This window comes from Cryobacterium sp. AP23 (genome assembly GCF_054075385.1).
The window spans coordinates 57672-112118 of the sequence record NZ_CM133415.1 but is presented as its reverse complement, the minus strand read 5'-3'; the positions used below and the strand labels follow the sequence as shown (position 1 = coordinate 112118).

56 protein-coding genes (2 of these 56 running past the window's edge) are annotated in these 54447 nt (G+C 65.5%); 24 read left to right on the top strand and 32 right to left on the bottom strand.

Annotated features, from left to right (window positions below):
* Nucleotides 1-331, top strand: partial view of a DNA alkylation repair protein gene (locus ACU5E9_RS00535; protein ID WP_456811703.1) — the 3' end only. Its footprint begins 356 nt before the window's first position; only the last 331 of its 687 coding nucleotides appear in the window; the start codon falls outside the window, past its left edge; it ends in the stop codon at nucleotides 329-331.
* A 54-nt stretch (nucleotides 332-385) separates the two neighbouring features.
* Entirely contained in the window at nucleotides 386-769 is a 384-nt protein-coding gene (locus tag ACU5E9_RS00530) for a hypothetical protein (protein ID WP_456811702.1), read from the top strand.
* Between the two features lie 35 nt (nucleotides 770-804).
* On the opposite strand, the gene ACU5E9_RS00525 is transcribed toward ACU5E9_RS00530, so the two are convergent.
* The 3 genes from ACU5E9_RS00525 to ACU5E9_RS00515 form a co-directional block, all read right to left on the bottom strand.
* Nucleotides 805-2187 carry an alpha/beta fold hydrolase gene (locus ACU5E9_RS00525; RefSeq protein ID WP_456811701.1) on the bottom strand — a complete coding sequence of 461 codons (1383 nt, stop codon included), beginning with the start codon at nucleotides 2185-2187 and terminating at the stop codon, nucleotides 805-807.
* 148 nt (nucleotides 2188-2335) lie between these two features.
* Nucleotides 2336-4048, bottom strand: a complete 1713-nt coding sequence (locus ACU5E9_RS00520) for an ABC1 kinase family protein (RefSeq protein WP_456811700.1) — start codon at nucleotides 4046-4048, stop codon at nucleotides 2336-2338.
* A 3-nt stretch (nucleotides 4049-4051) separates the two neighbouring features.
* Nucleotides 4052-4597, bottom strand: coding sequence for a PadR family transcriptional regulator (locus ACU5E9_RS00515; RefSeq protein WP_456811699.1), 546 nt, complete (start codon nucleotides 4595-4597; stop codon nucleotides 4052-4054).
* A gap of 131 nt (nucleotides 4598-4728) precedes the next feature.
* On the opposite strand from ACU5E9_RS00515, the gene ACU5E9_RS00510 reads away from it, so the two are divergent.
* A complete protein-coding gene (locus ACU5E9_RS00510; RefSeq protein WP_456811698.1) occupies nucleotides 4729-5352 on the top strand; it encodes a LysE family transporter in 624 nt (207 codons plus the stop codon).
* Nucleotides 5353-5482: 130 nt separating this feature from the next.
* Here the strand turns inward: ACU5E9_RS00510 and ACU5E9_RS00505 are convergent, their stop codons facing one another.
* Together ACU5E9_RS00505 and ACU5E9_RS00500 are read right to left on the bottom strand one after the other, a co-directional pair.
* On the bottom strand, nucleotides 5483-5836 hold the full coding sequence (locus ACU5E9_RS00505; protein WP_456811697.1) for a VOC family protein: 354 nt from the start codon (nucleotides 5834-5836) through the stop codon (nucleotides 5483-5485).
* An 8-nt stretch (nucleotides 5837-5844) separates the two neighbouring features.
* Nucleotides 5845-6246, bottom strand: coding sequence for a VOC family protein (locus ACU5E9_RS00500; RefSeq protein ID WP_456811696.1), 402 nt, complete (start codon nucleotides 6244-6246; stop codon nucleotides 5845-5847).
* Nucleotides 6247-6292: 46 nt separating this feature from the next.
* Between ACU5E9_RS00500 and ACU5E9_RS00495 the strand changes: the two genes are divergently transcribed.
* On the top strand, nucleotides 6293-7402 hold the full coding sequence (locus tag ACU5E9_RS00495; RefSeq protein WP_456811695.1) for a methyltransferase family protein: 1110 nt from the start codon (nucleotides 6293-6295) through the stop codon (nucleotides 7400-7402).
* Here the strand turns inward: ACU5E9_RS00495 and ACU5E9_RS00490 are convergent, their stop codons facing one another.
* Together ACU5E9_RS00490 and ACU5E9_RS00485 are read right to left on the bottom strand one after the other, a co-directional pair.
* The gene (locus ACU5E9_RS00490) at nucleotides 7403-8227 is read right to left on the bottom strand and encodes an MBL fold metallo-hydrolase (protein WP_456811694.1); all 825 of its coding nucleotides are present in this window, start codon (nucleotides 8225-8227) and stop codon (nucleotides 7403-7405) included. It lies immediately after the preceding gene.
* Nucleotides 8228-8293: 66 nt separating this feature from the next.
* Nucleotides 8294-9508 (bottom strand): low temperature requirement protein A, encoded by a 1215-nt coding sequence (locus ACU5E9_RS00485; RefSeq protein WP_456811693.1) that lies wholly within the window; start codon nucleotides 9506-9508, stop codon nucleotides 8294-8296.
* A 256-nt stretch (nucleotides 9509-9764) separates the two neighbouring features.
* Between ACU5E9_RS00485 and ACU5E9_RS00480 the strand changes: the two genes are divergently transcribed.
* On the top strand, nucleotides 9765-11180 hold the full coding sequence (locus ACU5E9_RS00480; protein ID WP_456811692.1) for an MFS transporter: 1416 nt from the start codon (nucleotides 9765-9767) through the stop codon (nucleotides 11178-11180).
* A 33-nt stretch (nucleotides 11181-11213) separates the two neighbouring features.
* Here the strand turns inward: ACU5E9_RS00480 and ACU5E9_RS00475 are convergent, their stop codons facing one another.
* From ACU5E9_RS00475 to ACU5E9_RS00460, 4 genes are all read right to left on the bottom strand, one after another.
* Nucleotides 11214-12194 (bottom strand): SRPBCC family protein, encoded by a 981-nt coding sequence (locus ACU5E9_RS00475; RefSeq protein ID WP_456811691.1) that lies wholly within the window; start codon nucleotides 12192-12194, stop codon nucleotides 11214-11216.
* Between the two features lie 14 nt (nucleotides 12195-12208).
* Nucleotides 12209-12562: an ArsR/SmtB family transcription factor gene (locus ACU5E9_RS00470; protein WP_456811690.1), complete on the bottom strand. Its 354-nt coding sequence runs from the start codon at nucleotides 12560-12562 to the stop codon at nucleotides 12209-12211.
* Between the two features lie 90 nt (nucleotides 12563-12652).
* Nucleotides 12653-13423, bottom strand: coding sequence for a MerR family transcriptional regulator (locus ACU5E9_RS00465; protein ID WP_456811689.1), 771 nt, complete (start codon nucleotides 13421-13423; stop codon nucleotides 12653-12655).
* Nucleotides 13424-13615: 192 nt separating this feature from the next.
* Complete coding sequence (locus tag ACU5E9_RS00460; protein ID WP_456811688.1) at nucleotides 13616-14356, bottom strand: hypothetical protein; 741 nt, start codon at nucleotides 14354-14356, stop codon at nucleotides 13616-13618.
* Between the two features lie 91 nt (nucleotides 14357-14447).
* Between ACU5E9_RS00460 and ACU5E9_RS00455 the strand changes: the two genes are divergently transcribed.
* The 5 genes from ACU5E9_RS00455 (at nucleotide 14448) to ACU5E9_RS00435 (ending at nucleotide 20705) form a co-directional block, all read left to right on the top strand.
* Nucleotides 14448-16214 carry an outer membrane protein assembly factor BamB family protein gene (locus ACU5E9_RS00455; RefSeq protein ID WP_456811687.1) on the top strand — a complete coding sequence of 589 codons (1767 nt, stop codon included), beginning with the start codon at nucleotides 14448-14450 and terminating at the stop codon, nucleotides 16212-16214.
* Nucleotides 16215-16232: 18 nt separating this feature from the next.
* Nucleotides 16233-18929, top strand: coding sequence for a LuxR C-terminal-related transcriptional regulator (locus tag ACU5E9_RS00450; protein WP_456811686.1), 2697 nt, complete (start codon nucleotides 16233-16235; stop codon nucleotides 18927-18929).
* A 122-nt stretch (nucleotides 18930-19051) separates the two neighbouring features.
* Entirely contained in the window at nucleotides 19052-19741 is a 690-nt protein-coding gene (locus ACU5E9_RS00445; protein ID WP_456811685.1) for a hypothetical protein, read from the top strand.
* On the top strand, nucleotides 19738-19992 hold the full coding sequence (locus tag ACU5E9_RS00440) for a hypothetical protein (RefSeq protein WP_456811684.1): 255 nt from the start codon (nucleotides 19738-19740) through the stop codon (nucleotides 19990-19992). Before ACU5E9_RS00445 ends, ACU5E9_RS00440 begins: the two co-directional genes overlap by 4 nt.
* Entirely contained in the window at nucleotides 19989-20705 is a 717-nt protein-coding gene (locus ACU5E9_RS00435) for a DUF2306 domain-containing protein (RefSeq protein WP_456811683.1), read from the top strand. The genes ACU5E9_RS00440 and ACU5E9_RS00435 overlap by 4 nt, the downstream gene beginning before the upstream one ends.
* Here ACU5E9_RS00435 and ACU5E9_RS00430 read toward each other — a convergent pair.
* The 3 genes from ACU5E9_RS00430 to ACU5E9_RS00420 form a co-directional block, all read right to left on the bottom strand.
* Nucleotides 20662-21894: an MFS transporter gene (locus tag ACU5E9_RS00430; protein ID WP_456811682.1), complete on the bottom strand. Its 1233-nt coding sequence runs from the start codon at nucleotides 21892-21894 to the stop codon at nucleotides 20662-20664. The two genes, ACU5E9_RS00435 and ACU5E9_RS00430, sit on opposite strands and share 44 nt — an antisense overlap.
* A gap of 275 nt (nucleotides 21895-22169) precedes the next feature.
* Entirely contained in the window at nucleotides 22170-22826 is a 657-nt protein-coding gene (locus ACU5E9_RS00425; RefSeq protein ID WP_456811681.1) for a response regulator, read from the bottom strand.
* Nucleotides 22823-24496: an ATP-binding protein gene (locus tag ACU5E9_RS00420; RefSeq protein WP_456811680.1), complete on the bottom strand. Its 1674-nt coding sequence runs from the start codon at nucleotides 24494-24496 to the stop codon at nucleotides 22823-22825. The genes ACU5E9_RS00425 and ACU5E9_RS00420 overlap by 4 nt, the downstream gene beginning before the upstream one ends.
* Nucleotides 24497-24717: 221 nt before the next feature.
* Here ACU5E9_RS00420 and ACU5E9_RS00415 point away from each other — a divergent pair, with 221 nt between their 5' ends.
* Entirely contained in the window at nucleotides 24718-26196 is a 1479-nt protein-coding gene (locus tag ACU5E9_RS00415; protein ID WP_456813468.1) for a CitMHS family transporter, read from the top strand.
* A 129-nt stretch (nucleotides 26197-26325) separates the two neighbouring features.
* On the opposite strand, the gene ACU5E9_RS00410 is transcribed toward ACU5E9_RS00415, so the two are convergent.
* The 4 genes from ACU5E9_RS00410 to ACU5E9_RS00395 all read right to left on the bottom strand — a co-directional run bounded on the left by ACU5E9_RS00410 (nucleotide 26326) and on the right by ACU5E9_RS00395 (nucleotide 28532).
* A complete protein-coding gene (locus tag ACU5E9_RS00410) occupies nucleotides 26326-26622 on the bottom strand; it encodes a hypothetical protein (RefSeq protein ID WP_456811679.1) in 297 nt (98 codons plus the stop codon).
* A 220-nt stretch (nucleotides 26623-26842) separates the two neighbouring features.
* On the bottom strand, nucleotides 26843-27232 hold the full coding sequence (locus tag ACU5E9_RS00405) for a VOC family protein (protein WP_456811678.1): 390 nt from the start codon (nucleotides 27230-27232) through the stop codon (nucleotides 26843-26845).
* Between the two features lie 313 nt (nucleotides 27233-27545).
* Entirely contained in the window at nucleotides 27546-28040 is a 495-nt protein-coding gene (locus tag ACU5E9_RS00400; RefSeq protein ID WP_456811677.1) for a DUF1801 domain-containing protein, read from the bottom strand.
* Nucleotides 28041-28079: 39 nt separating this feature from the next.
* Nucleotides 28080-28532, bottom strand: coding sequence for a MerR family transcriptional regulator (locus tag ACU5E9_RS00395; protein WP_456811676.1), 453 nt, complete (start codon nucleotides 28530-28532; stop codon nucleotides 28080-28082).
* 13 nt (nucleotides 28533-28545) lie between these two features.
* Here ACU5E9_RS00395 and ACU5E9_RS00390 point away from each other — a divergent pair, with 13 nt between their 5' ends.
* Nucleotides 28546-30309, top strand: a complete 1764-nt coding sequence (locus tag ACU5E9_RS00390; protein ID WP_456811675.1) for an MFS transporter — start codon at nucleotides 28546-28548, stop codon at nucleotides 30307-30309.
* 34 nt (nucleotides 30310-30343) lie between these two features.
* Here the strand turns inward: ACU5E9_RS00390 and ACU5E9_RS00385 are convergent, their stop codons facing one another.
* Nucleotides 30344-30715, bottom strand: coding sequence for a nuclear transport factor 2 family protein (locus ACU5E9_RS00385; protein ID WP_456811674.1), 372 nt, complete (start codon nucleotides 30713-30715; stop codon nucleotides 30344-30346).
* 169 nt (nucleotides 30716-30884) lie between these two features.
* Here ACU5E9_RS00385 and ligD point away from each other — a divergent pair, with 169 nt between their 5' ends.
* The 4 genes from ligD to pdxY all read left to right on the top strand — a co-directional run bounded on the left by ligD (nucleotide 30885) and on the right by pdxY (nucleotide 35063).
* Nucleotides 30885-32099, top strand: a complete 1215-nt coding sequence (ligD, locus tag ACU5E9_RS00380; RefSeq protein ID WP_456811673.1) for a non-homologous end-joining DNA ligase — start codon at nucleotides 30885-30887, stop codon at nucleotides 32097-32099.
* A gap of 78 nt (nucleotides 32100-32177) precedes the next feature.
* Complete coding sequence (locus ACU5E9_RS00375) at nucleotides 32178-33041, top strand: alpha/beta fold hydrolase (protein WP_456811672.1); 864 nt, start codon at nucleotides 32178-32180, stop codon at nucleotides 33039-33041.
* 135 nt (nucleotides 33042-33176) lie between these two features.
* Nucleotides 33177-34043 carry an AraC family transcriptional regulator gene (locus tag ACU5E9_RS00370; protein WP_456811671.1) on the top strand — a complete coding sequence of 289 codons (867 nt, stop codon included), beginning with the start codon at nucleotides 33177-33179 and terminating at the stop codon, nucleotides 34041-34043.
* A 168-nt stretch (nucleotides 34044-34211) separates the two neighbouring features.
* Entirely contained in the window at nucleotides 34212-35063 is an 852-nt protein-coding gene (gene pdxY, locus ACU5E9_RS00365) for a pyridoxal kinase PdxY (RefSeq protein WP_456811670.1), read from the top strand.
* Between the two features lie 28 nt (nucleotides 35064-35091).
* On the opposite strand, the gene ACU5E9_RS00360 is transcribed toward pdxY, so the two are convergent.
* The gene (locus tag ACU5E9_RS00360; protein WP_456811669.1) at nucleotides 35092-35748 is read right to left on the bottom strand and encodes a histidine phosphatase family protein; all 657 of its coding nucleotides are present in this window, start codon (nucleotides 35746-35748) and stop codon (nucleotides 35092-35094) included.
* 42 nt (nucleotides 35749-35790) lie between these two features.
* Entirely contained in the window at nucleotides 35791-37296 is a 1506-nt protein-coding gene (locus tag ACU5E9_RS00355) for an amidohydrolase family protein (RefSeq protein WP_456811668.1), read from the bottom strand.
* Between the two features lie 169 nt (nucleotides 37297-37465).
* Here ACU5E9_RS00355 and ACU5E9_RS00350 point away from each other — a divergent pair, with 169 nt between their 5' ends.
* Entirely contained in the window at nucleotides 37466-38071 is a 606-nt protein-coding gene (locus tag ACU5E9_RS00350; RefSeq protein WP_456811667.1) for a TetR/AcrR family transcriptional regulator, read from the top strand.
* An 85-nt stretch (nucleotides 38072-38156) separates the two neighbouring features.
* Here ACU5E9_RS00350 and ACU5E9_RS00345 read toward each other — a convergent pair whose 3' ends face one another.
* A complete protein-coding gene (locus tag ACU5E9_RS00345; protein ID WP_456811666.1) occupies nucleotides 38157-38582 on the bottom strand; it encodes a MarR family winged helix-turn-helix transcriptional regulator in 426 nt (141 codons plus the stop codon).
* Between the two features lie 116 nt (nucleotides 38583-38698).
* On the opposite strand from ACU5E9_RS00345, the gene ACU5E9_RS00340 reads away from it, so the two are divergent.
* Nucleotides 38699-39166: a nitroreductase/quinone reductase family protein gene (locus tag ACU5E9_RS00340; protein WP_456811665.1), complete on the top strand. Its 468-nt coding sequence runs from the start codon at nucleotides 38699-38701 to the stop codon at nucleotides 39164-39166.
* Nucleotides 39167-39457: 291 nt separating this feature from the next.
* Nucleotides 39458-40879, top strand: coding sequence for a sugar porter family MFS transporter (locus tag ACU5E9_RS00335; RefSeq protein WP_456811664.1), 1422 nt, complete (start codon nucleotides 39458-39460; stop codon nucleotides 40877-40879).
* A gap of 125 nt (nucleotides 40880-41004) precedes the next feature.
* Here ACU5E9_RS00335 and ACU5E9_RS00330 read toward each other — a convergent pair whose 3' ends face one another.
* Nucleotides 41005-42549, bottom strand: coding sequence for a glucoamylase family protein (locus tag ACU5E9_RS00330; protein WP_456813467.1), 1545 nt, complete (start codon nucleotides 42547-42549; stop codon nucleotides 41005-41007).
* A gap of 283 nt (nucleotides 42550-42832) precedes the next feature.
* Complete coding sequence (locus tag ACU5E9_RS00325; protein WP_456811663.1) at nucleotides 42833-43810, bottom strand: SDR family NAD(P)-dependent oxidoreductase; 978 nt, start codon at nucleotides 43808-43810, stop codon at nucleotides 42833-42835.
* 73 nt (nucleotides 43811-43883) lie between these two features.
* Between ACU5E9_RS00325 and ACU5E9_RS00320 the strand changes: the two genes are divergently transcribed.
* Nucleotides 43884-44858 (top strand): AraC family transcriptional regulator, encoded by a 975-nt coding sequence (locus ACU5E9_RS00320; RefSeq protein WP_456811662.1) that lies wholly within the window; start codon nucleotides 43884-43886, stop codon nucleotides 44856-44858.
* A 9-nt stretch (nucleotides 44859-44867) separates the two neighbouring features.
* Here the strand turns inward: ACU5E9_RS00320 and ACU5E9_RS00315 are convergent, their stop codons facing one another.
* From ACU5E9_RS00315 to ACU5E9_RS00305, 3 genes are all read right to left on the bottom strand, one after another.
* A complete protein-coding gene (locus tag ACU5E9_RS00315) occupies nucleotides 44868-45224 on the bottom strand; it encodes a three-helix bundle dimerization domain-containing protein (RefSeq protein ID WP_456811661.1) in 357 nt (118 codons plus the stop codon).
* A 108-nt stretch (nucleotides 45225-45332) separates the two neighbouring features.
* Complete coding sequence (locus ACU5E9_RS00310; RefSeq protein ID WP_456811660.1) at nucleotides 45333-45647, bottom strand: hypothetical protein; 315 nt, start codon at nucleotides 45645-45647, stop codon at nucleotides 45333-45335.
* Between the two features lie 144 nt (nucleotides 45648-45791).
* Nucleotides 45792-45989 (bottom strand): hypothetical protein, encoded by a 198-nt coding sequence (locus tag ACU5E9_RS00305; protein WP_456811659.1) that lies wholly within the window; start codon nucleotides 45987-45989, stop codon nucleotides 45792-45794.
* A gap of 284 nt (nucleotides 45990-46273) precedes the next feature.
* Here ACU5E9_RS00305 and ACU5E9_RS00300 point away from each other — a divergent pair, with 284 nt between their 5' ends.
* Complete coding sequence (locus ACU5E9_RS00300) at nucleotides 46274-46540, top strand: Pr6Pr family membrane protein (protein WP_456813466.1); 267 nt, start codon at nucleotides 46274-46276, stop codon at nucleotides 46538-46540.
* Nucleotides 46541-46552: 12 nt separating this feature from the next.
* Here the strand turns inward: ACU5E9_RS00300 and ACU5E9_RS00295 are convergent, their stop codons facing one another.
* Nucleotides 46553-46951, bottom strand: a complete 399-nt coding sequence (locus ACU5E9_RS00295; RefSeq protein ID WP_456811658.1) for a hypothetical protein — start codon at nucleotides 46949-46951, stop codon at nucleotides 46553-46555.
* Nucleotides 46952-47066: 115 nt separating this feature from the next.
* Between ACU5E9_RS00295 and ACU5E9_RS00290 the strand changes: the two genes are divergently transcribed.
* Nucleotides 47067-47636 carry a GNAT family N-acetyltransferase gene (locus ACU5E9_RS00290; RefSeq protein ID WP_456811657.1) on the top strand — a complete coding sequence of 190 codons (570 nt, stop codon included), beginning with the start codon at nucleotides 47067-47069 and terminating at the stop codon, nucleotides 47634-47636.
* Between the two features lie 77 nt (nucleotides 47637-47713).
* On the opposite strand, the gene ACU5E9_RS00285 is transcribed toward ACU5E9_RS00290, so the two are convergent.
* Entirely contained in the window at nucleotides 47714-48310 is a 597-nt protein-coding gene (locus ACU5E9_RS00285; RefSeq protein ID WP_456811656.1) for a hypothetical protein, read from the bottom strand.
* Nucleotides 48311-48450: 140 nt separating this feature from the next.
* Here ACU5E9_RS00285 and ACU5E9_RS00280 point away from each other — a divergent pair, with 140 nt between their 5' ends.
* Both ACU5E9_RS00280 and ACU5E9_RS00275 read left to right on the top strand, forming a co-directional pair.
* Nucleotides 48451-50352 carry an ABC transporter ATP-binding protein gene (locus tag ACU5E9_RS00280; protein WP_456811655.1) on the top strand — a complete coding sequence of 634 codons (1902 nt, stop codon included), beginning with the start codon at nucleotides 48451-48453 and terminating at the stop codon, nucleotides 50350-50352.
* A 554-nt stretch (nucleotides 50353-50906) separates the two neighbouring features.
* On the top strand, nucleotides 50907-51545 hold the full coding sequence (locus tag ACU5E9_RS00275; protein ID WP_456811654.1) for a pentapeptide repeat-containing protein: 639 nt from the start codon (nucleotides 50907-50909) through the stop codon (nucleotides 51543-51545).
* Between the two features lie 772 nt (nucleotides 51546-52317).
* Here ACU5E9_RS00275 and ACU5E9_RS00270 read toward each other — a convergent pair.
* The 3 genes in view from ACU5E9_RS00270 to ACU5E9_RS00260 are tightly spaced (each overlapping or abutting the next) and all read right to left on the bottom strand, a layout consistent with a single transcriptional unit that may run on beyond the window.
* Entirely contained in the window at nucleotides 52318-52806 is a 489-nt protein-coding gene (locus tag ACU5E9_RS00270) for a Mov34/MPN/PAD-1 family protein (RefSeq protein WP_456811653.1), read from the bottom strand.
* Complete coding sequence (locus tag ACU5E9_RS00265) at nucleotides 52803-54089, bottom strand: ThiF family adenylyltransferase (RefSeq protein ID WP_456811652.1); 1287 nt, start codon at nucleotides 54087-54089, stop codon at nucleotides 52803-52805. Before ACU5E9_RS00265 ends, ACU5E9_RS00270 begins: the two co-directional genes overlap by 4 nt.
* Nucleotides 54086-54447, bottom strand: partial view of a hypothetical protein gene (locus tag ACU5E9_RS00260; protein ID WP_456811651.1) — the 3' portion only. The gene runs 151 nt beyond the window's last position; the window shows 362 of its 513 coding nt (coding positions 152-513); its start codon lies off the right edge, out of view — the gene reads right to left on this strand; it ends in the stop codon at nucleotides 54086-54088. The genes ACU5E9_RS00265 and ACU5E9_RS00260 overlap by 4 nt, the downstream gene beginning before the upstream one ends.

Here is a 54447-nt window from a genome sequence, read left to right as displayed (position 1 = left end):
GGCCTGGTTCGCCGACCCGGACCCGGTGGTTGCGAGCGCCGGCTGGGCGCTGACCACCGAACGCGTGGCCAAGGCTCCCGACGGTCTTGACCTTCCGGGGCTGCTCGACCAGATCGAGTCGCAGATGAAGGATGCCCCGGAGCGGTTGCAGTGGGCGATGAACCACTGCCTGGCCCAGATCGGCATTGAGCACGCCGACCAGCGCGCCCGCGCCCTGGCAATCGGTGAGCGGCTGGAGGTACTCAAGGACTACCCGACTCCCCCGGGCTGCACCTCACCGTTCGCTCCGGCCTGGATCAACGAGATGGTGAGCCGCCAACAGCCCCGGTGACGTCCGTGCACCCTGCATCTATCCGACCGCGCCGAACGCGCGTACGGTCGCTGCATGGCGAAGATCATCGAGAATCTGGCGGAATCCGTGCCCTCATGGGGCGCCAAACTGGCCTATGGCGAGAGAGTCACCGTGGACGGGCATGAACTCGTCCCCGTGGCGCTCGTCGGCTTCGGCTTCGGCGGCGGCGAGGGCTCCAGCGAACTGCCCGACGGCGGCCTCGGCCCGGCCGGCATGGGTGTGGGTGTGGGTGAGGGCAGCGGCGGCGGTGGCGGCGGCTATGCGGTGCCGATCGGGGCGTATGTCGGCGGTCCCGACGGGCTCCGGTTCCGTCCCAACCGGATTGCGCTGATGGTGGTGGCCGCGCCCGTGGTGTCCGCAGTCGGTTTCGCGCTCGCGCAAATCATCCGTGCGTTTCGCGGCAGCGCACCGGCGTGAGCTGCGCCTGACACAGGCCGCACATCCCGCTTTCCTCACTCGCCCAGTGGTGCTCCGCTCCGCACCGAGCTGACGACGTCGAGAATGGCCTGGCTGGTCACCGCGGCATTCTCTTCGTCCGACACCAGGGAGGAGTGGGTGGCTCCGTCGACCACCCGGTGTGCGCTGTTCGTCGACAGGGCGGCCATCGCCTCCTGCTTCGCCTCCCAGCCGGGAGCATTGCCGCTGCCTGCCGTGAGGACGACCAGCGGCTTGGCGTCGAAGCTCACCAGCGCGGCGGCCTGCTCCATCGAGGCGTTCGCCACGAGGTACTCCTCGACCGTGCTGCCCAGTTGGCCACCCTTCGCGACGCTCGCACGCGCCTGGGCCCGTGCGTCCGCCGGGAGGGTGCCGTAGTCGAGCTGGGCGTAGAGGCGACCCGCGCCGATGCGGGCGGATGCCGACACCAGCGCTGATACCCGATCCACCATGTAGTCCGAGCCTCCTCCGTCAGGTTCCCTGGCGGGTGTGCTCGCCGCGGTGGGAGCCGTGGAGTCGATCAGCACCAGGCCGGCCACGTCGTCCGGATAGAGGGAGGCGAAGGTCTGCACATAGAGCCCGCCGAAGGAATGCCCGGCCAGGACGTACGGCCCGGCAACGTCTGCGCGCTCCAGCAGGGTGTGCAGGTCGGTGGCAATCTGCGTCGCGTCCTGGGGAGCATCGGCGGGCTCGCTCCAGCCGCGCCCCGCCCGGTCGTAGACGCAGACGCGGGCATCCCGGGCCACGGCCGGCGCGATCCAGCCGAGCACGGCGGACATTTCACCGCCGCCGGGTTCCAGCACGACCGTCGGGCTTCCGGACCCGGTGCAGTTCAGGTGCAGGCGGTGCCCGCCGACATCGACGAGCTGGCCCGGCATCGGATGCGCGCTGGCATCCACAGCCTCGGCAACGGTTTCGTAGCCACCGCCGATCGACGCCACGGCCAGCACCGCGATGACCGGGTAGAGCAGCCAGCGTCCGCTCCGGCTGCGTAGTCGCCGGTGAACCTGAACCGCCATCCAGACGGCCAACACCAGAACAACGGGTGGCCAGACCCAGTCGAGCACCCCGTCGACCGCGGAGCCGAACACCACCAGGAGAAGACCACCCAATCCCAGGACCGCCGCGGGAACCACGGCCCACCGCTGGGGCTGATCGGTGAATCGCACGGAGAGCACCGCCAGCATCGCCCAGCCGAGCGCGAAACCGAGGAGCACGGCCCCAGAGACTTCACCTTCCCCGGGGCGGATGAACGGAGCCGCCACCAGGAGCAGCGCGGAGACGAGCCCGAACGCGAGCGATCCGATGATGATCAGGCGGATGCGCCGCCGTGAGCCGCGGCCGGAGGGTCCGTGCATGTCGCTGTTCTGGCGCGTCGGCGTGATGGGGGTGGTGGTCACGATGGACTCGATTCCATGCGCTGCGGGCGTGGCGCGAATGCAGCCGCTCTGCACCCGTGGCACCTGCCGTTATCTGGACGCTACCACCGGGGCGGAGTCGTGGCGCCCCGGTGGTGTCCGGTGTCACGGTTCGGGGTCGGCGCTCGTCTCAGCGAGCGCCGCGCCCGGCGAACAACGCGTGCAGCAGCGGGATGACCGAGCCGATCATGAGCACCGTGCCGAGTACGGCATCGTCTGCCCGAAGCACCGCGCCGGCGATCAGCAGGCCGCCGAACAGCACCGCCGACACGGCCCGTCCGACGGTGCGCTCCAGCCGGGCGACCCGTCGTTCAAGGCCCGGGCTCGCCACGGCAACGGTGCCGTCCTCGAATCGGGTGACGAGCCCGTCCAGCCGTTTCGGCAGCCCCCAGGCGATGCCGGCGCTCTCCAGTGCCTGCTTGCCGAGATCCTGCACCAGGTTGCCGCGCTCGTCGCGCAGCAGCTGCGAGGCGTAGGGCTCCACGGAGTCCCAGAGGTTGAACGCCGGGTTGAGGGAACTGCACACCCCGGAGGTCAGCGACATCGCCCGGATGATGAGCAGGAAGTTCTCCGGCAGCTGGAACGGCAGCGACCGCACCACGTCGCCGAACTGCACCGCGAAGTCGCGGAACTCCCGCGGATCCACCTCACGCAGCTCGGCGAAGCCCATGCCGCCGAACCGGGCGAACAGCTGCGTGAACGCCTGCTCCAGCTCCGTCGTGTCGGAGGAGGGCAGCAGCACCCCGAGATCCCGCGCGGCGTCCACCAGACCCTTGCCGTCCCGCGACGCGGCCGCGATGAGCATCTTGCGCAGGCCCGCCCGGGTGCTGGTAGTGACCTCGCCCATCATGCCGAAGTCGATGAACGTCAGTTTCCAGCCACGATTGCTCGGGTCGTCCGCGACCGGGGTGACGAAGATGTTGCCCGGGTGCGGGTCGGCGTGGAAGAACCCGTTGCTGAACAGCTGGTCGAACATGACCGCGGCGAAGACGGGGGCCACCTCGGCCGGATCGATGCCGGCCGCGGCCAGCGCATCCGTGTCGGTGATCTTGATCGCCGTCACGTCTTCGAGGGTGAGCACGCGCCTGGTGGTGCGCTCCCAGACCACGGCGGGCACGCTGACCCGGTCGTCGCCGTCGAACTCCTCGGCGAACCGCACCGAGCTGGCGGCCTCGTGGAGATAGTCGATCTCCTCCAGGCAGGTCAGCGCGAACTCCTCCACCAGCGCGGGCGCATCCACCCGGTCGGAGACCAGCCGCACGTGGCTGAGCCAGCCGCCCACCCGGCGGAGGGCCGCCAGGTCCACGTCCACGATCGTGTCGATCCCAGGCCGTTGCACCTTGATCACGACGGAGTCCAGGCCGGTGTCGGCCGCGTCGAGCGGGGCGAGCCGGGCGCGATGGGCCTGGCCGAGGGATGCGGCGGCCACCGGCGTCTCCTCCACCGACGTGAACGCCCGGGCGAAGGGCATCCCCAACTCGGCCTCCGCGAGCGCACGGATCGCCGTGAACGGAACCGGCGGCACTTCGTCTTGCAACCCCTCGAGTTCGGAGGTGATCTCCGGCGGCAGCACGTCCAGCCGGGACGACAAGAACTGGCCGACCTTGATCATCAGCCCGCCGAGGTCCACGGCGAGCACATGGAAGCGCTGCGCGAACCGCGTCATCCGCTTCGCCCTGGTGCGTTCCGCCACCCGTGCCAGTCCGATGCGCGGGAGCAGCAGTTCGTAGAACCAGGTGACGGCCAGATTCCAGCCGGCGAAGCGCAGGATGCGGCGATAGCGCGCGCGGGTGTCCCCCGCGCCGGGATTCACGCTCGGTGAATCCCGGCGAACCGATGGCACCCGTCAGTCCTGGGCGAGGATCGTGTAGATCCGTCGACGAGCCTCGTCAATCGCGGCCACTGCCTGCTGGACCTGCTCCGGCGAACCGGTGCGGCCCACCTGCGCGGCGGCCTGGGCGAGCGCGATGCCGGCCTTCGGCAGCGCCGTGAACTTGGCGTCCTCGCCGTCGCCGTCGGGCGCCCACGGCGCCGATCCGGTGGACCCGGCGACCTCGTCGCGGCCCGCCTCGGTCAGGGAATAGGTCTTCCGGCCGTTGGACTCCTCGGCGCTGATGAGGCCCTCGTCGGCCAGCAGCTGCAAAGTGGGGTAGACCGACCCGGCGCTGGGCTTCCAGCTGCCGCCGCTGCGCTCCTCGATCTCGTGGATGATCTGGTAGCCGTGCATCGGCTGCTCGGCGAGCAGAGCGAGCACCGCCGCGCGCACGTCACCGCGCCCCATGCGGGTGCCCACGCGCTTCTCGAACTTCGACCGCAGCTGCTCCATCGCCTGCCACATGCCGTCGGCGGGACCGCCGCTGCCGAACCCGCCGGTGGGGAATGAATTGCCCATGATGATCTCCTCTAGGAATCGCTAACGATACTCAACGATATAGTCCGGGGCGGGCGTTCGGAAGGGATCGGCGGGCGTCAGAGCCGACTCACAGCGAACTGTCGCACTCGCCGTGAAACTAGGATGATCGGATGCAGTTTTCCCTGTGGGTGGCCCTGGTTGGCGCGGGCACCCTGATCAGCTTCACACCGGGCGCAGGGGCCATCAACACCATGAGCAACGCCCTCAATGCGGGCTTTCGCCGGTCGATCTGGGGCATCCTCGGCCAGCAGGCCGCGTTGCTCATCCACATCGTGATCGTGGCGCTCGGTGTGGGTCTGCTGGTGGCCAGTTCGCCCGTCGCATTCAACGTCATCCGGTACGCCGGCGCCGCCTACCTCGTCTATCTGGGCATCCGGCAGTTTCTGGCCACACCGCAGGTCGATGCCGAGCGGGTGCGGGCGCTCAGTGACGAGCCGCGCTGGTCGATGTTCCGGCGGGGCCTCTGGGTGAACATGCTCAACCCCAAGGCCATCGTGTTCTTCCTCGCGTTCCTGCCCCAGTTCATCCGCCTCGACCGGCCGTTGCCGGTGCAGTATCTGATCGTGGCCGCCACCGTCGTGGTGATCGACATTCTGGTGATGTGGTTCTTCTTCGCCGTCGCCGCGCGGTCGTTCCAGCGCTTCACCCGCGACGCCAGGGGCCAGCGGATGCTGAACCGGGTCTTCGGCGTGCTCTTCGTGGCCGTGGGCGTGCTGCTGGCCGTCATCCACTGAGCCGCATCCGCGAAGATCGAGTTCACCACCACTCCCGACAAGACCGCGATCACGGCCGGGCGGCAGGCGGAGAAGTACTACGGCACCCTCGTGGGCTAAAGCCGAGGCGATGCCTGGTCGCGGCTGGACCCTAGGCGGAACGGGCCGCGAGCACGCAGAACTCGTTGCCCTCGGGGTCGGCGAGCACCACCCAGGGCACGTCGTCCTGGCCGATGTCGGCGCGGACGGCGCCCATCGCGATCAGACGTTCCACCTCGGCGGCCTGGTCGTCGGGCACGAAGTCCAGGTGCAGACGGTTCTTCACGGTCTTGTTCTCGGGCACCGCACCGAACAGCAGCGTCGGATGCGCGCCCTCCGACGGCGCGATCTCCAGCTCGTCGTCACTCTCGCCGACCACGACCCAGCCCAACGCATCCCGCCACCACAGGCCGAGCACCCGGGGCTCGTGACTGTCGACGACGACTTCTTCCCACATCAGTGCCATAGCAGCACTCACTTTTCCGGTTCGTAGCCGATGAGCCAGTGCAGTCCGTGGCGGTCGATGACCTGGCCATCGGAGGCGCCCCACGGTTTCGGGCCGAGCGGGTCAACGATCGAGCCACCGTCGGCCAGGGAATCGAACCAGCGATGCAGCTCAGCTGGTTCGGCTGCCCCGAGCAGGGACAGCCGGAGGCCTTCGAGCCGAAACCCTTTCTCGCCCGTGGCGGCGTCGGATCCCGCGAGGGCTACCCGGCCGTTGAGCACTCCATGGGCGATGGCCCCGGGTGGGCCGTCGGTCCTGCCGAAGTCCTGGTAGGTGTTCAGGTCGAGGTCGCCGCCGAACACGTCCGCGTAGAAGCCGAGCGCGTCCCGCGCGGTGCCGGGAAAGGTCAGATATATCTGCGGTGCTGACATGCGCAACAGCATACAGAGGATGACGATTCGGACTAGCCTGACGCGCATGGCCCAGGCAACCTCGCCGGCACGCGCGTGGATCGGGACGATCGTCTTTCTCATCCTGGCGCCCGGCATCGTCGCGGGTCTCGTGCCGTGGCTCATTTCCGGCTGGCACTGGTACGACTGGGCCGGCGCGGCCTGGGTCGTTCTTCCGGTCGCCTGGATCGGAATCGGCGCCGGGGTGGCGTTCCTGCTGCACGCCTTCGCACTGTTCGCCCGGCACCAGGGAACACCCGCTCCCGTCGTCCCCACCGCCACGCTTGTCGTGACGGGGGTGTACCGCTACGTGCGCAATCCGATGTACCTCGCGGTGCTCGCGATCATCCTCGGCCAGGCCCTCCTTTTCGGCAGCTGGGGGCTCGTGCTGTACGCCGCGATCGTCCTCACCGCGGTCGTCGCGTTCGTGAAGGGCTACGAGGAGCCCACCCTCACCCGCACCTACGGCGAGCAGTACCTCCGCTACCGACGGAACGTGCCGGGGTGGTGGCCACGGTTCCCGCCGTGGCAGGCCGATGACGCGCACGATGCTGTCGCCCGGGATCGCTGGGCGAGTCTTCTGCTGGTGACGGGCGGCCTACTCGGGGCAGCGCTCTGGCTCGTCTTCACGACATCGCATGGCCCGACGTCGTACAACGAGGACCGCACCATTTTGGGCGGGTCGATGCTGTTCTGGGGCATGCTGCTCGGTGGCATCCCGAACCTGCTGATCGCCGCGGGACTGGTCCTGCTCCCGGTGCGCCTGCGACTCACAACCGGACGATGGGCTCGGGTCGGCTTCGTGCTGACCCTGCTCGGTCTCGTCATTCCAGCGCTGATCGATCTGAGCGTGCATGGCCTGGGCGCGCCGTTCTTCCTCCCCGTCCAGGCGATCGGGCTCATCCTGCTCGGGCTTGGGACCAGGAGCAACCCGCTCGCGAGCCAGCCGAGCCGGCGCCTGCTGGTGAGCATCGGTGCTCTGCTGGCAATCGCCTTCGCGTGGGCGCTGCTGCCGAGCTCATTCACCGACCCGCTCGGCGGCTACCGGCTCTACGGGGTGCTCGCTCATCTCGGACCCGGTATCGGCTGGGCACTTTTCGGTCTGAGTACGTCCGCGTCAGCCCGGCTAGCGGCGTGACTATCCGGGCGTTTCGTCGTGCTCGCGCTTCGTGGCGAGCTGCGCACGTTGCCACCCGTGCACGTCAGCGAGCCAACCCATCGCGCCTGAGGGGTCGACCCGCGGGTCGTCGGGGTCACCGCCGTCCCGCAGAGCCACGACGTACTCGCGGTCCCGTCGGATCCGTGCGCGTACCTGATCACCGTCACCCACAGACCCGTGACCGGGCACGACGACATCGATATCGCCCGCCACGCTGTCGAACAGCCCCAGCGCTTCCAGGTAGTCCTCGAGCGGGTTCGCGTTAGCCAGGTCGAGGAAGGGCATCAGAATGTCGGAAAGCATGTCACCCGCGACGAGGACCCGGCTCGTTTCGATCAGCAGCGCCGCATGGCCCGGCGCATGCGCCCGGTGCTCGATGATGCGCACGTCGGGGCCGTCCCACGGAATCTTTGCGGCGCCGGCGGGGAGGCCGGTGATCTGGCCAAGCAGGTCCATCGGGATCTCCTCGGCGTACTCCGGCGGTAGTCCTTCCGCGACCTGGTCCTTCCAGTTGGCTTGCGCCAGCACATCCCGGATGGCCGCGGCACAGCGAGCGGTGCCGTAGCGGGGCACGTCGCCGAAGGTCTCGTGCCAGAGCAGGTGGTCCCAATCCGGATGCGTTGAGAAGCCGGCCACGACGGGTTGGCCCAACTCTCCGAGGTCGTTCGCGAGGTCGACCAGTTCCTCCCGGGTGATCCCTGGATCGATGAGCAGCACCCCCGCTCGCCCCTGCACGACGGTCGCATTGCTCTGAATGAACTCACTCTCGTGCACCAGCACACCCTCCGCGACCTGCTTCAGCATGGAACTTCTCCTGTCTGGGCGCTGCATCCGTTTAGCGAGACGGTACTACCGGGCGGTAACAGGGCACTATGGGGCCCTCTCCAGGATTCGGTTCAGCGTCTCGGCCTGGTGACGGTGCCCAACCAGCTCGAATCCCACCACGACGACCGCGGGTGAGAACGTGACCAGGAGCAGGCACACGCCCAACGAGGCACCCACCATCGCCAGCAGGACCGCCGCGATGAGCAGCAGGACGGTGCCGGCGAACAGCGCAATGTGGAACGGGTCGAACGTGCGCAGGAGGAACGTGTAAAGGGTGAACATGGTCACGGAGAAGATCAGCGTCGGGACCGCGACGGCCAGAATCGCCCCGACGACACCCACACTGGTGTGGCCCTCGATCACGTAAGCCGAGACGTGCAGGCCGGCCCCCGCTGCGACGATTGAACCGTAGATGGGAATGTGCCCGTAGCTCCACCCGTACGACCGCGACCGGAACCGGGCCAGGATCGGGCCGGAGGGCATGATGAAGTAGCTCCACCACAGCCCGAACGTGAGGCCCACCCCGGCCACGACCACCATCACCGCCTCGCCGCTCCAGCCTTGTTCCTGCACCAGAACCGACACCGCCGCGACGGTGCCGAAGATGCCCTCACCGAGGGTGATGATGGCCAGCAGCCCGTACCGCTCCGCAATGTGGTGCGGATGCCAGGGACTCCCCGACGAGTGCCGCTCGGCCACGACCGGGCCGACGGACTCGAAGGCGAAGAGGACCACCGCGCAGACGAAAAAGGGCACGACCCCGAGGCTGAGGATGGCCAGGGTGATCCACCCGGCCTGGGCGACGCCGACAACCAGCGCATATCGCAGCGCGGTTGCGCGATGTTCGGGGTCTTGCGCGGCGGCCCGCAACCACTGGCCGATCAGCGCAACCCGCATGACAATGTAGCCGCCCACGAGAACACCGTTGGCGACCGGTCCACCATGCTCGACCGACGCGAAGAACACCGGGATCCCCAGGGCGAAGACAACGACACCGATCATCTGCACCATGGTCGTGAGCCGATAGAACCAGTCATCGGTGTCGTACGCGGACGCGAACCAGGAGAAGTTGATCCACGCCCAACACGTGGCCGTCACCGCGAAGACGAAAGCACTGATGCCCGAGGCCGGGTGCCCCTCGGCGAGGGCGTGGGCGAGCTGGTCGCCGGCCTGGCCGAAGGCGACGACGAAGGTGAGGTCGAAGAGCAGTTCCAGTGGGGTCGCCGCGCGATGGGACTGCTGCGGGTCGCGTCCCGTCATCCGTGGAAGCCGAGGGGCAAGACGGGGCCGGTCGCTGCCAGGCATCGAGTCCCTCCTCCCGTTTGCGTCGAGCATAGCCAGGGTCGCGGAGGCCGTCGCCGGGTCGCAAAAGGTGATTCGTGGTCAGGTTACCCGCGACATCCAGGCGGCGTCTCCCTACAATAAATGTCAGTGGTCTCCGCTTGGCTAGGCCTGTCGGTCGGAGCGGTTGGAGCGCGCGACGGCGACTCTGAGCACACCAGGAGAGGACGATCGCATGAGCGGATCCGACGGGGCAACGGCCGCCATCGAATCAGAGACGACACCGCCACCCGGTGGTGCCCGCACGTTCGCGCAGGTGCTGGTGAACACGGCGGTCGCGAACGTCACGACAAGCTTCCTCTGGTTCGCCCTCACCTTTTGGGTGTACCTGGAGACGCGCTCGGTGCTCGCGACCGGCATCATCGGCGGAGCGTACATGCTGCTCGTCGCCATCTTCTCGATGGCGTTCGGCACCATCGTGGATCGGCATCGCAAGCACCTCGTCATGGTCTTCGCCGGCGCAGTCACCCTGATCGCGTTCAGCGTCAGCGGCGGACTCTATTTCCTGTTCCCGGAGTCCACCCTGCTCGACCTCGGCGGGCCCTGGTTCTGGCTGTTCAGCGGGATCATCCTCTTCGGGGCGGTGATCGAGAACATGCGCAACATCGCCCTGTCGACGGTCGTCACGCTGCTGATCCCGGTCGAGCGGCACGCGAACGCGAACGGGCTCGTGGGCACGGTGCAGGGGCTCGCGTTCATGGTGACCAGCGTCTTCAGCGGGCTCGCGATCGGGATGTTGGGCATGGGGTGGACGCTCGTCCTCGCGATCGCCCTGTCGGCGGCGGCGCTGCTGCACCTGCTGTTCCTCCGCATCCCGGAAGACCAACCGAAGCAGGATGGCGAGCGGCGTCCGCTGATCGACCTGAGCGGCAGCATCACGGCGGTGCGGGCGGCGACCGGGCTGTTCGCGCTGATCATCTTCTCCACGTTCAACAACTTCATCGGCGGCGTTTACATGGCGCTGATGGACCCGTACGGCCTCGAACTCTTCCCCGTCGAGGTGTGGGGAATCGTGCTCGGGGTCACGTCGACGGGGTTCATCATCGGTGGCCTCCTGATCGCGAAGTTCGGCCTCGGCCGCAACCCGATCCGCACGATGCTGGTGCTTGTCATCCTCATGGGTGTGCTCGGGGCGCTGTTCACGATCCGCGAGTGGTGGTGGCTGTACGCCGTGGGTATCTGGCTGTACATGACGCTCATCCCGGCCGTGGAGGCCTCGGAGCAGACGGTCATCCAGAAGGTGGTGCCGTTCCGCGAGCAGGGCCGGGTGTTCGGGTTCGCGGCGGCGTTCGAGTCGGCGGCGGCCCCCATCACGGCGTTCCTCATCGCGCCGATCGCCGAGTTCATCATCATTCCGTTCATGAACTCGACCGATGGACGCTCGAGCCTCGGCTGGCTGCTGGGCGCCGGCGAGGCGCGGGGCATCGCGCTCGTGTTCCTCATCGCCGGCATCCTGATGGTGCTCGCCGCCGCGGCCGCATTCTTCACAAAGTCGTACCGCCTCATCTCGGCGCAGTACCTGGAGCAGGCCGAGTCCGTCCCGATCGAGGGCGACCCGGATACGACGGCCGAGGCACAGCTGCGGCACTGAATGCTCGCAACTGCGCCTTCGCCAGGGCGATTGTCAGGCCATTGTCGGCTGCAACAGCCCCTCGAGGCGGTGGTAGCTCGTCTCCATGCCGTCGGTCATGCCGGTCGCCAGAACCGCGTCGCGCTGCTCGGCGTTCGCGTAGGTGATGACGAGGGAGAGCAGGGTGCCGCCCTCGACTTCAGTGAGGGTCAGTTCGTTGAGCGTCGCCGGGAAGTCCATCCCGATCATCGCCTCCGTAGTGACCGCGCGGTACGGCGCCTCCGATTCGAGCAGTTCACCGGTGAAGCCGAATCGCTCGTCGCCACCGTCCCGCTGCCACTCATAGCGGTAGCTGTCGCCGACGGCGGTCGCGATCTCGCAGACCGGCATCGACCAGCCGTCCGGACCGAGCAGCCACCGCTTCATCAGGGCGGCGTCGTTGTGTGCCCGCCAGACCTGGTCGACCGTGCCGCGGATGACCCGGGCCACACGTACCTGGGTGTCGCTGAGGATCTGCGCCTCCGCTGCACGCTCGGTGGCGAAGGACGCCAGGTCGGCCAGCACCTGGTCGATCTGGCCCATGGCCTCGCGGGTGCCTTCGAGCACGCCCATCTCCAGGAGTTGCTGCATCTGCTCGATCGAGTCGAAGTGCGAGGTTGTCCTCAGGCGGCTTCCGCCGCTCGTCTCCTCGAAAGCGAAGACCATTCGGATGGCCGGCAGATCGGTGTTCGGCACGCCTGCCTCATCCGCGAAGCTGTCGGTCACTTCGAATGAGTGCGGAGCGTCGGCTGCCGTCCACTCCCAGCAGCCGTAGTGGGTGTCTCCCTCTGGACCGGTCATGGAGTACACGCTGCGCCCGCCGGTCACGGCGTCGTGCCGGACGAATGTGGACGGGTACGTGGGCGGGCCCCAGAATCGCTCGAGCTGGCGCGGGTCGGTGTAGGCATCCCAGAGCCGGCGGAGGGGCGCGGCGAAGTCGGCGACGATCGTGATCGTGAGCTGGTCGAGGTCCTTCTCGACAGAGGTGACAGGCATGATCTTCCTTTCGGTTACGCGTCGGGTGGTGTCGGGTCGTCTTCAGCGAGCAGGACGTCAAGGCGGTCAATACGCGAACGCCAGATCTCCTCGAAACGGTCGAGCAGGCGCTGCGCCTCGCGGATGCGATCCGGGTTTCCCCGCACCATCCGCTCACGACCATGAGGTTCTTTGGTCACGAGCCTCGCCTCCTCCAAAACTGCAACGTGCTTCTGCACCGCCGCGAACGACATCTCGTAGGAATCCGCCAGCTGTGACACCGAGACATCGGCGACCAACGTGCGCCGCACGATATCCCGCCGCGTCGCGTCTGCGAGGGCGCGGAAGAGCCGGTTGACGTCCTGATCTGAAAGCTCTAATACAACCATTTGATTGTATGTTAGCCGACGGAAACGAGACGCGCAATCATTCGGAGCTCCGACTTTTGCCGGCGGAGCAAACGGCACCGGGCCGGCCGCCTAGAGGTTTCGCTCGGCGTACACCGCTATCGCGTCGCGCACGAAAGTCGCGCCCTCGAGCCCGCCGTAGTTTGCTGCCAGGCGTTCGTCGGCGACGTACATCTCCCCCATCCACACGAGGTACTCCTTTGTCGGGTGCCCCTCTGGCGTCCGTGGAGTGCCGGGGATGCTGGCCAACCAGTCGTAGTGCCGCTGCGCGAGCGCCTGCGCTTCAGCGGAGTCGGGCAGGACCTTCTGCTGAGCCGCGGCGGCCCAGTCGGCGCCCAGTTCCGCCGCCGCGATGAGGAAGTCGTCCTTCTGGTCTTGCGACAGCGACCGGTACCACGCGTCGCTCTCCGTGTAGGAGTCCGTGCCCCAGAGTCGCTCGACCTCCTCCTTGTATTCGGTGTGGTCGAAGCCGTCGAACATCTTCTCTGCCATGGGTTTCTCGCCTCTCTCCAGTTCGGTGATGGTGCGCTCGACGCTGGCCATCTGCCGGCCGAGTCGCCGCTGTTCGTGGGCCAGCCACGCGAGGTGCGTCCGCAGCGCAGCAAGGTCGTCGCGCTGCCCGGCGAGGACCTCGCCGATCGCGGGCAGGCCGAGGCCGAGCTGGCGCAACAGCAGCACCCGTTGCAGTTGCACCAGCGCATCGGCGTCGTAGTAGCGGTAGCCGTTGTCGCCGATCCGGCTCGGTGTCACGAGGCCGATGGCGTGGTAGTGGCGCAGCGTGCGCCTGGTCGTGCCCGCCAATCGGGCGATTTCCTGAATGCTCCAGTCGTTTCCCGGGCTCATCCCGTCCCCTTCCACGATCGACGGTATGGGGTGACGCTACGTCCAAGTCAACCGGACCCCAACCCAAGCAGCACCTTGCGCCCTCGCGCAGGCTCTCGGCCCGGCCATCCAACGGATCCGGGCGCGTCAGGATCAGTGACCCGGCGCCCTCCTAACCTGGCGGCGCGTCAGGATCAGTGACCCGGCGCCCTCCTAACCTGGCGGCGCGACCGGGTCGGCGGCCCTCCTGTACACGTAGACATCCACCTGGTCACTCCTGAGCACGAATCGGATCAGGCTGTCGTCCAACATGGGCAGGTCGGCGATGGCATCAACACCTCCGGCGACACACGCTTCCGCACCGATCCCCTCGTTGAGCCCTTGAACAGGGTGAGCCACGAGAAGGCATGCCGTGCCGTAGCGAGAATCCCCGCTCCAGACGCTGAGGTATCCGAAGTCCTCGTAACGCCGCATCTCGTCGACATTGAGGCCCAGCCGATCGAGAGTGCCGTGAGGGTCTTTGGGCTCATCGGCGTCGGCACCGTCCGATTCCAATGCGAGCACGAAGTCCGGTGGCTGCACGAAATTGGGGGCGATCACGTAATCCGGTGCGCGTGGCCACATCCACGTGATGAGGGCCGCGATCAGGGCGACATCCGCGATGGCCACACCGAGGATCGCTAGCCAGCGGCGGCGTGGTGCGGAGGCTTCGTCGTCGGCCCCGGGCTCGCCGGCCGATCCCTCAGCAGGCGCAGCCAACTCGACATTCGAACCGACAGCGATCCGCGGTCGGTGCTGGGCGGCCTCCAACTCAGCTAGGCGAGCCTGAGCCGCCGCATCGCCCGCGATGTCGGCATCCGGCCCATACGCGCGTCGTCGCAGGCGCTCCAACTCGTCCGGTTCCTCGGGCTCGACCGGCCCCAGCGGCCCATCCATGTCCTCATTAATTCCCATGTCACCTGGTCGTGAAGAGCATTGACAAACTCCGACTTGTCAATATTCTCTCCACTACTGGGTCGATGATGATCCCGACCCGAGGACGACAATGAGAACCCGATTCTCCATTGCTGTATTTGTTGCCGCCGTTGTCATTGCATCCACGGCCGTCGCTGGGCCGGTCAGCGCGGCGGACCCGGCACCCGTCGGCCATGTGCCCTACCCGGCAGGCGGCACGCAGGCGTTGTGCGCGGGCACGAATGCCGCCAACCAGAACGCCCAGCTTGCGGAGACCCTCCCGGCTGAGATCAAAGCCAGCTGGAAGGCATCGCCCCCGCTCTGCCCGAGTACGGACGGCAGCGCGGCAACGACCGTGAGTGTCGCCGGCAGCGTCACGGTCGTCCTCGATCGCCAGCACCAATGCTCGTTCCTGTCCGCGTACTCGACCTCGACGGGGTCACTGATCTGGCGCAATGACTATCACTTCGGGTATCCGCAACGAATCTCCGGTTCCACGGTCTACTTCCAACATGACGATCCAGCCAACGGAACAACGATTGTGGAGGCACTCGCCCTGTCCACCGGCAAAGTGATCTGGTCGACAGCTTTGTCCTCGAACTCCACTCTCGAAGTGGGCGGCGGCATCGTGTCCGTCGGGAGAGCGGTCCTCGACGCTGCCACCGGAAAACTCAAGTACCTTCTCACATCTCAGGTCGCAAATAACGCGTCCACCTTCATCTCGGACGGCAGACTGTTCATCAATAACGGTCCGTATGTTCAGGCTTATACGATTGCGACCGGCCAGCGCCTCTGGTCGATCACCAAGCCCGGCGGATTTTTCGGACCTGGATGGGGCTCGGCTCGCCCTGCCCTGAACAAGGGTCTTCTCTACATCACCAGCATCACGGGCCAGGACACCGGGCTCACCCTCGTTCTCAACCCGGCGACCGGCGGCGTGGTGCGCACGTTACCGCGCAGCGACAATAACCTCGCCTTCGACGGAAACGTCGGCATCTTCACCGTCACCGACCAATCCAGCACCATCGCCAGCGTCATCTCCGCCGTGAACCTCACAACGGGCGCCGTGTATTGGAAGCGCTCCTTGCCGACAGACCAATCGGGCCCGGCCATCGTCGCCGCGGCGGCACCGCTGATCGCGAACGGCGTCGTTTGGTTCTACAGCGGATACAACACGGGCACCCCGGGCCATATCTTCGGCGTCAACGAGGCGACCGGGGCTGTGCTGTCGACCACAATCGAACCCTGTCCCGTGAGTTTCGATGCGACAGGCATCATCATCGCCCAACATCGCCTGTTCGCGCCGAGCAGCTGCGGGATTCTCACCTATACCGCGGCAACCGCAGCGCCTGTTCCTCCGACCGTTCCGCCCGCAGCAGCACAGGTGCTTCCCGATCCGGGCTTCGAAGCCGGCACCGGGGGCTGGCGGGCCTTCACCACCGGCACGCTGGCCTCTGTCAAGAGCCCGGCCCACGGCGGTTCCCACGCCCTGACGGTGTCAGCCGCATCCGCCACGGCAGGTTCAGTGGGCATCACCCAGAACACCGCCGTGTCGTCCAGCGTGAAGGGCGCCACCTACACGATCTCCTGTTGGGTGCGCCCCACCACCCCCGGACTCAATTTGACGGTGCGATTCTTGGAGTACCCCACTGACTGGTCAAAATCCACTCACCTGACGACAACCACGTTCAAGGCGCTCCCGGCATCGACGTGGACGGCGGTGCGGGTCAGTTCCGTTGCAGTGAACTCCGGCGACCGAATCGTTCCGCAGCTCTACTCGGCCAACCAGACCACGAAGACCGGGTCGATCACCTACGACGACTGCTCACTCACCCGCGGCGAGACTCCACATCCTTGACACGCCTAGGATGAGCGAATGGAAATGCCGGTACTGGCCACCAAGCTCTTCGTACCACCGCCGCGCTCCCAGGCCATAGCCCGCCATCGACTCGTCGATCTGCTGAACGAGGGATACCGCGCGGGACGCCGATTGACCCTCGTCTCCGCTCCAGCTGGATTCGGTAAATCCACTCTTCTTGCTGAGTGGATTGCAGAGATTCGTCGACACGATCCGACGGTCAGGGTCGCTTGGCTGTCCCTGGACCAGGGCGACAACGACCCGGTCCGGTTCCTCACCTACCTGGTCGCCGCGCTCCAGGGAGCGAATCCAGATCTTGGGCACGACGACTACAACGGTCGTCAGTCTGCCGAGGCGACGTTGACGGCACTCATCAACGACGCTTCACGCAGCGCACACCCCATCATTCTGATCCTGGATGATTTTCAGATCATCGAGGACCCATCCAGTCGCGACGCGGTCGCGTTCCTCCTTGACCACTTGCCGTCCATGATGCACGTGACGATAGCCAGCCGTTCCGACCCGCTTCTGCCTCTGGCGCGACTGCGAGCCGGCGGAAACCTCACGGAATTGCGCGCCGCTGACCTGCGATTCACCCCCGACGAAGCAGCAGCCTTCCTCAACCAGGCCATGGGCCTGTCGCTCACCCGCGAAAACGTCTCGGCGCTCGAGGTGCGAACAGAGGGCTGGATCGCGGGACTCCAGCTCGCCGCGCTGTCCCTGCGCGGAAGCTCAGACATCCCCGCCTTCATCGATGGCTTCGCGGGCAGCAACCGATTCATCATCGATTACCTCGTCGAGGAGGTTCTCCACCGGGCACCACCCCACGTTCGAGAGTTCCTCGTCCAAACGGCGGTTCTCGACCGGCTCAGTGGCGACCTCTGCGACGCCGTGACCGGGCGGACTGACAGCGGCACGATGCTCGAATCTCTGGAACGGGACAACCTGTTCATCGTGCCGCTGGACGATCAGCGGCAGTGGTACCGCTACCACCATCTGTTCGCCGATGTTCTGCGTGCCCGGCTGCTCCCCCTCGGCTCCGATCAGGTGAGTTCCCTTCATTGCCGCGCCAGCGAGTGGTACGAGCTGCATCATTCACCCGAGGACGCGGTGAGGCATGCGTTCGAGGCCTCCGATTTCGCCCGGGCCGCACGCCTGATTGAGGCCACCATCCCCGGCGTCCGCAAGAGCAGGCAGGATGCGACCCTGCTCGGCTGGCTCAGCATGCTGCCGGATGACTCCAAAAAACGCCGGCCCGTGCTGTTGGTCTTCTCCGCGTGGTCCTCCCTAGTGGCCGGCGACATCCCGTCGGTGGACGGTCAGCTGGCCCAGGCCGAACGCTTGCTGTCGGCGCAGACGGATGCGGAGACGCCGGCTCACGATTCCGAGCCTGGCGGGGAGCTCCAGACCCTGCCCGTGACGATCGAGCTCTATCGTGCGTCACTCGCGTTGGCCACGGGAGATCTCGCCGGCATCACCGACCATGCTCAGCGCGCGTTCGACTCCGCCGAGCCGGAGGATGATTTGGGGCGAGGCGCGTCCTCCGGCTTGCTGGGACTGGCGTCGTGGGCCAATGGCGACCTCGAGGCGGGCGTGACGGCATTCGAAGAGTCGGCACGCAGTCTCCGACGGGCCGGCAACCTCACTGACGCGCTGAGCACCACCATGGTCATGGCGGACATGCTCCTGCCCCTCGGTCGGCTGCGGCAGACCCAGCAAATCTACGAGGACGCGCTGGAGCAGGCGCTCACGCACGGAAACGGGGGCCAGCCAGCGGCGGATCTTCGTGCGGGCCTCAGCGACGTGTTACGGGAGCGCAATGAACTCGCGCTGGCCCGGGATCAGCTCAGTGCCAGCGCGGCGCTGGGTGAGGGCTCCCTCTCACACGAGCATCGATATCGGTGGTTCGTGGCCATGGCGAGGGTGCACGAGGCCGATGGCGAACGTGATCTCGCAGTGGAATTTCTTAACGCGGCAGAGCAGCATTACCGGCGTGGGTTCTTCCCCGAGGTCCGCCCCATCGGGGGCATGAAGGCGCGGGTTCGGATCATGCAGGGCCGCCTCGCCGAGGCGAGCGCGTGGATCGCGGAGCAGGCGCTGTCCACCTCCGATCAGCTGGATGGACTCCACGAATTCGGGCACCTCACGCTGGCGCGGCTGCTGATCGCACGGCACGTCCTCGACCCCGCAACGCGAAGTGCGGATGCGGCGCAGGGGCTGCTGGCCAGGCTGCTCGATGCCGCCGAATCGGGCGGCCGGAGAGGGAGCGTCAACGAGATTCTCGTCCTGCAGGCGTTGGCGTTCCAGGCGCAGGGAGAGATCCCCCTCGCTCTGGTCCCGCTGGAGCGCGCCCTGACTCAGGCCGAGCCGGAGGGATACTTCCGCCTGTTCGTGGACGAGGGCAGCTCGATGCTGAGGCTCCTACGCGCTGCCGCCGGGGGAGGCATCCGTCCCGACTATGTTCGTCGGCTCAGCCGTGCCCTGCGCGACACCGAAGGCGCTGCGTCCTCAGATCCGCCGGTGGATGCGCTGAGCGACCGTGAGTTGCACGTGCTGAGACTTCTCGCCACCGACCTGTCCGGTCCGGAGATCGCCCGGGAACTCTTCGTCTCGCTGAACACGATGCGTACCCATACCAAGCACATCTTCCTCAAGCTCGATGTGAGCAGCCGCGCCGGCGCCGTCCGTCGCGCCGAATCCCTTGGTCTGATCTAGCTCCCCCGGTCCGCACAATCACCACTGGATCCGCGCATGTGGTGATGCCTGGTCACCACATTGATCCGTAGCTTCTGAATATGCCCGGGCACCCCGGGCCATCGGACGCAGAGGAGCACACCATGACCATTTCGACATCCACTTTGACCCGCGGGGCCGCTGTAGCCGCCGCCCTCGCAGGTCTTGCCTACATCATCATCCAGTTCATCCACCCCGCCGACGTCGTCGCATCCCTGTCCACAACACAGTGGGTGGCCGTGCACATCGTCAGCTTCACGGAGGCGATACTCGCTCTCGTCGGAATCACCGGCATCTACCTCAGGCAAGTGAAGGAGTTCGGGATTCTGGGCCTCATCGGGTACCTGATGTTCGGCTTCTTCCTCATTCTGCAGGCGGCCTTCAACTTCGCGGAAGCCTTCATTGCTCCCCTGTTCACGGCCGACGCTCCCCAAGTCTCCGTGGACTTCGTCGGTCTCTTCGGTCGATACGCGCCCGTCACCGACCTCGGCCCACTCGCCGCACTTCCCCAGGTCGGCGGCCTCCTTTACGTGCTCGGCGCGCTGCTCTTCGGTATTGCCCTCATCCGGGCCCGGGTGCTGTCGCGCGGAGCGGGCATCCTGCTGGTTGCCGCCGCTGCCATGACTCCCATCGCCGGCGCGCTGCTCCCCCACACGCTGGAGCGCCTGGCCGCCATACCCATGGGCCTCGCCCTGATCTGGCTCGGCTACTCGCTCTGGTCCGACCAGCGCACGAGCAGCGCCGCACGACGTGACCGCGCGATCACGACAGATCTCGACCGCGCCGCGAAATGAACCAGTATGAAATCCGCCTCGCCGGGCAACTCGATTCACGATGGAGCGACTGGTTCGAGGGCTTCGCGCTCACGACCGGCGTGGACGGATTCACCACCCTCACCGGACCCATCATTGATCAAGCCGCTCTCCACGGGATGATTCGGCGGGTAGGTGACCTGGGAATGACCCTCATCTCGATCAACGCCCTGGGTAGCCACGCCATCGATTGGTCCCCGGAACACGTCACTACTGAGGAGGATGCATCATGACGACAAGCACCGCCCCGACCCGGGCGTCCAGGACCAGCGGATCCATCTGGCTCGCGCCCACCGGCCTCATTCTCCTCAGCCTCATCCCCGTTCTCGCGGGTGCGGCACGGCTTGGCGAGCTGACCGGCGGGGGCGTACCGACGGTGCACAACGCGCGATTCCTCGACTCCCCCATCCCCGTGGTCACCCACATCGTGAGCGTCACCATCTTCAGCCTGCTTGGCGCGTCCCAGTTCGTTCCCGCTCTGCGCCGTGGCAGAAATGGGTGGCACCGCATGGCGGGCCGCATCCTCATTCCGGCCGGACTGCTCACGGCCCTGTCTGGCATGTGGATGGCGGCGTTCTACCCTCGCCCCGCCGGCGATGGGCTCGCATTGTCGGGGCTCCGCCTTCTCTTCGGCGCGGCGATGGCCATCAGCATCCTGCTCGGCATTCGCGCGATCATGCGGCATAAGTTCGCTGAGCACGGCGCCTGGATGACTCGCGCCTACGCGATAGCCATGGGCGCCGGCACCCAGGCCGTTGTCCTCATCCCCGGTTCCCTCATTTTCGGGTCAGAGGACGAGCTCTCCAGGACCATCCTCATGGGTGCCGCTTGGGTCATCAACGTCGCCGTGGCCGAAACGGTTATTCAGCGCCGTAATGTACCGCCGGGTAGGCGGTTCTTCACTACCGTGAGGGTGGCGCGGGGCGACGGCTTCTCATCAAGGTGAGACCTATCAACGCTGCTCCGGCCGCCGCTCCGCAGAGCCCCACAACGAATCCGACCGTGGCAGGCCAGCCTGCCTCCTCGAACACCGTGCCGCCGATCCAGCCGAACAGTGCGGTGCCTCCCAACCACGACAGCTGGTACAGGGCCGTCGCCTGAGCGACCCCGAGTTGCGCCGCTTGACCCGTCAGACCGCTTGCGACGGGGTGGGCGCTGAAACACCCGATCGTGAAGATCACGAGTCCTCCGAGGACCGGTACGAGGTCCGACGCCGTGGTCATCACCGCGCCGATGGCCATGACCGCGATGCCGACGCCGATGATCCGGGCATGCCCGAAGCGGACAGCGAGCCGTGCGGACGTTCGACTGGCAATCGTTCCTGCGAGATAGGCGACGAACATCAGGCTGACGAGCGTTGCCGGCACGTCGAATGGTGAGGCCGCGAGGCGGAAGCCCAGGTAGTTGTAGACGATCGCGAAGGCGCCCATCAGAAGAAACCCCTGGGCGTAGAGGCCGAGCATGTAGGGGTCGCGGAGATTGAACAGGATTCTCGTGTGCAATGGATGGGCCTGCGCGCGGCCGCGGATATGGCCGCGCGCCCGCGGGAGAAGAGCGCACCCCGCTCCCCCGATGAGAGCGGCAATGACAGCGACCGTGAACAGCGCGGGCCGCCAGCCGATCAATTCGGAGAGGGGGCCGGCAATGAGGCGTCCGCAGATACCGCCGAAGGTGTTGCCGGCGACGAACAGTCCTGCCGCGATCGAGACGCGAGACCGGACGAGTTCTTCGGTCATATAGGCGACACTGATCCCCGGCACTGCCCCGAGCGCGACGCCGAGGATGATTCGTCCGATGACGACCGCCTCAAAAGTCGGCAGAAACGGCACGACCAGGGCGACGACCGAGGCCGCGACCAGCGAGATACGCATCACAGTCACGCGACCGAAACGGTCGGAGGCGGCCGCCCAGGGAATAACGGAGGCCGCGATGCCCAGGGTCGTCGCAGAGACAGTTAGTGCGGCGGTCGACGGGGCGATACCGAGTTCGGTGCTGATCGCGGGCAGCGCGGCTTGAGCATCGAAGACTTGCAAGAACGTCGCGAAGCCCGCTGCGAACAACGCGAACGTGATCCGCTTGTAGCCGCTCTCGCCGTGATCGTAGCCGGGGAAGGCCGCGGTCAGCGCGGCATGCACCCCTTGACGTACACGATCTCGCGCACGGGGCGCCGTGTGAGGGCGCGTGCCGCATCCTTAGTGGGGCGGGGATCTTCAATTGCCACGGAGGCCTTCCGGTTGAACTCGGGAGTCACGAGAGGATCCCGACCGAACCCGGTCGACGTTGTGTGACCTCTCCATTCTCAAGGACGGCCCCGTCTGAGGAATACCTGGGCATACGCCGACAGGGGCGATCACACTCGGAGTCAGGAGAGGGCTTCGCTCCGGTGCGCGCAACGTGGCTTGCGCCTGCGTCAGCGCCGGACGCTGTACCGGTGCTCGGGTCGGCCCGTCGATCCGTAACGCAGGGTCACGTCCACGTCACCGCGGGTGGCCAGCGCGGCAAGGTGCCGCTGCGCTGTCGCGCGGGACAGCCCGGCCCGGTCGGCGATCAGGCTCGCGGACGATTCACCGTCCTGGAGCAGGTCGATGAGCAGCTTCTCGGTCGTGGACCGCGAGCCGGATGCGACTCCCCCGTCCCGGCCGTGCAGCACCCGCTGAGCCTTCTCGATGGCGTCCTGGTCGAGTTGCCGGTCCTCCGCGGCCAGGGTGCGGAACCGGCGGTAGGCCTCCAGCCGCTCGGTCAGCCGCGCGGGTTCGAAAGGTTTGATGAGGTAGTCCAGGGCGCCGGCCCGCAGTGCCCGGCGCACGGTGGCGCCGTCCGCTGCCGCGCTGATCATGAACGCGTCGACGTCGATCTCGGCGACGAAGGCGATCCCGTCACCGTCGGGCAGATAGACGTCGCAGATGACGAGGTCGGGTTGCAGGTCGCGCACCGCCGCGCGCGCGGCGCGCACGCCTCGCACCGGCTCGAGGGCAGTGTAGCCGGGGCACGCATCGACGATGTCGCGGTGCAGCCCGCCGACGCGGAAATCGTCGTCGACGACCAGCACGGAAATTGTCTCGGTCATCGTTCTTCTCCTTGTGTCGGATGGTCCGGCGCGCGCATGACCCCGGGCAGTCGGGCGCAGAACACGGCACCGCTCCCGTCGCTGCCGCCGGCGTCGGCCAGCCACACCTCTCCGCCCAGACGCGCGGCGATGTCGCGCACCAGCGGCAGACCGATGCCCCGCCCGTGCACCGCGTCCGGGTCCAGGTTGGCTCGCTGCCCGTCGCTGAACACGCGGGCCTCGTCGGCGACCCCCTGCCCGGAGTCGGACACGGTCATCACGAGGGTGTCGCCGTCGTCGAGCAATTCAACGTCCACCCACCGCGGCTCCGCGCCAAGAACCGCCGCGCTCACCGCATTGTCAACGAGGTTGGCGAGCACGGTGGCCACCTCCGCGGGCGCGGTGACAACCCCGCGCACCAACGAATCCGGCCCCGCCGTGAGGTCCACGCCGCGCTCACCGGCCTGCGCGGCCTTGGCCTCCACCAGGGACACCAGAAACGGCTCGGTCAGGTGCTCGCCGGCGGCCAAACCTCCGGGGGTGCGGGAGGCTTCCAACACTTCGTCGAGGTAGTCCCGGGCGTCGGGCACGCGGCCGGCGTCCATCAGACCGGCCGTCACGTGCAGGCGGTTCGCGAACTCGTGGCGCTGCACTCGAAGGGCGTCGGTCATCGACGCCACGGTCTCCAGGCGATCGGTGAGGTTCACGATGTCGGTTCGGTCGCGGATCACCGCGATCAGACCGAGGTCCTGGTTTGCGTGCGACACCGGGTGGGTGTCGATGTAGACGACGTGGTCGGCGAGCACGACCGGATCGGCCGCATCCGTTCGCCGCTCCCCCGGCGACAGCGGTGCACGCTCGCCGGCCAGGGCGGCGATCACCGGCGCGGGCAGGGGCAGGTCGCGGATGCGGCGTCCGACCAGGTCGGGGATGCCGAGCAGTCGGGCGGCCGTCGCGTTGGCGACGGTCACGACGTCGTCCGGTCCGTAGGCGAGCACCCCATCCCCGACCCCGTCGAGCACCGCGGCCTGGTTCTGCACCAGCGCGGACAATTCCTCGGGCTGCAGGCCGAGGGTGAGGTGCTCGAGGCGGCGTCGGATGATCAACGACACGACAGCGCCAAGGGCGAGGGCAATGCCGGCAGCCAGCGCGACGCCGCCCAGCAGCAGGGGAAGCTCCTTGAACACACTGCTCGGGGCGAACCCGACGCTCACCTCACCCACCGGCTCATCGGTGCTGGGGTCGCGGACGGGAACTTTCGCGCGCGCTGACTCGCCCAGGGTGCCCGATTCCCACGACACCGTCTCGCGGCCGGCCAGGGCTTCAGCGAACTCCGTGCTGACCACCGCTCCGAGCATCTGCGGGTCGGGGTGGGCGAGGCGGATGCCGTGATCATCGGTGATGACGATGAACAGTGCGCCGGTGTTGTCCTCCGCCGCTGCCGCGAGAACGGAGAGCGGTCCGCCCCGGAGGCTCGCGTTCGTGGGCGACCCGCTGTCGGCGGACGCGCGGGCCACACCGGCGCGCACATCGGAGTCGGCGGCGACGGTGCGGGCGATCGACAGCGCGGAGGTCTCGGCCTCGGCGCGCAGCTGTTGCACGCCGATCCCGATGAAAACGCCGGTGCAGATCGCGACGACGACGGTCACGCAGGCGAGCTGCAGCAGCAGCATCTGCGTCGAGAACCGCATCCTCGCCTCCTCCCGGCGCATCGAGCACAATGCGCACAACTAACGATATGCGCAATACGTGCAGCAAAGCGATCTACCGGATGCGGCGCCTGCGGCCTGTCTAGGCTTCACACTCATCGCCATCCGCTTCGGCGGACCTCGCCGATCGGGATCGCCCGACTCGGCCGCACCATCCAGACATAGACAAAGGAGTCGATGTGCTCGTCATACTCGGATTCACCATGATCCTCACCTTCATGGTGCTCATCATGACCAGGCGGCTCACGCCGATGGTCGCCCTCATCCTCGTCCCCACGATCTTCGGCCTCTTCGCCGGCGCCGGCCTGGGGCTCGGCGACATGATCATCGAGTCGATCGGCGACCTCGCCCCGACGGCGGCGCTGCTCATGTTCGCGATCATGTTCTTCGGCATCATGATCGATGTCGGGCTCTTCGATCCGCTCATCCGCTTCATCACCCGCTTCCTCGGCAACGACCCGGCCAAGGTCGTCTTGGGCACGGCGATCCTGGCCGGCGCGGTGTCGCTGGACGGCGACGGGTCCACGACCTTCATCATCACCACCTCGGCGATGCTGCCGATCTACCTGCGGATGGGCATGAGCCCGGTGGTGCTCACCTGCGTGGCGGGCCTGATGAACGGCACGCTCAACATCGTGCCGTGGGGCGGACCCACCGTGCGGGCCGCCTCGGCGCTCGGCGTTTCGCCGACCGACATCTTCGTGCCGATGCTGCCGTCGCTCGCGACGGGCCTCATCGTTGCGCTGGCGTTCGCCTGGTTCCTCGGGTTGGCCGAGCGCAAGCGCCTCGGCTCCCTCGAGTGCTCCCCCGCCGCGATGGCGGAGGCCGCACAGACGACGGGTCCCGGTTTCTGGCGCGGCCTCTTCGGCGGCAACCGCGTCGTGCGTGGCACGGATGTGCGGCCCGGAGCAGCGGCAACGCTCTCCACCACCGGCATCCTCACGGTGCGCCCGGGCCAGCGGATGCCGGCCGGCCGGCCGACCCTGGCCGAGCAGCTGACGCTGGAGGACGAGCGCGACACGGCGATGGCCGACACCATGCTTAGCGCGGACCGGCCGACGCTGCGGCCCAAGTTGATCTGGGTCAACTTCGCGCTGACGCTCACCGTCATGGTGCTGCTCGTGATCGATGTCATGCCGCTGCCGTACATCTTCATGGTCGGCACGGCGGTGGCGCTCGCGATCAACTTCCCCAAGCTGCGCAGCCAGGCCGACGAGATCGTCGCGCACGCGCCCAGCATCGTCGGCGTCGTCTCGATGGTGCTCGCCGCCGGTGTCCTAGTCGGCGTGCTGAACGGCACCGGCATGGTCACGGCCATGGCCGACTGGGTCGTGCAGGTCGTGCCGGCATCGATGGGCGAATATCTGGCGGTCATCACCGGCGTGCTCTCCATTCCCATGACCTTCTTCATGTCCAACGACGCGTTCTACTTCGGCATCCTGCCGGTGCTCGCCGAGAGCGCGGCGACCTACGGCATCGACCCGGTGGAGATGGCCCGCGCCTCGATCATCGGTCAGCCCGTCCACCTGCAGAGCCCGCTGGTGCCGGCGATTCTCTTGCTGGTCTCACTCGCCAACGTGAACCTCGGCGACCACCACAAGAAGGTGCTCTGGCGGGCCTGCGTGGTGTCGCTGGTGATGCTGTTCGTCGGCGTGCTTGTCGGTGCCGTGCCGTTCGGCTAGGCGCACCTCGAAATAGCGTGTCGCCGAGGTCAGCTTGGCGTGCCGGCCCCGGACTGCGGATGGCGTAGCCATCCCCAGGCCTGGGCCGGTTGTGAGGCGAGCTCAGAGGATAACGTCGGCACACTGCCCCTAGTAATGACCGTCCAGATAAGCGTCCAAGTCCATGTTTTGCTCGTCGGAAACCGAGGGCGGTGCCGTCTCCCACTCCCGCATCTGCTCTTCACTGCGCTCGAAGGTTTCAAAGCGCACCGGCAGATTGGGGGTGATCAGCACCGAGATCAGTCCACGCCCCACGGACTCGAAATCGACGAAGGCGGACTTTCCGCCCTGGCAGGCGGAGATGATTTGGGTCTTCAACCCAGCGACATCTTCGCCGGAGGCGAGGACGAACGTTTGCCCGTCGATATGGACTTTATTGATTCTCATGGGAACTCAAGTGCCGATCTGCCCGCCGACCGCACCTGGCGGGCTCTATTGATGGAAACAGCCATCACCCGAGGTCTGGGGGCAAAGAATTACACACAGCTGGTCAGCCAGCCAATTCAGACGGTACACCCTCAACCCGCGTTCCGTCCTGAAAGTCGAGCGGAACCGACAGCGGCTCACCCCGCACGAATTCACGCGGGGTTTGCGGCGGGGTGTTCTGCTACCCGGCTCCGGGTTCGTACGACCCGAAGCTCCACTCCCGCCCGCCTGGATCCAGAACGCGAGCTCGTCTGGCGCCCCACTCGGTGTCCTCGGGCGGGAACACCGATGCGCCGCCGGCTTCGACTGCGGCGGCATAGAGCCGGTCAACATCCTCAGCAAATATGTACAGGCCTGCCCCGGTGGATGTCCCGACAAGCGGAGCGACAACATAGTCACTGTCGTCGCTCCCCAGCATGACAACGGCCTCGCCCATCCGAAGTTCAGAGTGCAGGACTCTACCGGCGGGACCATCCTGACGGGTGACCACCACGAAACCGATCGCTTCCAGCCAGGCGATTGCGGCGGGAGCGTCGGCGTAGCTCAAGTAGGGCGTCAGTGTGGATGCCATGCCAGCATGGTACGTCGATCAAGCACACCAGAACGTGGCAGTTCGGAGGTGTGCGTCCGGGCTATTTCGTCCGCGGAGCCGGGGGTGTCCGCACTCGATGCTCGCTGTGATCGTCGAGGTCTGGCTTCGCCCGCAGAGCGTCGGCGATCTCTTCCTCCGGACGCGGAGCGATGGTCTGGTCGACCTCGATCTCCGGGACGGACGGCTCATCTGCGTTCGGAATGTGGTTCTGCGGGGAATGCTCGAAGTGGAGAGACACGGTGATCCTTCGGTCGGGAACATCCACAGCGTAATGCCCTTTGGCTGCAAAGGTTCAGCGTTTCTTGCCCCCGACACCCGGCACGGACGCGACTTGTGTCATCCATGCCGCGATCTGGCGTTCGTCGATATCGTCCACGGATTCGAGCTCCACACCCCGCGTGGACTTGCCCATCCCCACCGGCGTCACCGGCGGGACCGGATCGAGCGCCGCACCATTGATGAACATGAGCTTCACGTGGCCGGCAAAGCCGCCGGAGCTGAAGCACCACCCGTCGCCGACCCCGTAGTAGGCCATGCCCCACTTCACGGACCGCCGGAGGTCGGGCAGCGTCTGGGCGGCCAGCGCATCGACCGCTTCCGCGATGCCCCGCTGCGGCTGCGGCAGGCTGGCGATGTAGTCGAAGACAGGCTTGTCGCCGACCGCGGCCTTCGCGGGGCTTGCCCGGCCGGTCATGGCGTCCGGAAGCGCCCAAGCGGCATCGCCCTGTGCCGCAGCACCCGTGGACGGTTTCTCGACTGCGCTGTTGTCGTTCTCGCTGATGTCCATGGCGGGATCATATTCCGCACCCTTCGCGAGTGGGTGGAGTTATGCGGCCGAGGAGCCGGCGGTGCGCCGCGCGAGCGCCTCGTCCGCCGCCGCGATATAGGTGGCGATGGCGTCCCGGTTGCGAGTAAGGAAGTCAATCCGCTGCGTCATCCGCTCTTGCTCGTCACGAAGGATAGCGATCAGCTCGGGCTGGATGTCTTCGGGCACGATGCCTCTGGGCTTGTCCAGGCAGGGAAGGATGAGGGCGATGATCTTGGTCGAGATTCCGCTATCGATCAATCCGCGAATCTGTACGGCTCGGTCAATCAGGTAGGGGCCATAGTCGCGGTACCCGTTCTCGAGCCGCTCGGGGACGATGAGTCCCTGCTCCTCGTAATAGCGGAGTGAGCGGGTGGGGGTGTTCGAGAGTTTCGCGAGTTCACCGATGCGCATTCCGGGGCCTCCTGAAGATTGTTCGCCGTGCGGCTTGACCTTCACATTAGTGTCAACCATGCATTGTAGGGTTATGACCCTAGTAGAGCACACACCCGAGGCGACGCAGCGTCGTCCCCGCCTTCCGTTGGGAAGCCTCCTCGCGCTTACCGCAGCCGGCTTCCTGACAATCATGCTGGAGACCATGCCGGCGGGCATCCTGCCGCAGATGAGTGCGGGACTGGGGGTGACGGAGTCTGCCGCCGGGCAGTTCGTGTCGGTGTATGCGATCGGGTCCATCGTGGGCGCGATCCCGATCATCACCGCGACGATGGGGTGGCCGCGCCGTCATCTGCTCGTGGCAGCACTGGCCGGGTATGTAGTGACGAGCCTCGTGGTGGCCTTCTCGTCAAGCTTCGTCCTCACGCTCGGGGCGCGTTTCGTCGCGGGGGTGTTCGCGGGGGTGCTGTGGGGCATCATCGCCGGCGTTGCCGGCCGGCTGGTCACGGGTGCACAGCGCGGCCGTGGTCTAACGATTGCTCTGGCCGGCACCCCGATCGCGTTGGCGATCGGCACCCCGGCGGGCACCTTGATGGCGAGCGTTGTCGGGTGGCGGTTCACCTTCGTCGCCATGGCCGTGGTTGCCGGCCTCGTCATTGTCTGGGCGATCGTGGTCCTGCCGGCGTTGCCCGGGCAGGAGAAGGGCGATCGCACGCCGATTCGTCGCGTGTTCACGCTGCCCGGCTTGGTCCCGGTATTGGTCACCGCGGTGCTCTACGTCGCGGCCCACAACCTGCTGTACACCTACATCGCCCCGTTCCTCGCTCCAGTCGGCATGGGGAGCGCCGTCAGCGCAGTCCTGCTCGTCTTCGGCGTCGCGTCCTTGTTGAGCCTGGTGATCACCGGCGCCCTGATCGACCGGCACCTGCGCACTCTGATGATCGGCAGCACCACGCTGTTCGCGGTGGCCATGCTCGCGCTCGGGTTTGTCGCGGACTCCCCCGTCGCCGTGTTCGCCAGTGCCGTCGCCTGGGGCCTGGCGTTCGGCGGTGCAGCGAGTCTCTTGCAAACCGCGATGATGAACGTAGCCGGCACCGCTGTGGATGCCGCCCAGTCCGTCATGGTCACCGGCTGGAACATCGGAATCGCCGGGGGCGGAATTCTCGGGGGCGCGTTGCTGAGCTCGTTCGGACCAGCCTCGCTTCCCTGGGCGACCTTCGCCTTGGTGGCCATCGCACTAATCGTCGTCGTCCTCGGACGGCGCCACGCCTTCACGCCACCCGCGCCTGAGCCAATCAGCCGAGCCGCGCCGCCCGCACCGCGGTCTCGCCAGCGGCGCCGCATCCGCATATCTTGGACGCACCAGAACAGTGCGAACGAGGAGGTTCCCGTGGCCGAGCTCTCACCCATCCAGCCGTGTCTGTGGTTCGACAATCAGGCCCGCGAGGCGATGGAATACTACGTCGACGTGTTCCCGAACTCCCGCATCCTCTCGATCGGCGAGTATCCCGACGAATCGCTCGACGAGAATTTCGTCGGCATGGCCGGCAAGGTGCTGAACGGCCAGTTCCGTCTGAACGGTGTGGACTTCGTCTGCCTCGACGGCGGGCCGGTCTTCACCTTCAACGAGTCGATCTCATTCGTCGTGTCCTGCGCGGACCAGGAGGAAATCGATCGCTACTGGTCGCGGCTCTCGCACGTGCCCGAGTCGGAGCAGTGCGGATGGTGCAAGGACCGGTTCGGCCTCAGCTGGCAGATCATTCCCGCGAACATGGGCGAGCTGACCCGGCGCCCGGAGCAGATGCAGGTGATGATGCAGCAGAAGAAGATCGTGATCGCCGAGCTGGAGAACGCCTGATCGGTGTTGCAGGAGCCTGCAGTGTGCGAGCGGGTCAGCCGTCGATCTCGATCGTGTACGAGACGATCTCGGTGATGCGGCCGTCGTCGAAGTCGTAGATGTCGCAGGACGCCACCACTGAAACGTCTCCGCCGGTCTCGGTGTAACGAGCGAGGCTGTCGACCACGACGCTGTCACCGCCGACGACCGTGCGGAAACGTTGGAACTCGGTGGTCACATCCAGGAGATGCGCGGCGCTCGTTCGGCAGAGTTTCTCGACGGCGTCGCGGCCGAGAACCGGCTCGTCACCGACGAGGCTCCACACGATGTCGTCGGCGAGATACGGCAGGGCCTCCTCGAAGCGGTGGCTGGAGAACGCTTGCGCGATCTCTTCGGGGCTGGCCGTCTCCTCGTTAGTGAGGCTCATGTTCTTGTCCTTTCCTACTCTCATTGTCGTTCCGAGTTCGGCGCCGGTTTCGGTTCCGACCCAGTTCTGGGCACGGTAGTCGCGTCAGGGCACCGGAGCCAGTCCCGCACGTTGTCGTCGCCACGGGCGCCCCTCCCCCGTTTCCGGCGCCGCGCGTACCATCCCCATCATGAACGCGGCCAAGGACGACGCGACCACTCTCGACATCGACGGTCGGGAGGTGCGGGTGAGTCATCCCGGCAAGCTCGTCTTCCCCAAGCCCGGCATCACCAAGCTCGACCTCGTGAAGTACTACCTCGCCGTGGCCGACGGCGCGCTGCGCGGTGCGGCCGACCGGCCCATGGTGCTCAAGCGCTTCGTCAAGGGCATCGACCGGGAGGCGTTCTTCCAGAAGCGGGCGCCCGAGTCGCGGCCGTCGTGGATCGAGACGACCACCCTGCACTACGCATCCGGCACCTCGGCGGCGGAGGTTGTGGTGACGGATGCCGCCGCGCTCGCGTGGGTTATCAACCTCGGCTGCGTCGACCTCAACCCGCATCCCGTGCGCGCCTGGGACCTCGATCACCCCGACGAACTGCGGGTGGACCTCGACCCGATGCCCGGTGTCGATTGGGCGCAGATCGTCGACGTCGCGTTCGTGGTGCGCGACGTGCTCACGGACCACGGCCTCGTCGGCTGGCCGAAGACCAGCGGCTCCCGCGGCCTGCACATCAACGTGCGGATCGACCCCCGCTGGGACTACCGAGCGGTGCGGCTCGCCGCGGAGTCCCTCGCCCGCGAGGTCGAGAACCGGGCACCCGGCCTGGCGAGCGCGCACTGGTGGAAGGAGGAGCGCGGCGAGAGCGTGTTCGTCGACTTCAACCAGAACGCCAAGGACCGCACCGTCGCATCCGCTTACTCGGTGCGCGCCCTGCCGGATGCCCGCGTGTCGACGCCGCTCGACTGGGACGAGGTGCGCACCCGCCGCCCCGAGGAGTTCACGGTCAAGACGGTGCTGCAGCGGTTCGCCGATCAGGGCGATGTTGCCGCCGGCATCGACGACGCATCCGGCAGCCTCGATGCGCTGCTGGCTCTCGGCGAGCGGCTTGGGCCCGCCGAGAAGGCGCCGGCGGCCCCCGATGGATCCGGTCGGCGCCGCTCGAGCATGCCGCTCGTGGAGGTCGCCCGGGCGAAGACCAAGGAGGAGGCCATCGCCGGCCTCGACGCTTGGAAGTCACGGCATCCGGATGTCGTCGCAGCGCTCAAACCCGCGGATGTGCTGGTCGACGGCATGCGCGGTTCGAGCTCACTCTGGTACCGGGTGCGCGTCAACCTGCAGCATGTACCCGCGGAGATCCGTCCCGACCAGGGCCCGCTGGAAGTCGACTACGACCCGTGGGCGTAAAGGTGGTGGACCGTCTGGGGCCCGGCGCAGCTTGCCTCCACCACTGAAATTCAGTCCGACCGCTGGCACACTGGGGGCATGACCGAGACCCGCATCGTCTCAACATCAGGGGGGCCCGTCGAGGTCGCCCTAGTGCCAGGACGCGGGACGACGGTGCTGTTCTTCCCCGGCGGGCACTGCTCCGCCGGGGTCAATACCGGGTGGGACCTGTACACCGAATTGGGGTACGGCATCGTCTCGTTCTCGCGCCCAGGCTACGGCGGCACCCGTGTCGGACCTCTCACGGCTGCGGAGTTCACGCCGCTGGCACGCGAAGTGTGTCAGCAACTTGGAATCTCAGTGATCGCGGCCACGGTCGGGGTGTCCTTCGGCGGACTGCAGGCCGTGCACGTCGCCCAGGACCTCGAGCTGCGGGTGCAACACCTGGTATTGCACAGTTGCGCTCCCTCGGTCTTGCCTTACCCCGACACCCGCGCGGAGTCTGTTGTTGGCCCCGTACTGTTCTCTCCCTATCTGCAAGGAATGGTGTGGGCTCTCATCCGCCAACTGGTGCGCAGCGACGCTGGACTGCGAATCATGATGGCGCGACTCTCGTTGCTTCCCGCAGAGAAATGGTGGCACCGCCTGGATTCAGCCGACAAGAGCCGGGCGCGCCAGCTCTTCCGCACGATGCGCTCCGATTCAGGATTCATCAACGACCTCCGACAGGGGCGATCACGTGACGCCGATGCGCGCCTTAATGCACTGGGGACGGTTCGCTGCCCGACGCTCGTGACTGGGTCTCGTTACGATCGCGGCGTCGCCTTCGTGCACAGTGTGGACTTCGCCAGCGTTATTCCCGGGGCGGTCCTCGTCGAGGTCAACTCGCCAAGCCATATCTTCTGGATCGGCCCGGAACGAGACCGACTGGCCTCGACCGTGAGCGCATTCGTAAACGGCTGACTGATTCAAGGCGCCCTGGCAAACCGGGCAGCCGGCGGTCGGGCAGGGTGATGATTAGGGACACGATCCGATCGGACCGCGATAGTAGGGTGTCGATCGTGACGACCGGGAAGTGTGGGTGTCGAAGGAGGCGCCATGATCGCGGAGCTGAACAGACTGGTCGAGCTGGTTGAGGATCGTCTGAAGGAGGACCTCGATGTGACTGCACTGGCGTCCGAGCTCGGCACGACGGAGTACCACCTCCGGCGAATGTTCTCGTCATTGGCCGGAATGCCGCTGTCGGAGTACATCCGGCGACGCCGCATGTCGGTCGCAGCGGCAGACATTCTCGGGGACGATGACCTGCTGAGCATCGCGGTGCGCTACAGCTACGGTTCGACCGAAGCTTTCGGTCGAGCGTTCCGATCGGTGCACGGCGTCAGTGTCGGCGACGTCAAACGAGACGGCGGCCCCCTTCGAACGCAACCGCAGCTCAGGTTCCGCCTGACCGTAGAAGGGAACATCACCATGGACACCCGCATCACCGATCGGCCCGCTTTTCGCCTCATCGGCCACGCCACCCGCGTGCCCCTCATCCACGAGGGCGTCAACCCGCACATTCAAGCCCACATCGCCTCCTTGCCGCTGCCAGACCACGCACGCCTCAAGGCGCTGAGCGACACCGAACCGGCCGGCCTGCTCCAGGTCAGCGCCGACGTCGACCCGGACTACACCGAGGGCAGCGAGTTGACCTACCTGCACGGAGTCGCCGTCACGGACACGACCCCGGTGCCCGACGATCTCGACACGATCGAGGTTCGCGCCGGCACGTGGGCGGCGTTTCACACCGAGGGCGAGTACCCGGCTGCCTTGCAGGAGGCATGGGCCTCCACCGCGACAGACTGGTTCCCATCGAACCCGTGGCGGCTTCGGCCGGGACCATCCATCGTCGCGGTCCTCGACCGCGCCGACGACTTCAGCACGGCCACCTGCGAGCTATGGCTCCCGGTGGAACGCGCATGATCGAGCAGGCCCGCCGGCTGTGAAGCGCCGGCGGGTCCTCGAGAACCAAGGATCACAGGTCCTCCTAGAAGGCACGGAGAAGGTCCGTATCCCGCGGACTGCCCGCCGCCCCATAGAGATCCATCGCCTCGGCGGCCGGGACTGCTCGAGGAGAGGAAGATTGAGGTCGTGAAGATTCTCTCTATTCAGTCGGCCGTCGCTCACGGTCACGTTGGCAACTCAGCGGCCGTGTTCCCCCTCCAGCGCATCGGGGTCGAGGTGCTGCCGGTCAACACGGTGAACTTCTCCAACCACACCGGGTATGGCGCGTGGCGCGGATCCCTCATCGCACCCGAGGATGTGCATGATGTGATCCTCGGCATCGAGGAACGTGGCGTACTCCCCCAGATCGACGTGGTGCTCTCGGGATACCAGGGCGGCACTGGGATCGGCGACGTCATCGTCGATGCGGTGCGGCGGGTGAAGGCAGCGAACCCCTCGGCCATTTACGCGTGTGATCCCGTGATGGGCAACGCCAAGTCCGGATGCTTCGTGGCGCCCGAGATCCCCGATCTGCTGCGGGATCGTGTGGTCCCCGTGTCCGACATCATCACGCCGAACCAATTCGAACTGGGATTCCTCACCGGAACCGAGCCGACGACGCTGGACTCGACGCTCGCCTCTGTCGATCTCGCCCGGGCGATGGGCCCGGGCACTGTGCTCGTGACGAGCGTGGAGCGCCCCGACCGCGAGCCCGGCACCATCGAGATGCTGGCCGTGGATGCTGCAGGCGCGTGGATCGTGCAGACTCCCCATCTGCCGTTCAAGGCGAACGGCTCGGGCGACGTCACGGCGGCGCTCTTCTCCGCGCACTACCGCGCGACAGGAGACGCCGCTGTGGCACTGGAGCGCACCGCGTCCAGCGTGTTCGACCTCATCGAACTGACGCATGAATCCGGCGAGCGAGAACTGCAGCTCGTGCAGGCTCAGGGCTTCTACGCTCACCCGCGCATGCAGTTCACCGCGCAGCGGGTGCGCTGAGAAATCGGACCATGGGCGGGGTCGCGTCTTAGGACTCTGAGGGCTCCATGGGCAGTTCGGCCCCGTAGTTCCACGACAAGATGGCCGGCTGCTCGCGGTAATAGCTGAGCACGGAGACCGAACCCGCATCCAGGGTGATTTGAGCACCGAACCGAGGGGCCAACCTCAGGTACACGGCCGTCAAAATGCGCAGGAAATGGCCGTGCGCGATCAGGGCGACATCGCCGTCCGCCATCGCGGGCAGCACGCGCGTGAGCACCCGCGATGCGCGGGCGGCGACCTCCTCGACCGTCTCACCGGGCGTGTCACCACGAATTACGCCGTGGGTGAAGGCGCTCCAGTTGTAGCCGAGCTCGCCGCGGATCTCGCGCGTCGTACGCCCCTCGTACCCGCCGTAGTCCCATTCCAACAGAAACGGGTCGACCTCGGCATCCAGGCCCGCGAGCTCAGCAGTTCGCCGCGCACGCTGCAGCGGGGACGTCAGCACGAGCGAGAAATCGTAATCGGCCACTAACTTGCCCGCGCCGCGCGCAAGTTCCTCTCCCCGGGCTGTGAGAGGGATGTCCGTGAGTCCAGTGTGTTTGCCATCCTTCGACCACTCCGTCTCCCCGTGGCGCAGGAGAATCAGCTTCCCTGACGGGTTATCCGGAGCGGGGTGGTCGGGCAGCGGATCGTTTGTGAACATACGGCAACAGTAGTATCGCGCCCCCGCTTTGAGGATGCGCGCTTAGCTGAGCTGTGCCGCGAGTAGCTCCTCCACGCGAGCCCACAGCTGCTGCGACGTGTAGTCGTGCCCATCGCGGAAAACCATCGAGATGGAACTGAGATTGTCGATTGACTCCAGCGGATTTCTGTCCAGCAGCACGAGATCGGCGCTCATGCCCGCGTCGATTCGACCCATTATGTCTGTCCGCCCGAGGTAAGCAGCTGGAGCCGTCGTCGTCGCCCGCAGGATCTCAAGCGGGGTGAGCCCTGCGCGCTCGAGCTCGCGGAACTCAAGCGCAAGCGTTGTGCCGGCAGCCTTGCCGTTGTTGTCCGTGCCGGTCATGATCGGCGCTCCCTCCTTCGCCCAGATCCCGATGGTCTGCAGGGTTCGGTCGTAGTACTCGTGGAAGATGTCGAGATCCTCCTGCGGCGTCGAGCCGAACTTCTCGATCTCAGCCAGTTCCGCCTCGCGCTGAGCGAGGGGAATCCTCTGCAGCCAGGGATCGTTGACGAACTCGGGATCATCCAGTCGGTACTTGGTGCGGATGCCGACGAGCGTCGGAGTGTTCCATGCCTGCTTGCGGGCAAACGCTCCGCCCAGTTCCGCGGCTCGATCCTCGGAGTACGTGGCGAACGCTTCCTTAAGCGTGAGGAGCTGCTCGGCGTTGGTGGAGTTGGTAGCAGGCCCGAGAAAACCACCCTTCAAGAAGGCATCGAAGGCGGCACCGGCGAACGGGAGTTTCACCGCCCAGGACGGGAACGGGAGCCCCGTCGGCTGCTTCGCCCACAGCTTCTCGGCATCCGCTGACATCGTGAGAAACACGCTCAACCCCGTACCGAGGTGCTCGAACGAGTCGAAGCCGTTCTCTACGGCGGTGTCGAGGCGCACGGGCGGCGGCATGTGGCCGGCAATCCGCAAACCCTTCGAGTGGGCAGCCTCGATGGCGGCGGTGAAGACCTCTGGGTCGGTCAACACCAGCTTGATGAAGTCGGCACCCTCGTCCCATTGCTGCGCGATTACGTCACGGACGCCGCCGACAGTATTTGCGTTGAAGGGAAGAAGAAGATCGCCGGGAAGCCCCAGGAGCCGTGGCGCTGTCTCGTTCAGACCGAGTCGATTCTCGGCGCGGTACCGCAAGAGCGTCGATGAGCCCTCCATCTGGCGGATGCCCGTGATGCCCTGAGCGAGCATGAGCGCGAATCCAAGCTCCGGGTTCGGATCCTGCAGCACATGGGTGTGCATGTCGTTGTAACCGGGGACCGCGTACCGGCCCTGTCCCGCGATGACCCGCATCGACGACTCCACCGGAGCCGAGGAGGCCAGCAGCACAGCCTCGATGAGCCCGTCTCGGATCACAATCGAATGTTCCCGGCGCAGGCCGCCGTCGCTCGGTTCGACGATGGTCACGTTGTCGACCCGAACCGCCTCGGCGAATGCAGTGGTCGTGCGACCGGGCACCGGCGGCACGGTCACCCCGCGGGCCGCTTCCGCACCGAGAGCTCCCAGGCCGACGAGTGTCACGCCCACTCCGGCTCGTTTCAAGAAAGTCCTCCGGGTACTCTTCCCGCTCGTCGGGTTCTCACCCGAATCCTTTGACCTACTCATGGAACTCCACTCATTTCAATACGCGTCCAGATAATCTAGCCGAGTTTCTGACGAAATCATCAATACTGATGTCGAGTGCTAGAATTGCGGCATGTCATCGCAGTCCGTGTCGCCCGATCGCCAAGACCGTCGCAAAGGGCGCACACGCGCTGCTCTCATCTCCGCAGCCCAGCAACTCATCCGAGATGGGCGCGCGCCCAGCAGCAGCATCAAGAACGTCACGGATCTCGCCGACGTCGGTCTCGGCTCCTTCTACAACCACTTCGAGTCCAAAGAGGAGCTGTTCGACGCGGCCGTCTCAGCGGCGATGGATGCCTATCTTGACTGGCTCGACCAGCATCTCCCCGAGGGCGGAGACCCGGTCACGCGGCTCTTCGAGAGCGTTCGCCTCACGGGACGCCTGGCTACTGAGCTGCCCGCAATCGCCGCGGTGCTCGGCCGCCGGTTCGCGTTGCTCGAACCGACGTCGGATGCCCTCGGGCTGAGGATGAAAACGGACGTTCTCGCCGCGGTCAAGGCCGGCAATCCAGGCCTCGACTCGCAGCAGATCGTCACCCTCCTTACTGCGGCGACCGGGGCAATGCAGGCGGTCCTCAGCAGCGTGCAATCTTTGACCGCCGAGGAGACCGTGAATGCCGCCGACGTCCTCGCAAGGGCAGTCCTGCGCATGCTCTCACTCGAGCTCCCAGCTCGTTAGTCCACCTCTCCCAGGTGGCTAGTCCCGGACCACTGCCCGATCGGCGGAGGTCTTGATCACTGAAACGGCTGCTGCCAGTGATCATTCAGAAGGTGGAGCTGGTCTGTTCGAGGTAGCGGGCGACGGTGCCGAGTTCTTCTTCCGTGAACTCGGCGTTGGTTCGGTCAAGGGCGTCGGTGTACTCCTCATATCGGCTGATGACCGGCGCGATCTTCGCGGTGATGAGTTCGATGTTGATGCGTCGGCGGTCCTGCGGGTCATGCGCGCGCCTCAGGTAGCCGGCCGCTTCGAGCCGGTCGAGGACCCGCGTCACGGTGCTCGTGGGTAGGCCCGTGGTCTGGCTGAACTGCTTGGGCGTGCGCACGTCTTCGCGCAGGACGAGCAGGTGCAACGTCTGAAGGTCAGTGACGAGCATGCCGAATTCGCGCGCGATCCGCTCGTTCCCGAGTACCGCGTTGACGAGCGCGCCCTGGAGCGCCCGCTGAATACGCGCGCCGTTAGGACTGGACATCTCACACCTTCCGAAATAATATCTCCGATATGGGATCATCCCATTATGGGAGGTAATCGTTCTGGGATGGTCCCGTACGCGAAATCGTATCGTCAACCCCACGAAGGAGCCCGCAGATGTCCGGCACAAGCACGTTGCCCGGATGGCTGAAGCCAGCAAACCGGGTTGTGAAGTTCCTGCATCGCCTCGGCGTGCCGCTCGGAACCATCCACATCATCACGATCCCCGGTCGCGCCACCGGTGAACCGCGATCGACGCCAGTCTCGCCCCTGACCGTCAACGGAAGACGGTACGTCATCGCCGGGCTCGCGAACTCCAGCTGGGCCAAGAACGCCCGGGCCGCCGGCCACGGGAGGCTGAGCAAAGGCCGCGCGCACGAGGACGTCGACCTCATCGAGGTCACAGACTCCGCGACACGCAGACACGTGATGACCGCGTTCCCCACCGAAGTACCCCACGGCGTTCAGTTCTTCGTCCGCATCGGGCTGGTACCCAGCGCCGATCCCGGTGCCTTCGCCGCGGCCAGCGACAAGGTTGCCGTCTTCGAGATACGTCCTGGTGATCGATCCCCCAAGTCAGCGTGACCTTGACCTGGGAACAAGAGGTAGGCTACGAAACAGCTTGATGTTATCGATCACATTTGGTCTTGAGACCCCACACGTGATGCATCCAAGTCCCATAGCCGGGAAGGGCATGTCTCCGAGTGGACAGCTGCAATGAAGCAAAACTCAGCACATCACAATGTGCCGCGCTTCAGGTCGTCGCCGAGGACGCGCTGATGGCACGACGGTATCGGCCCGAGACGACAGTCCCGGCCGGCCATCCTTCCTAGTGATCAACAGGGGCTGAATCTAGTCCCGCACTCGGAGTGCAAAATGGAAAAAGCAAAAAAGATCGACAGCAAGTTCATATATTTCTTTGGATCATTCGGAGGCATCCTTTTCGGCTATGACATCGGAGTCATGACTGGAGCTCTGCCGTTCCTGCAAAGCGACTGGGGCCTCGACGATGCCGCCGTCATCGGTTGGGTGACCTCTGGCGTGATGTTCGGCGCCATCTTTGGTGGCGCTCTTGCCGGACAGCTTTCCGATCAGTTCGGACGGCGCAAGATGATTCTCGCCGCAGCGGTCGTCTTTGTACTCGGATCAATTCTCTGCGGCCTGGCACCGCAGGATGGTGTCATCTATCTGGTCATCGCCCGAATCTTCTTGGGCCTGGCCGTCGGCGCGGCCTCCGCATCAGTACCCGCATACATGTCCGAACTTGCACCCGCGCGGCTGCGCGGACGCTTGTCCGGCCTGAATCAGACAATGATCGTCTCGGGCATGCTGATCTCATACATCTTGGATTTCTTGCTGAAGGATCTGCCGGAAGCGTGGGCGTGGCGAGTGATGCTCGCGACAGCCGCGGTGCCGGCTGTGATTCTGTATCTGGGCGTGTTGCGGTTGCCCGAATCGCCCCGGTTTCTGGTCAAAGTCGGCAAGGAAAACGAGGCAGTCACGGTACTTCACTACATTCGCCGCCCAGACGAGATCGATGCCGAGCTCAGCTCGATCAAGGAAACGGCGCAAATCGAGAAGCGGGCGGCTGGCAATACCTCACTCGCGACATTATTCGACGGCAAGTACCGCTATCTCGTCATCGCGGGTGTCGGTGTCGCTGCGTTCCAGCAGCTCCAAGGTGCCAACGCGATCTTCTATTACATCCCGTTGATCGTGGAAAAGGCCACCGGCAATGCCGCAAGTTCGGCGCTGCTGTGGCCGATCATCCAGGGCGTAATCCTCGTGCTCGGCTCATTGCTGTTCCTGGTGATCGCGGACAAGTTCAACCGACGCCTGTTGCTGACCGTGGGTGGCACGATCATGGGTGTGTCCTTCCTTCTGCCCGCGATTCTCAACACTGTGATCGAGGACGCGAACCCGATGATGATCGTGGTGTTCTTGAGCATCTACGTGGCAGCCTATTCGTTCACGTGGGCCCCACTCACCTGGGTGCTCGTTGGAGAGATCTTCCCGCTGGCGATTCGCGGCAGGGCCTCTGGGATCGCATCGTCTTTTAATTGGATCGGATCTTTCGCGGTCGGGCTGTTGTTCCCGATCATGACCGCGCTGATGAGCCAGGACGCAGTTTTCGCGATCTTCGGTGCCATCTGCATTCTTGGTGTCTTTTTCGTCCGGACTCGTGTCCCCGAAACTCGGGGCCGCACGTTGGAGGACATCGAAACCAGGAGCATTCCGACCCATGAGGCATTCGCTTCTCCCGAGAGGGAGACGGCGGATCAGGTGAATCAGGACTGAGAAGCCGCGTAGGGCGTAGGTGGGGCCACCTGGCAGGGTGAGGCCTAGAAGGATTCCCGACTCGGCCCCGACGGGATGGGACACCGCCCCGCCCCGCCGGACGGGCGGGGCGGGGCGGGGTCCGGTTACTCCAGCTTCGAACCGAAGATCTGAGCTTCGACGAGCGGGCGCACCGCCGCCTCGAAGGCGTCGTCGACGAAGTAGTCCTTGAGCCGGTCGTCGAGCAGGTCGTTGGCGATCGCGGCCATGATCATCGACTGGTCGAGGGAGAGGTACCGGTCGGCGATGGTGCCGCTCTGCGTCGCGACGGCGTCGTAGAAGCCGCCGGGCCCATAGGCGCCCAGGTCGTTCTTGATGCCCGCGAGGTTGCTCAGCGCGGCCGGCTTGTCGTACGCCAGGGCGAGGAATGATGCGTGCGGCGTCACGACGCCATCACCGAACTCGGGGTTCGGGTTGCTGGCCTCGCGGCATCCGTCGTAGCCGGCATCGACGTTGGTTCGCTCCCGGTCGGAGGCGTAGCCGTCGGTGCTCATGCCCACTCCCTCGACTCCGTACTCCGCGTACTCGCCGAATGGATCGCTCGCCGGGGAGAACCCCCAGTAGCCGTAGCCGGCCTCGTCGAGACCGTGCTCGATCTGGGCGCGCACGCTCGCCGGGTGGTTCACGGCCCAGGATTGCGGCCCCCAGTCGGCTTCGGGCACGAGCAGGTCGGGCATCAGCGCCTCAAACATGCTGCCGCCCCAGGCCGGGACGAGTTTCATCCCGCGATACTCGTAGACGCCCTCGTAGACGGGCACACCGAGGTATTCTCTCGTTTCGCCGGTGGGCTTCTGTTCCTGCCAGGCGAAGTCGCAGCCCTGATCGGGCATCGTGCGCAGGGTTCCGTAATAGGCCTCAGCAGGAATTTGCCCGTTGGCAATGCCGAGGTAGTTGACGATGCGCGCTTCGCTCACACTCGTGTCGTAGTGGTGGCAGGTGTAGTAGAGCTCAGAGCCGTCGTCGCCGTAGTTGCCGGGAACGCTGCAACCGGGAGGGGGTGTCACCCAGAAACCGCCGCGATTGAGGCCGGCGCCGTTGACGGCGTTCGCTCCGCCCTCGAGATTGTGGAAGTAGCCGAAGTCCATGCTGGCGTAGAGAGCATCGGCCGATCGGGCGAGGCGGGGTTCGGCCTCGGCGACGATGCGGAAGGACGCGGCGAGCCAGCCGTTGTCGACCGAGCTGAGGAACGGGTCGACGGGGTCGCCACTACCCGGCCAGGTCGTGAGCTTGTGACCGTCGCGCGGCGAGTACCAGTTGTAGAACATGCCACTGGGCTCGTGCCGCTCGATCCGCTCGAGGGTCTTGAGGGTGGACTTGATGCGCTTGAAGGCATCCTGCTTGCTAATGATGCCGAGGTCCCGCGCCGAGACGACCGACCACAGGTAGCCACCGATATTGGTCGGACTGGTGTTCTCGCTCGGCTCGGACAGGTCGCCCTGCAGCTTGTCCGCGGGGAGACCGGTCTTCTTGTCGGTCATGGCGGCCAGGGAGGCCCAGGTGTCGACTGCGTAGCCCTGTAGGACAGCCTCGTCTCCGGAGGGACCAGGGGTCGCGGGCCCCTTCGATGTGCCGGGGGCGGCGGTGGCGCTCGGCGCAATGATGAGCGTTCCCGCCACCAGGGCGGCGCACATCACGGCGATCTTTGGTGTTCGTTTCACAGCGTGTTCCTTCGTGTCGTCTTTGACCGCGTCGGCGCCGGGTGACCGATCACCGGATGACCGGGCCCATCTGAGGCGCGCTAAGCACGTTCCGACGAGTGTATGCGCATACATCGGGAGGGCGCAAGGATTCCTCAGGATCGTACCGGCGCCAGAGAGTCAGCCGGAGGTCCACATTCCGCCGAGTCTGGTCGAGTACGGCTCTCCGCGGGGAGGCGGTCCTCGCCCAGACCGGCTGGAACGAATGAGAAATGGATCAGGCGGTGAGGTGCTCGCTGAGGTCCCAAAGTCGGCGCGCGTCGGCGGCGTTGAGCATGGCCGAGTTCGCCATGCTCGGGATGCTCGTGGCGCTGAGCGGGTGATCGGTGTCGTCAATCTCCGACACATCGTTGTCCTTCAGGTACAGGCCACCGATGCCGTCGAGCAGCGGGCTCGCTGCGCCGAAAACGAGGTTCGCGGCCCCCTGTTCGACGGTCTTCTTGCCGCCCTCGGGATCGATGATGGTGTTGCCGTCCTCATCGACCAGACCCTGTGCGCGGAAAGATGCAGCGCGCTCGGGGCTGTGCGGGCCGGGGCCGATGATGACACCGGGGTGCGCTGCGAACGAGCGGATGCCCTCGTCGGCGTATCGGCGGTCGAGTTCGACCGTGAAGAGCACATTGGCGCGCTTGGCCTGGCCGTACGCGACAGCGGTGTTGTAGCCGTTGGAGAGGTCGAGGTCGGCCCACATGATCGCACCGAAACGCGCGGCCCCCGAGGTGACGTTCACCACCCGCGCGTTGTTCGCGGCCCGCAGGGCGGGCAGGAGTCCGCGGGTGAGCTGGAAGTGGCCGAGGTGCGAGGTGGAGAATGACAGTTCGTGCCCGCGTGAGTCCAGGCGGTAGTCCGGGCTGAGAACGACGGCGGCGCTGTTGACGAGAACGTGCAACGGCTTGCCGGTCGCGAGCCACCGGGCGACGAACGCATCGATGGAGGAGGGGTCGGTCAGATCGAGCTGCTCGATGATCACGCCCTCGATGTCGGCTACGGCGGCGGCGGCGCGTTCCGGGTCACGTGCGGCGACGGTCACCGACGCGCCAGCCGCGGCCAGTGCCCTGCTGACCTCGCTGCCGAGCCGGCTGTGGCCGCCGGTGACGATGATGTTCTTGCCCGTGAGGTCGATGCCCGCGAGGATGTCGGCCGATGTGGACGCGGCTGTAAAGGGAGTGTTGAGTGGTATCTGCTGTTCGATCATGACTTCAGTCTGCGTGCTCAATCCGGTACCCGGAATAATCCATGATCCGCTTTTTATGCGCGATAATACGGAAATGACTAGCAGCCTTGATAGGGACGTCCTTTCCGACGTGTTCGAGCGGATCGAGGTCGAGGGCATGATGACGGGCGGGTTTGCAATAAATGGTCCCTGGATATCGCAGGGCGAGCTCTCGCGGCCCTTCAAACTGATCGCTCTTGTCGCGGGAGCGGCGACAGTATGGGCGGATGGGCCCGGCGGCCCGGACGGGCCGATCAATCTGATGCCCGGCGATGTGGTGCTCTTGAGCCACCGCACCCGCCTCACGATCCAGGGCGGTACCGGCGTCGCGGAACCGACATCCCTCCTCCCGGAGACGAGCTTCGACGCGACGAGCCTTGCGACTGCAGATCTCGAGCACGACGATGTCCTCGTCGGTGGTGCGATCCGGGTGAGCCCAGCGGGGTCCGAACTGCTCCGGAACGCGCTGCCTGGACTTGTGCACGTCGCGGCGGCAGGACGTGCCCCCTCCCTGTCCGGTGGGCTTGTGAAGCGACTGTTCGAGGAAGCCTCAGGGACACGCCTCGGATCGGCCTTCGCCATCCGGCAGAATGCCCAACTCCTCCTCCTCGAGGTCTTGCGCGCCTACCTCGAACAGGAGCAGCCCACCATCGGTTGGTTGCGACTCCTCGCCGATGAGAGCCTCGCACCGGCCCTTCGCCGGATGCACGCGGAACCGGGGCGGTCGTGGGGGCTCGCGGAACTCGCTTCGGCGGCCGGCATGTCACGTACCGTGTTCTCCGAGCGCTTTCGCCGCGCGGCTGGCGAGCCTCCGTTTACCTATTTAGCGCGGTGGCGGATGGTGCTCGCGCAGCACGCACTGGAAGATCCCGACGTGCGGATCGGCGCCCTGGCCGCGCAACTCGGGTACGGATCGGACAGCGCATTCAGCAACGCCTTCAAGCGGATCGTCGGTGAAGCTCCACAGCACTACCGGCAACACGCAGGCGACATGCACCGACTCCGCCGCTCTGCTGCTCTCTCCTTCTAAGGCCGGTCATCAGCGTTCGTTCTCGCTGGGACTGCCGAGAAGACCACCGAACAAGTGACTGCCGTGAGCTTCGCGGCTTGCACGCTCGACTTCCATCGGGTCCAGATCTGGGTCACTGTCGGGTGTCGGAGCCTGCGCTTCCGGCTCTTCGACCAGGGCGCTCGATGCCTTGGCTTCTTTCTTCAGCCGTCGCTTCGCTGCCTTTTCGACGAGGACGGGAACGAAGTCACGAACCCGACCCTCCTCCAGTTGCCCGTGCTCCTCTTGGACGACGTCCGCGATGTGTTCGCGCTCCAAGCTCGGAAACCGTTGCGACAGCCGGTCGATCACCTGGTCGATGGCCTGAGTTTCGTCTAGCTCGCTCATGAGGACATTGTTCAGCGCGGGTGCTCCCGGGGCAACTGCCTGAAGGTGAACTTTCGCTGCGTGTCGGGATCAAGTTGTGGAATCCCGCTGCGGTCCTCGGGTTGCGAACTAACGGAAAGGCACCGGGATGCTCGCCGCCCTGGCCCACTCAAAACTCACATGCTGGCCTCCGCTTTCCTTCCGGACGTCGGCCTCCAGACCAACCACTCGTTCGGCCATGCTGGCCAAATCTGATCCGACGATCTCGAACCGGTACTTCCGCTGCCGTTCAGTCACAAGGACGACGCCGACACCAGGGAAGATCACGAACATCTGGTCCGTGAACAGGAGAGTGTGTTCATAATGCCGGCGAAGGTTTTGACCCAAGGCAGGGAAAGCATTGAGCGACTCAAGCGGGCGCACGGTAGCTGTCATAGCGATCATGGACTCAGCGTCCGCCATCAAGGTAAGCACGAGGTTAACTCCGGGTGGGTGTCTACTGAGAATCCAACCGGCTGCGCGCTGACCTGGCAGGCGCGCCCCGGGCGCTTGCGGACTTCGCCCGTGTCATCGCCCGACGCGACTGCTTCACGCCACCGCGTACAGGCCCTCGAGCGCGCTGGTGATCGAGTCGAAGCTGCCAATCGGGTGCGTCTCGTCGTTCCTCACCAAGAACCCTTGAGGCGTGCGTTGGATGACGCCGGCCAGTTCATTGGTGACTTCATGCCGCACCTCCCACAACGCAGGGCCCGCCACGACAACCGAGAACAGCTCTGCGTAGTTCATCGAAATCCCTCACTTGTTCGACTTCCCCCGCGGATGTCTTCCACATCACAAGCTTGATACCGCCCGGGGCCGCACATGATGGTCGATTGGAAGAACAACACATGACGAGTTTCTAATCCGCAGACGCAGGCCGAGACGCACGTCGAAGTCGGCATAGTCCGAACTCGCCCGGACGGCCCTAGCTAGGCTGTCGCCTGTGATGCCTGACGTAGCCCTACGCCCGACCTCTCCCCTGGTCGGGATCGGCCGTGCCGGCAGCGGCATCGTGATGCGACTGGCTCCTCATCGGTGACCGCCCACGCCTACCCTGGCGAAGGCTCTGGCTACTCCTTCCCTATCCGGCGCTGTGGCTGATCGCGGTTCTGATCCGAGGCGCAACCGACGGCTGGGTCCCTTACGGATTCCTCCTCCCCGAACACGGTTGGGCCACCCTCACCGTCCACATCGTGGGGCTGCTCGCAGCCATCATTGCCGCTGGAGCGCTCGTGCGGGCTGACTGCGGATCACGTGGCATCGCTTCTGTGCAGCGACCAGACCCTCAACAAATGTGACGAAACAGCAGCTCAACGGCTGGCGGATTTACCGGGTGCACCGCTTCTTGCCGTTTCCGCAGGGTCGCTGGCATAGGCCCAAAGAAGCATGCTCATGAGAAACGCTGTTAGGCCGAGAAAGCCCAAGCCGACACACGCGATATAAATGTCGCTTGAGAGTGCGTACCGGAAAATGACGACTGGTCCTGCTCCACCGATGCACGCGATCAGGCTCAGCAGTGGAGCCGTGGGGCCGAAGCGTAGAAAGTGCCAACGCCCCACGAATCGCTGGCTCCCCGCATCCTTTCGATCGGAATTGACCGTCTGCGCGATCACCCACCACGCCAGCATGCCGGGAACGATGAGGAGTGCCACTCCGCTGATGAGAAAGAACAAGCTGTTTTGGCTCAGGAGTCGTAGAACTTCTCCCATCGAATCTCCTAGGTCGGTTACCGCGTGATGGTTTCGCCTCCAGAACTAGGTTTTAGCTTAAGCGCGCTGATCATTCGGTTCACCCGATAGCGGGAACGTCTGAAATGATCGCGATATGACTGTTGAGCCCCTTGAGCTGCCCCCGCTTTACGGCCAACGACTGATTCTGCGTGAATGGCGAAACTCCGACGTATCGACGGTACAAGAAGCGTCACACGACTCCCTGATCCCAATCCTGACGACAGTTCCGTCAACGGATGGTGAATCCGAGGCCCTAGCGTTCATCGCTCGACAGCGAGAGCGTTTAGCCACACGCGAGGGGTACGTCTTTGCAATCGCAGACACCTCAGACATCGCGGTAGGGCATATCGGACTGTTCTTCCGACCAGGTGCCGGCGCGCGCGCCAGCGTTGGATATTGGATTACGCCGTCACAACGACGCAACGGTTACGCCACGGAGGCGCTCGGCGTACTGACGACGTGGGCGCTGAACCATGCAGAACTCGACCGAATCGAACTGTACGTTGAGCCTTGGAATGACGGCTCCTGGCGAGCCGCTGAGCGCGCCGGCTACGAACGCGAGGGTCTACTCCGCGCGTGGGAGCGTATCGGAGGTAAACCGTGCGACATGTTCATGTACGCGCGGCTAACGACCAGTGCGCTCAGTCGCCGCCACGGTCGCTGATTCGACCCAACGAGCAATCACTCTCGAGAACGTGTCCCGGTGCCGTTACCAACCACGTAGTGACCTGAGGCAACTGCCTACGGGTGTGCGTAGGGCTCGATCGAGACCCCCGGCGCTGGGGCCCGGAACCCGGGGGTGTCACAGGACACCTCTACGAGGTACATCCAGTTGTCGCCGTCGAACCCACCCGTCACTCGCAGTTGCTCGCTGTCAACCAGTCCAGCGAGCTGAGCCCCGTAGGCGAACAAGTCGTGATCCGGGTCGAAGCTGGTGGCAGGGAAGGTTGACGTCCAGACCCGCGCGTAGCGTTCGGCGGTTGTCCACGGGTCCTCGTCCATGTCGAACCAGGAGTTCTTTGCGAAGAAGGCGACTTCGTAGCCTTCCGATCTCTCCTCCCAGTGCGGGGTTCCACTCAAGTCCTCTGACTCGGTCCAGCAGGCGGACTCCGGTGGCGCGGCGCGCTGCACGTCCCACGTTCCCTCGAACGCGTCGAAGGTGGGCTGGATCGATCGCGCAATCGTTTCGGTGATGCTCGACCACTCGGTGAGCGTGCCGCCGGATGCATCGGCCGGCGAACCAGGGGCATCGGCGGGCTGGGAAGCGCAGCCGGTAAGCCCGAACAGGAGAGGCGAGACCAGTGAGAGAACGAGCGCGGTGCTTCGGATGCGAGCCATGGCTTCACCCTAAGACCAGCGTTGCCGCGAGCGAGTCCGGCGCAGCTATGGCAGTGATCGTTCGGCCCGCCTCTGGGGAGAACCCCGAGCTCGGGCAACCCGCCATCTAAACTGGACTGTTGCCCACGGAAGGAACCTCAATGAGCATGGAAGGCGCGGCCTGGAGCTCGCTGTACAAGATCTCTACCGCCAGGGACGGCAAGCACGGCTTTTCCCGTGAGTCCGTGCGGCGGATCATGAAGTTCGCGGTGCCCTACCGGTCCAAGCTGCTCATCTTCATCACCCTCTCCGTCGTGGGAGCTTTCCTCGCGGTCGCGACGCCGGTACTCGCCGGCCAGGTGGTCGACGTCATCGTCGCCCAGGGCGCGGTCAGCACGATCGTGTGGCTCGCCGTCGTCATCGCCGTCGTGGCCGTGGCCGACGCCGGCGTCTCACTCGTGACGCGCTGGTACTCGGCGCGGATCGGCGAAGGCGTGATCCTGGATCTCCGCACCGCCGTCTTCAACCACGTTCAGAAGATGCCGATCGCGTTCTTCACCCGCACCCGCACGGGCGCCCTCGTGAGCCGCCTCAACAACGATGTGATCGGCGCTCAGCAGGCCTTCAGCGGCACGCTGTCCGGCGTGGTCACGAACCTCGTGGCGCTGATCCTCACCCTGATCGTCATGCTCAGCACGTCCTGGCTCGTGACGGTTCTCGCCGTGATCATGCTCCCCATCTTCCTGGTCCCCGCGCGCCGCATGGGCGGCCGCCTCGCCGCGCTGCGCCGCGAGGCCGCCGATCACAACTCCGCCATGAGCACGCAGATGACCGAGCGGTTCTCGGCGCCCGGCGCCACCCTCGTCAAGCTGTTCGGCCGGCCCGACGAGGAAGCCGAGGAGTTCCGTGTCCGCGCCGCCCGGGTCCGCGACATCGGGGTGCGGACCGCGATGCTGCAGTTCGTCTTCTTCACCGCACTGATGCTCGTCTCCGCTCTCGCCCTCGCGCTCGTGTACGGGCTCGGCGGCACCCTCGCACTCGCCGGCCAGCTGAATACCGGTGACGTGGTGACCCTGGCGCTGCTCCTCACCCGCCTCTACGCGCCGCTGACCGGCCTCGCGAACGCACGGGTGGAGATCATGAGCGCGGTGGTCAGCTTCGAGCGGGTCTTCGAGGTGCTGGACCTCGACCCGCTGATCAAAGAGAAGCCCGACGCCGTCGCCATCCCCGAAGGTCCGGTGTCCGTCGAGTTCGACAACGTCCGCTTCGCCTACCCGTCTGCGGACAAAGTGTCCCTCGCCTCTCTCGAGGAAGTTTCCACGCTCGACACCCGCGGCGGCGAGGAGGTGCTGCACGGCGTGTCCTTCAGGATCGAGCCGGGTCAGACCGTCGCCCTCGTTGGTACGTCCGGTGCCGGCAAGTCCACAATTGCGCAGCTCCTCTCGCGCCTGTATGACGTCGACAGCGGCGCCGTGCGCCTCGCGGGCACGGATGTCCGCGATGCCACCTTCGCCTCCATGCGACACAGCCTGGGCATGGTGACGCAGGACGGCCACCTGTTCCACGAAACCATCCTCTCCAATCTGCGCCTCGCGAGGCCGGAGGCGTCCGACGACGAGGTGTGGGACGCCGTCCGCCGCGCGCGGCTCGAGCCACTCATCCGGTCCCTGCCGGACCAGCTGGACACCATGGTGGGAGAGCGTGGCTACCGCCTGTCCGGGGGCGAGCGCCAGCGGATGACCATCGCGAGGCTCCTGCTGGCCCAGCCCCGCGTCGTCATCCTCGACGAGGCGACGGCGGCGCTGGACTCGACGTCTGAGGCCGCCGTGCAGGCGGCGCTCAGCGAGGCGCTCGAGGGACGCACGGCGATGGTGATCGCACACCGCCTCTCCACCATCCGCAGCGCGGACCTGATTCTCGTGGTTGAGGACGGCTCGATCGTGGAGCGCGGCACGCACGAGGAACTGCGGGCTGTGGGTGGGCGCTACGAGGAATTGCACCGGACCCAGTTCGCCGTGCAGAAGAACGTTGCGGCCGAAGAGGAAGCGCTGAGCCGGACCTAGTCGCTGAACTTGGTGCCCCTGCCCCGAGCGTCTCGGAAAGTCGTCTCATCGCATACCGTTGGTCACCTATCGCCCATGCCAGTCGATGAGCGTAGCGGTCCGAAGCGGGATTCCCTGAGAAGCGGAAGAACTCGAGATCGCACGGTGTGGCCGCTGCGCTGCGTCGCCTTTGCCGACGTATCGTGGCCAGTTTCTGGACGTGGCTCTTGCGGATCACCTGCGGTCCATGGCGAGATCATATTCCTCACACGTCGCGAGTGGATGCTTCCATCTCGACTCGCTACGCGTCAGTGAAGGCGTCCGGCTGTCCGACCAGTTGGTACCGACGTTCTGAATGCCCTCCGCGCCGAGTATGAAAGTCGGCATGAGGGCGCCGTCTCGCATATCCTCGGGTCCGGTCAGTCGTCATTGTCGCCGTATACGCGTTTGATCTACCGGCATATCATCTCTGCATGCCACCGACAGGGCGGTACCCTCCGCACTCCAGCGTTCCCAATGCACCGTTCCTCGCCTTCCGAACCATGCTTGGTCGCGCATGGGTAAGGGAGGTACTCGTGGGACTAATTGCTGGCGCGGTGGTTGCTGTTGGGACCATTTGGGGTCAAGCAGTAATTGATGATCAGAGGTCTGATCGTGAGGCGGCGGCCGCACGCACACTGGCCAGCGAAGCGGACCGGCGCGAGAATTTGCGCTTCGTTCGCGACCGCTCGTCTACAGATCTGACAGAAAGACCCTTCGGTTCGATGGATCTGTCCGGACAAGTTTTAGACGGTTTGGATCTAAGGGGCGCCAATTTCAAGGGCGCGATACTCAAGAACACCAGCTTCCGGTCAGCAAATCTAGAGGGTGCTATTTTCATCGACGCGGATCTTCGAGGCGCGGACATGACCTCAGCCGCAGCCGAAGAGGCCACGTTTCTGGGAGCGAGCTTGGATGGTGCAACGCTGCAGGGTGCCAGCCTCGATGGTGCGGATCTACGCTGGGAAGACCTGAGGAACACCGACCTCAGCACTACATACGTGCGTGGCACGCGTTTCTCCGGAGCAGAGTTCAGTAACCAAACGTTTGCCGTCGACCCGAAAATGAGCGGCCAGGATTTCGTGTGCTACGACGAAAGCACCGCTTGGCCAGATGGAGCGCTTCCCTTCGAGGGGCGTTTCCTCAGCGGTCAATGCGTTCGAAAGCTCGAATGAGGGCCTCTGTAAATCATTCCCTTCAAAGAAGGGCATTCTTGTAGCGGAAGAGTTTCGCCAATTAGCAGGGACTCGCTTGGCTGGCTCCACAGCTAGGCAGTGTTCTCGTGTGGCCGTGGCCATCATTTGACCAAGCACTTCCATTCCGGAGCGGCGAGCACGTAAACACTCGAAGCCCAAGAGCTGAAGCACCCAAATCCCAGTCCATGCAGGCTAGGCACTTGAGTTACGCGAAAACAAGAAATCGCTCCTGAGATCCTCAGGAGCAATTTCTATTTCAACCTCGTGGCCGGGTTCGTGAAGTTTCGTTAATGGCCTTATGTCGGGCTCGACAGGATTTGAACCTGCGACCCCCTGTAAGGTTCTAGCCTTAACTCGGGTTCTCCCGAAAATCTCCGAAAACTGGCGGATTCCCTTGTGTTTACAGGGAACCGGGCGGTTCCCTGCCTCCAATCCTACTCGGTCGATTCGGGTCCGCTGGAAATGATTCTGATGACTAAATGATGACCATTTGAACCGCCTTCGGGGGCTGCATGTTGTTGGCGAGACATCGCTTGAGCATCAACCCAGCAGTTAGGCGCCCTCACCAAAACCTTCGTCGTCGCTGGCGAGAACACCGAGGTCGGGCAACCCGCCATCTAAGCTGTGCATGGCGGTCGCGGGCGCAGACGATCTCCTGCGTTTCTTCAATGAATTCCAGCGAATTCCAGCCGCACTACTCAGTGCTCCACCCGAGTAATTTGTGGCGATCTGACGGTAGGTCGAGTCCGGTCTAGTCTCCCTGCAGCTGTCCTGGCTTCGTCAAGAAGTTGAGCGGGGTAGACCCCGCATCTGTCAACGTGATCTGACCGCTCCGGCGTTCAAGTACCCAGGCAGCAATTATCGGCTGGGGTACCGCCGTCGAGACGATGAGAGCCACGAATCGATTGAATCCGAGTTCGCGGTCCGTGACGTGCTTCACGTAGGTACGAAGGTCAACGTCGCTGGGTGCCGGTGGCACGTTGATGTGGGTGTGCCACTCGCCGATCCACTGCGAGCCATCGGCTTGGTATAGACGCTCCGCTTCATGTTCCGTAAACGCAATGTCTCGACGAAAGAATAAAGGACCGTGCTCTGCGAGCGGCCCGGGCCGGGCAGCATGCGATACCCTGCTGCCGTTGGCCGGGCCGAATAGCGCGCCACCTGTCTCCAGCTGAGAATCGCTCGAGCGAATCGTCGATCTGATCGACTCGAGCGCTGTAGGGGCAATCTCGAGCTTCATGCCGCGTTGCATGCCGGGCAATCGTCAAAAGGGCGGCCTGCTTGGTACCACCTCTGGTCGAGCATTCTTGTGGCGTCGAACGGATCGGCGTACCCCGGAGTTGGACGGAGAGCGATCACGAGGTTGTCGCGGACGAGGGTCTGATCGAGTTCGCCCTGGGCGCGTAGGAGGGTGGCAACGGTGATCTTGGCAGCTAGCTGTCCGACTAGGTGAAGATCGCCGCCCACTGCCGTCATGGGATTGTGTCGGGTTCCCGTGCCGTAGCCTCGGTCGAGAGTTGGCTCGAGGTCCATTCGGCCCTCCTCGCGCAGACGCCGACGCTGGCACTCGAGGCATCCTACTTCGGGCATCGGCCTGATCCGCAGGATCTCACCGTACCGGCCGTCACCCAGGACGCAGGCGAACACGATCGGTTTTCGGGCTCGCCGCGCGAGGTAGTTCGCCACTCGTCTTGCCTCCACGCCATCGACGGTGCAGACGACGATGTCTGTCTCGTCGAGCAAAGGCCTGATGACATCTGCACTCGTGACGAGATCGATGCGCCACGGTGTAACGTGACACTCTGGCCAAGCTGTACCGAGCGTCTGCGTAAGCGCATCAACCTTGGTCATGCCGACGTGTTTGGTGGTCAAGATGTGGCGCGGGACGTTATGAAACAACATGCGGTCCGGGTCGACCACGTCGATCTGCCCGGCCCCGTAGCTAGCAAGGGCTCCGGCGGCTGCACCACCAATGCTACCGGCGCCAAACAGGAGGACACGTTTGCTTGCCAGCGCCCGAGTCGGCCAAAGTTCGTTGAGGGCATCGATCAGCTCTTTCCCGTCGCGGACGTCAAGAGCGATGGGCTCCACAAGTGACTCCGTAACGCGCCATGCGGACCAAGCCGGTAGCGGCCCGTCCTCCGAGACCGCTGGCGGCCCGACGCAGTACGTAACCGCGATCGACCACTCCCCCGCGGAAGGGCGCTCTGCCCTAGGCACGAGCACCCGGAACTCATCGAAGGAAAGCCCCCTCGACTGCCGGATTAGGAAATACTCGATGAGTACGAGCTCGGCCGGGACGGCATACCAATAGCCCGCCGGCTGGAAGTCCGCGGTCATCAAAAAGTGACCCGGGTCCGAGGCAACAGGAACTCTGTCAGAATCCTCGTTGGAGAGCGCGACAACGAGCGCTGCCCGATCAGGGCCGGAGATCCGGCACGTCAGGCGTCCCCAACTGTCGCCCATCTCGATAACTTCTTTAGCCTCCTGTGGGAGAAGGACCAGCCATTCCGCGCCGCTCATAAATTCATCGCCTCGATCGTCGCGAAGATTGCGTCATCGTACGTCGTGTCGGTAACGATGCCGCTCACTGACATCTTGGTGATCGCTTCAGCCTGGAGGAGCGCGAATTCAACTGCCCAGCCAGATGCCTTTAGCAGCAGCTCGCTGGTCCTAGACCACGGATACCACTGATCCGCGTCTCGGAGAAGGCAAAGGCGGCCGCTGGGGAGGACGTGAAACTCCGTGAAGCCGCGGATGGTTGGAATCGGCTGCGGAATCAGTGGGAGGACTTGCGGCGGCGCGGCGGGGAAAGCATGGCCGTACTCGACCCTCACGACGAACGGATCCAACAGGTCACTGATGTCCCCGGGCGCGGGCC

Excerpts from the sequence above, each read along its gene's own strand:
- ACU5E9_RS00510 (WP_456811698.1), top strand. The coding sequence starts at position 4,729 with ATGCAGTTTTCCCTGTGGGTGGCCCTGGTTGGCGCGGGCACCCTGATC.
- ACU5E9_RS00360 (WP_456811669.1), bottom strand. The coding sequence starts at position 35,748 with ATGTTCACAAACGATCCGCTGCCCGACCACCCCGCTCCGGATAACCCG.
- ACU5E9_RS00495 (WP_456811695.1), top strand. The coding sequence starts at position 6,293 with ATGGCCCAGGCAACCTCGCCGGCACGCGCGTGGATCGGGACGATCGTC.
- ACU5E9_RS00490 (WP_456811694.1), bottom strand. The coding sequence starts at position 8,227 with ATGCTGAAGCAGGTCGCGGAGGGTGTGCTGGTGCACGAGAGTGAGTTC.
- ACU5E9_RS00285 (WP_456811656.1), bottom strand. The coding sequence starts at position 48,310 with ATGGCTCGCATCCGAAGCACCGCGCTCGTTCTCTCACTGGTCTCGCCT.
- ACU5E9_RS00385 (WP_456811674.1), bottom strand. The coding sequence starts at position 30,715 with ATGAGCCTCACTAACGAGGAGACGGCCAGCCCCGAAGAGATCGCGCAA.
- ACU5E9_RS00410 (WP_456811679.1), bottom strand. The coding sequence starts at position 26,622 with ATGAGAATCAATAAAGTCCATATCGACGGGCAAACGTTCGTCCTCGCC.
- ligD (WP_456811673.1), top strand. The coding sequence starts at position 30,885 with ATGAACGCGGCCAAGGACGACGCGACCACTCTCGACATCGACGGTCGG.
- ACU5E9_RS00415 (WP_456813468.1), top strand. The coding sequence starts at position 24,718 with ATGATCCTCACCTTCATGGTGCTCATCATGACCAGGCGGCTCACGCCG.
- ACU5E9_RS00340 (WP_456811665.1), top strand. The coding sequence starts at position 38,699 with ATGTCCGGCACAAGCACGTTGCCCGGATGGCTGAAGCCAGCAAACCGG.
- ACU5E9_RS00450 (WP_456811686.1), top strand. The coding sequence starts at position 16,233 with ATGGAAATGCCGGTACTGGCCACCAAGCTCTTCGTACCACCGCCGCGC.
- ACU5E9_RS00290 (WP_456811657.1), top strand. The coding sequence starts at position 47,067 with ATGACTGTTGAGCCCCTTGAGCTGCCCCCGCTTTACGGCCAACGACTG.
- ACU5E9_RS00325 (WP_456811663.1), bottom strand. The coding sequence starts at position 43,810 with ATGATCGAACAGCAGATACCACTCAACACTCCCTTTACAGCCGCGTCC.
- ACU5E9_RS00280 (WP_456811655.1), top strand. The coding sequence starts at position 48,451 with ATGAGCATGGAAGGCGCGGCCTGGAGCTCGCTGTACAAGATCTCTACC.
- ACU5E9_RS00515 (WP_456811699.1), bottom strand. The coding sequence starts at position 4,597 with ATGGGCAATTCATTCCCCACCGGCGGGTTCGGCAGCGGCGGTCCCGCC.
- ACU5E9_RS00505 (WP_456811697.1), bottom strand. The coding sequence starts at position 5,836 with ATGGCACTGATGTGGGAAGAAGTCGTCGTCGACAGTCACGAGCCCCGG.
- ACU5E9_RS00320 (WP_456811662.1), top strand. The coding sequence starts at position 43,884 with ATGACTAGCAGCCTTGATAGGGACGTCCTTTCCGACGTGTTCGAGCGG.
- ACU5E9_RS00330 (WP_456813467.1), bottom strand. The coding sequence starts at position 42,549 with ATGTGCGCCGCCCTGGTGGCGGGAACGCTCATCATTGCGCCGAGCGCC.
- ACU5E9_RS00465 (WP_456811689.1), bottom strand. The coding sequence starts at position 13,423 with ATGAGCCCGGGAAACGACTGGAGCATTCAGGAAATCGCCCGATTGGCG.
- ACU5E9_RS00375 (WP_456811672.1), top strand. The coding sequence starts at position 32,178 with ATGACCGAGACCCGCATCGTCTCAACATCAGGGGGGCCCGTCGAGGTC.
- ACU5E9_RS00455 (WP_456811687.1), top strand. The coding sequence starts at position 14,448 with ATGAGAACCCGATTCTCCATTGCTGTATTTGTTGCCGCCGTTGTCATT.
- ACU5E9_RS00445 (WP_456811685.1), top strand. The coding sequence starts at position 19,052 with ATGACCATTTCGACATCCACTTTGACCCGCGGGGCCGCTGTAGCCGCC.
- ACU5E9_RS00425 (WP_456811681.1), bottom strand. The coding sequence starts at position 22,826 with ATGACCGAGACAATTTCCGTGCTGGTCGTCGACGACGATTTCCGCGTC.
- ACU5E9_RS00295 (WP_456811658.1), bottom strand. The coding sequence starts at position 46,951 with ATGGGAGAAGTTCTACGACTCCTGAGCCAAAACAGCTTGTTCTTTCTC.
- ACU5E9_RS00435 (WP_456811683.1), top strand. The coding sequence starts at position 19,989 with ATGACGACAAGCACCGCCCCGACCCGGGCGTCCAGGACCAGCGGATCC.
- ACU5E9_RS00400 (WP_456811677.1), bottom strand. The coding sequence starts at position 28,040 with ATGGACATCAGCGAGAACGACAACAGCGCAGTCGAGAAACCGTCCACG.
- ACU5E9_RS00305 (WP_456811659.1), bottom strand. The coding sequence starts at position 45,989 with ATGAACTACGCAGAGCTGTTCTCGGTTGTCGTGGCGGGCCCTGCGTTG.
- ACU5E9_RS00440 (WP_456811684.1), top strand. The coding sequence starts at position 19,738 with ATGAACCAGTATGAAATCCGCCTCGCCGGGCAACTCGATTCACGATGG.
- ACU5E9_RS00420 (WP_456811680.1), bottom strand. The coding sequence starts at position 24,496 with ATGCGGTTCTCGACGCAGATGCTGCTGCTGCAGCTCGCCTGCGTGACC.
- ACU5E9_RS00500 (WP_456811696.1), bottom strand. The coding sequence starts at position 6,246 with ATGTCAGCACCGCAGATATATCTGACCTTTCCCGGCACCGCGCGGGAC.
- ACU5E9_RS00480 (WP_456811692.1), top strand. The coding sequence starts at position 9,765 with ATGAGCGGATCCGACGGGGCAACGGCCGCCATCGAATCAGAGACGACA.
- ACU5E9_RS00460 (WP_456811688.1), bottom strand. The coding sequence starts at position 14,356 with ATGGGAATTAATGAGGACATGGATGGGCCGCTGGGGCCGGTCGAGCCC.
- ACU5E9_RS00270 (WP_456811653.1), bottom strand. The coding sequence starts at position 52,806 with ATGAAGCTCGAGATTGCCCCTACAGCGCTCGAGTCGATCAGATCGACG.
- ACU5E9_RS00315 (WP_456811661.1), bottom strand. The coding sequence starts at position 45,224 with ATGAGCGAGCTAGACGAAACTCAGGCCATCGACCAGGTGATCGACCGG.
- ACU5E9_RS00470 (WP_456811690.1), bottom strand. The coding sequence starts at position 12,562 with ATGGTTGTATTAGAGCTTTCAGATCAGGACGTCAACCGGCTCTTCCGC.
- ACU5E9_RS00475 (WP_456811691.1), bottom strand. The coding sequence starts at position 12,194 with ATGCCTGTCACCTCTGTCGAGAAGGACCTCGACCAGCTCACGATCACG.
- ACU5E9_RS00345 (WP_456811666.1), bottom strand. The coding sequence starts at position 38,582 with ATGTCCAGTCCTAACGGCGCGCGTATTCAGCGGGCGCTCCAGGGCGCG.
- ACU5E9_RS00310 (WP_456811660.1), bottom strand. The coding sequence starts at position 45,647 with ATGATCGCTATGACAGCTACCGTGCGCCCGCTTGAGTCGCTCAATGCT.
- ACU5E9_RS00265 (WP_456811652.1), bottom strand. The coding sequence starts at position 54,089 with ATGAGCGGCGCGGAATGGCTGGTCCTTCTCCCACAGGAGGCTAAAGAA.
- ACU5E9_RS00405 (WP_456811678.1), bottom strand. The coding sequence starts at position 27,232 with ATGGCATCCACACTGACGCCCTACTTGAGCTACGCCGACGCTCCCGCC.
- ACU5E9_RS00395 (WP_456811676.1), bottom strand. The coding sequence starts at position 28,532 with ATGGTTGACACTAATGTGAAGGTCAAGCCGCACGGCGAACAATCTTCA.
- ACU5E9_RS00335 (WP_456811664.1), top strand. The coding sequence starts at position 39,458 with ATGGAAAAAGCAAAAAAGATCGACAGCAAGTTCATATATTTCTTTGGA.
- ACU5E9_RS00370 (WP_456811671.1), top strand. The coding sequence starts at position 33,177 with ATGATCGCGGAGCTGAACAGACTGGTCGAGCTGGTTGAGGATCGTCTG.
- ACU5E9_RS00390 (WP_456811675.1), top strand. The coding sequence starts at position 28,546 with ATGACCCTAGTAGAGCACACACCCGAGGCGACGCAGCGTCGTCCCCGC.
- ACU5E9_RS00485 (WP_456811693.1), bottom strand. The coding sequence starts at position 9,508 with ATGACGGGACGCGACCCGCAGCAGTCCCATCGCGCGGCGACCCCACTG.
- ACU5E9_RS00530 (WP_456811702.1), top strand. The coding sequence starts at position 386 with ATGGCGAAGATCATCGAGAATCTGGCGGAATCCGTGCCCTCATGGGGC.
- ACU5E9_RS00350 (WP_456811667.1), top strand. The coding sequence starts at position 37,466 with ATGTCATCGCAGTCCGTGTCGCCCGATCGCCAAGACCGTCGCAAAGGG.